This window comes from Halobellus salinus (genome assembly GCF_014646875.1).
Classification (GTDB): domain Archaea; phylum Halobacteriota; class Halobacteria; order Halobacteriales; family Haloferacaceae; genus Haloquadratum; species Haloquadratum salinum.
On record NZ_BMOC01000004.1, the window covers coordinates 115344 to 170000 of the forward strand.

Here is a 54657-nt window from a genome sequence, read left to right on the forward strand (position 1 = left end):
CTCGCCGCCGGCGAGGGCCGCGACGTCCGCGCCGGCCACTGGGCGCTCGCGGGTGCGTTCGTGGTCTACTTCGTCGTCCGCACCGGCGGGGTGCTCACGGGGCAACTGTAGCGTCGCCAGTCGTCGCCAGGTTCCTCCGTCTGTCGTGTGACCGATCACGCCGTGACCTGGCGGGTCCCGCGTCGTCCGCCGGGGCCCGCCGGCTGGCGTCTCACCCCCGGTAGATACGACCACGCTCGCACAAAGAACGCTCAGGAGCCGTTTCCGCTGCTACCCGGTACCTCCCCGGACCGGAAGTCATTCATAACCGACACACACACTCGGAGACGTGAGAGCTCCCGCTTTCTCCCGGGCGAACGCGGTCCGGTTGGTCATCCTCGTCGCCGTTGTCGGCCTCCTCGCACCCTCTGCGGTGTCGGCACTCACGTACGACCCAGCAGAGACGACCGACCTCGAACAGGGGACGGTCGCCGAGTCCGCAAACGACTCGACCGTGATCAGCGTCCAAGGGTACACCTTTCAGGGCAACACCAACCCGAAGAAGCCCGCCCGGCTTGTCTCGGTGGGCGAGCGCGGCGACCTGGGGTGGACCCACGACGACACCGTCGGCGGCAGTGCGTGGTTCTTCGATGTCGACCCGATGCCGAACGGGAACCTGTTGGTCTCCTCCCCACGGGCGGGCGACACCGTCGTCTTCGAGCTTGACCCCGACACCCGAAAGCGGGTCTGGCAGGAGCGGTTCGACATGACCGACACCCACGACGTCGCGTATCTCGGCGACGACCGCATCGCGGTCGCAAACATGCGCGAGTGGAACGAGTCGACGGGCGTCAGCGACGACCGGGTCGTGGTCTACAACCGCTCGTCGGGCGAGTTCACCTGGGAGTGGTATTTCCGGAACCACTACCCCGAGAGCACCGACGGCGGCTACAGCGAGGACTGGACCCACGTCAACGACGTCGACCCGGTCGGCGACGGTCGGCTCCTGCTGTCGCCCCGCAACTTCGACCAGGCCATCGTCGTCGATATGGAATCGAAAGAGGTCGTCGAGCGGCTGGGGAGCGACCAGAACTACGACGTGCTCCGGGAGCAGCACAATCCCGACTGGCTCGAAAGCGAGAACGGCACGCCCACGATGCTGGTCGCCGACAGCGAGAACAACCGCGTCGTCGAGTACGCGAAGGAAGACGGCGAGTGGGTCCGGACCTGGGAGGTCGGCGCCGAGTCGCTCAACTGGCCGCGTGACGCCGACCGCCTCCGCAACGGCAACACCCTGATCACGGACACGCTCAACCACCGCGTGATGGAGGTCACGCCGACCGGTGAGGTCGTGTGGGAGTACTACGCCACCTGGGGCCCGTACGACGCCGAGCGGATGGGTACGCCCCCCGAGTCCTCCGGGCCGACAATCCGAGACATGAACGCCAGCGGCTCGTACGCCATCACCGGGAGCGCGAACCTCACCGCCGGCGGCGGCGGCAGCGTCGGGTTCGACGGCCGGGTCCGTGCCACGTTCGCCGACACACTATTGGAAGAACCGATGAACGAGTTCGCCACACGGTGGGCGCACGTCACGCCGTGGCTCCGACCAGTGTGGATGACCGGATGGGACCTCGCGTGGACGATCGGCGCCGCCCTGATCGGGCTCGCGTGGGCGGGCGGGGAGGTGGTCGTCCACAGGCGGCGGCTCCTCGCCGGCGGTCGACGCCTCCCCGCAACCCTCCGGGAACGGTTCGGCGAATAGCCGCCACACCGCGTCTCCCGTGTGCCCGTCGTACACTCGACCCCGTGATTCTTTAGCGCCGACCCCCTACAACCGGTGATGGCAAACCTCACGCTGTACGAACTCGAAGGCTGCCCGTACTGTGCGAAAGTGATCTCCAAACTCGACGAACTCGAGCTGGAGTACGACTCGATCATGGTCCCCTCGGCGCACAGCGAGCGCACCGAGGTCGAGGCGGTCAGCGACCAGACCGGCGTTCCGGTCCTTGTCGACGAGGAACACGACGTCGAGGGGATGCCCGAGAGCGACGACATCGTCGCGTACCTCGAAACGACGTACGGCAACGCCGCGAACTGACCGGCGCTGGGCGACTCCGCCGTTTTCGACACGCTTGCGGACGACAGCCGCGGGCCCGCGCAGCGATTCCTCCTGCCGACTACGCTTCGCTGGGTTCCTGCGACCGATCCCGGATGAGGTCGCGGATCTCCTCGGGGTCGTCGATCGCAGCCAACTCCCCGCAGCCGACAAGGGCGGTCCCCTTGACCGAGTCGCGCTTCGAGTCGCCCTCGGTGAAGTAGACCGATCGGGTCCGCGTCACCTCGCCGAGTGAGGACATGATCCGGGCGCGTTTCTCCGCGCTCCGGGTGAACGCGGAGTGGCCGGTGAGCATCCGCGCGAAGCCGCGTCGCCCCCCGTCGTCCTCGCTGACGGCTTTAAACGGGGCGCGGGCGGTGGGGTGGACGGTGAAACCCGCACGCGTCAGGACCGTCACGACGTGTTCGTCGTCGGACTCGGGGTCGGGGTCGTCCGGCGTCGGCTCGGCGTCACGGACCTCGTCGGCGCCGTCAATCACGTCGACCGGGCTGGAAAACGGCTGGTCGAACATCTTCTCGAGTTGGATTGCGACCTCGATGCTCGCGTTCATGCCGTCCTCGTATTTCGAGACCGTTCGCCGGGAGACGCCGAGTTCCGACGCGAGTTGGCCCAGGCTCCACCCGCGTTCCTCACGTTCGTCAGCCAGGAGGTCGCCGTCGATGTTGACGTAGTGGCCGCCCGGAGCGGCGTAGATCAGCGGCGGGACCCCCTCGACGAACAGCTCGAGCGCGGTGTCCGGGTTGAGCACAGGAACTCCGTGGCGGAAGTACACCACGCCCGGCTTTAGGTCCTCGTCACGGGCGCGGAGTCCGACCACCATCGGTGTCGCGTTCAGATACGCCCCGAGGCGGCGCATCTCCCCGCCGGTGGTCCCGTCGAACGCGTCGATGTTCCCCAACACCTTCAGCAGCACTAGGTCCTCGCCACGCCGCGCGGCGACGTCGAAGCTCTTGGGACGGATGGCGCACCGGTCGCTGACGAGGAACCCGGCGTCCTCGAGCATCGCTGTGACGTTTCCGACCAGTGCAGACCGAGACATACCTGTATATAGTTTACGGAGCGCATATATACGTTGTGCCGCCGATTCCGGGCTTGTCGGCCGGTTTCCCGGGCTTTCGGACGCCCGTGGCGCGGCGAGCCGACCCCGCGCCGCCGCCTGCAACCTCTGCCCACACCGCCGGGACCCGAAACGGGTTAGCCCCCGCCCCGACTATTCCAGCGGGATGACGGTTATCGGGGTGGACGACACCGACTCACGGACACGAGGGATGTGTACGACCTACCTTGCGACGCGGCTGGCAGCGCGGCTCGGCGCCGACGGCGCGAGCGTTCGCCGGAAGCTCTTGATCCGGCTCAACCCCGCGGTTGAGCACAAGACCCGCGGTAACGCCGCGCTCGCGCTCCACACCGACGCCGACCCCGACCGTGCCCTCTCGCTCGCGGCCGCGGAGCTGGACCCGCTCGCAGAGACCGACGACCCCCGAACCAGCCCCGGCGTCGTTGTCGCCCCCGGCAGTCCCGACGAGGTTCCGAACGCGGTCCGGTCGTTCTCCCGCCGGGCGGTTCGTGACATCCTCGACCGCGAGTCGGCGGTCGACCTCGCGGATCGTGTGGGCTACCGCCACCGCGGGTGGTCCGGGGGTCGAGGGCAGATCGGCGCGCTCGCGGCGGTCGGCGCGTGGGGCGCAAACGGCACGTGGACCCACGAACGTATCGCCTACCGGGAGTTCGATCGGTGCGGAACGCCACGAGAGGTCGACGAGGCGTCGGTGTTCGACGCGGCCGAAGCGGCGTATCCGACGGTGTGGGACACAGTCGATCGGACGGCCGGCGAGGCGGTCTGCGTCCCGAACGCCCCCGGCCCAATCCTGTATGGCATCCGCGGCGACGACCCCGACGCGGTTGAAGCCGTCGCCGACCGGATCCGAAGTGAGCCGGTCGAGCGGGCGGCGACGTTTCTGACGAACCAGGGGACCGACGCCCACCTCCGGGACGGCACTGTTGGGGATCTCCGCGACGGCGGCGCCTACCGCGTCGACGGGACCGTCGCATCGGACCCGGAAACCCGACAGGGTGGTCACGTCTTCTTCGCGCTCCGGGACCGGTCCGACCCAGCCTCCCGGGTCGATTGCGTTGCGTTCGAGCCCACGAAGCGGTTCCGGGACCGGATCCGCGGGCTCCGACCGGGCGATGACCTCACCGTCTGCGGCGAGGTGAGCGGCGGGACGGTCAAACTCGAGAAGTTCGCCGTTCGGTCGCTGCGCCGCACCGAATCCACGACACCCACCTGCAGCGGTTGCGGCCGGACGATGGAGAGCGCCGGCCGCGACCAGGGGTACCGGTGCCGCGACTGCGGCACTACCGCCGCGGAGCGGGCGACGGTCACGCTCGACCGCGACCTCGAAGTCGGGTGGTACGAAGTCCCGCCCCGTGCGCGCCGCCACATCGCGAAGCCGCTGGTCCGCGGGGGGTTCGACGCGCCGGCCCACCCGGAGCGGTGAGTCACCCGCAGTGCCCCGTCACCCGGACACCACCAAGATATCGGTGTTGGCGCGTCTGTCGACGAACCGGCCGTCGGACGGCGGCTTCAGGTCTATGCTCAGGGTTCCGGTTTCCTGGTTCGCACGCGTTCGCGCATCGACGGTGACGGTCGCGACCCCGTCGCCGCCGGAGGTTGCCGTCGCCACGCCGTCAACCTCCGCACTTCCGTCTTTCACGATCACCGTCGCTCCCTCAACGGGATCGCCGTCGTCGTCAACCACGGTCAGTTCCAGTTCGTGGTCGCCAGGTTCGACGACGTCCGGCGAGGGTCGGACGTCGAGCTCCGAGACCACGAGCCCCTGGGCCCCGGACAGCATGTTCAACATCACACTCATAGTTGCCACGCCCACCACTAACGCGATCACTAGCCTGATCGGGAGCCCCTCGATCGCACGGTCGTCGGCCGCGAACCGCCTGAGTTCTTCGAGCACACCGGCGGTGGTCCCGGTCTCATATATAAACCTCCGGACGAGGGATTACAAGACAGAACGCGGCCAGTACCGCCGATGCGCACCGAGATCCTCGGGCGGGCGCCGACCGACGATATCGACAGCGAGTCCGACGCCGCCGCGTACACCGGGCGCTTGGGCCACCACCGCGCGCGGGACGGGAGCCGTGGCGGGCCGGTCGCGGTCGACTTCGACCGGCCACACGCCGGACTCGTGGTCGGCAAGCGAGGTTACGGCAAGTCATACACCCTCGGCGTCCTCGCGGAGGCGGCCGCCCGAACCCACGGGGTCGCGCCGGTCGTCATTGACCCGATGGGCGTGTTCTGCGGGTTGGCGGCCGAGTCGGCTGCCGACGCCGACCCAGTTCCGGCGAGGGTTGTCACGGACCCGACTGTCAGAGCCGACGCGGTCCCGCCGGAACGCTGGCCGGCGCTCGTCGGCGCCGACGCCGACGACCCGGTGGGGGCGCTCGTGTGGCACGCTGCGTCGACGGCTGTGACGCTCTCCGAGATGCGGTCCGTCGTCGCGGACGCTGACGCCGACCCGGCCACCGTCCGCGCCGCGGGGAACCGGCTCCGCCGCGCCGCGGCGTGGGCGGTGTTCGATCCTGACGGGCTCGACACCCGGGCGCTCGCCGGCGGCGAGGCGACCGTCCTGGACTGCTCCGGCCTCGACGACGCGCCCGCGAACGCGATCGTTGCGGGCGTGGCGGCCGCGCTCTATCGAAGCCGTGTCGGCGCGGCCGGGGGTTCAGGCGCGGCCGAATCGACCATCGACCGGCTCCCGTGGCTGGTGGTTGACGAGGCTCACGCCTTCCTTTCGGGCGTCGCGAGCGCGCCGCTCCACCGGATCCTCACGCGCGGCCGGGCGCCGGGTGTCTCGGTTGTCGCCGCCACCCAGCGCCCGAGCGCGCTCCCCGACGTCGCGGTGTCGCAGTCGGACCTTCGGATCGTCCACCGACTCACCGCCGGCCCCGATCTCGACGCACTCGCCGCCGCGGACCCGGCGTACCTCGACGAAGCCCTGTCCGAGTCGATGCCGACCGCGCCCGGCGAGGCGCTCGTTATCGACGACACCGCCGAAGCGGTCCGGACGGTCGCGATCCGCGAGCGCGACACGCCCCACGGCGGCGACAGCCCCCGTGCCTCGTCGTCCCCATTGGACCCGTCCGCTCTCGGGTCCGTCCGTTCGGCCGGCCGCACGGCGACGGACCGAAACTGACGAGTCGGATCCGGTCTACCACCACCTGATGGCCGATAGGCTCGCGCCGGTGGTGATCGCGCTCGGTGGCTCCCTCGGCGCCATCGCCCGGTACGTCGTCGGGACGCTCGTGGTCGACCCCGGCGGGACCCTGCTCGTCAACGTGGCCGGTAGTTTCGCGCTCGCGGCCACGGTCGCTGTGGTCCACTCCCGGCGACTCCGGTTGTTCCTCACGACGGGGCTGCTCTCGTCGTTCACCACCTACAGCACCGTCGCGGTCGAGTCGGCGTCGCTCGGCCTCCCCGCCGGCGCCGCAAACGTCGCTGCCACCTACGCCCTCGGCGTTGTGGCCGCCGGTCTCGGACTCGTAGTCGGGAGGCGAGTGGCGTGACCGCCGCACTCGACGCGATCCCATCGCCGATCCTGGTCGGGGTCGGCGGCGCCGCCGGCGCGCTCGCTCGGCACGCGGTCGACGGCCTGCTCAACGGCGGCCGGCGCAGTACGTTCGCGGTCAACGTCGTCGGGAGTACCCTCCTCGGGGCGCTCGTCGCGGCGTCGCCCCCGGCAGCGACGCTCGCGCTCATCGGAACGGGGTTCTGTGGCGCGTTCACGACGTTTTCGTCGTTCGCGGTCAACGTCTCCCGGGCGCTCGATACCGGTCGCGTCGACCTCGCGCTCGCGGACGCCGCCGGGACGCTGGTCGCGGCGCTGGCGGGGGTTGGACTGGGATCGGTGTTGGTCGGGGTGTGAGTGGGGTTTGGAGGCGTTCGGGGCGGAGCCGCGGCCGCTCGCTGCCTGACAAAAATCCACGGTATGTTCGCTCCGCTTCTCACTTCGTTCGTCGCGAGAACGCCCGAGGCGGGATTTGAACCTCGGTCGCTCACTTCGTTCGCTCCCTGATTCAAATCCACGGTATGTTCGCTCCGCTCCTCACTTCGTTCGTCGCGAGAACGCCCGAGGCGGGATTTGAACCCGCGTCACGACCGTGACAGGGTCGTATGATGGGCCACTACACCACCCGGGCAGGCCACGCTCGAAGCAAAACGCCCGAGGCGGGATTTGAACCCGCGTCACGACCGTGACAGGGTCGTATGATGGGCCACTACACCACCCGGGCTTGCTTCACTTTCCAGTTACCCGGTAGTCTAATTAAGACTTATCATGTGTTCGGGGCGCACCCGCCGGCCGGTCCGGCGACGGCCACATCGCTGGCGCCGGCGGTTCGATCCGACACGAAACCGAGCCCGGCTGCCACGCAAAAAAGAACCGCCCCCGACAGGAAAACCTGCCCGTCTCAGTCGTCCGCGGAGGCGGTCGCGGTCGCCTCCTCCGCTTCGGCCTCGGCCTCGGCTTCGGCCGCCTCTTTTTCCTTCTTGTTCTTGATCTTTTTCAGCCGGAAGATCTCCTCGCGCTCCTGTTCTTCGAGTTTCTGTTCGATGTATTCTTTGTTCTCGTTGAGGTCCGGCAGGAGCTTGAACTCCAAGGCGTTGACCCGGCGCTTCGTGGTCTCGATCTCCGTGAGCATCTTCTTCATGGCGGTTTCAACCTCCGCGGCGAGGATGATCGTCTCCAGAAGCTCCTCGTAGGCGTCGGCGGCCTCGTCGATCCGTGCGGAGGACCCGAGCAGCCCGTACCCGCGCTGATCCAGGCTCTTTTTCACCCGCGAGGACTCGATCTGCGGAACAACCACACCCATGATGTTTTTCGATTGGGTAGTGATCTCCGGGTGCTCTTTCAGCGCGGCCGCGGCGCCGCGGACCGCGACGTCACCTTCCATCGCCCGCGCCATATTAAGCGTCTCTTGGGCGGTCTCGTAGTTCGCATCCAGTTCCGACCGCACGTCCTGGGCCTGCTCCAGGATGTCCATAAACTCCATAATCAGCCCGTCACGCTTCTGTTCCAGCGTGTCGTGGCCGCGCTCGGAGAGTTCGATGCGATCCTCGATCGCCATCAGGTTCTTCCGGGTCGGTTTGACGTCCTTGGCCATTACCGGGGATTTACGCCCCGATCCTGTTAACTGTTTATTGTTCCGGGGCTCGGCGGCTCAGCCCCGCGCCCTCGGCTCGGTCCATCCGGGTCACGATCGCGACGTGCGGCAGCGTCAAGACTGCGATACACACGAGGTACAGCGCGGTCAACGTCCCCGGGTCAGTCCCGACGCCGACGACCGCGACGACACCGGCGATCATCGCGATCGACACCACCGTCAGGGGCAGGGCGTCCCGGCCCGTCCGAACCAGTGCGGCGATCGCCCCCCGGTCTGCGAACGCGGCCCCGGACGCGGGATCGACGCCCGCCAACCGAGCGATGTGCCGGAGTGAGTGCCACACGCAGAAGTACACCCCGACCGCGAACACCGGCGGGACCAGCAGGAAAAACGCCCACAACAGCCCCGTCTCGGCGGCGTCGCGGCGCCACTCCCGGCCACCGCCGCGTCGCCACCCTGCGAGCAGCGTCCCGAGGGTCAGGGCAGCGAACCCGACGCCCAACGCCAGCCGCGGGCCCGGCGCCGTCACCCACGCAGCGTCGACACCCCCACCGAATAGCGCCACCCACGCGTTGATCACGTCCCGGTACCGCTCCGGAAACCGGAGCAACGGCACCAACATCGGGAGTCCGCCCCGCACCAAGATCGTCGCGACCCGATGCGGGCGCCCCCCGAGGTGGGATCCGCCGAACGCTTCGAGCGCGTAGAGGTCACCCTGTCCCCAGTGGAACCACGTCAAGCCAACGAAGAAGACCGCCGACGCCGCGGGTGCGACCACCCACGCTGCGGTGTAGGCGCCGCCGAGGACGAGGTATGCGACCCCCACGGCCGACACCGACCGGACGGTGGGTCGCTCCCCCGTGGCACGCGCAGGGGCGAGGTGGTCGACGGCCCCGTGCGGGAGCCCGAAAACCAGCAGGCTCGCCGCCAGCGGCGCGTACCGCGCCCACACCGGCACCGACACCGAGACACCTGCCACCGTCGCCGCCGCGGCCACCATCGTCAGCCCGCCGACCGCGAGCCAGGCGGGCCGACCGCCGATCGCGAGCATCAGCGGGCGTCCGGTCACGGGGCCCGCCGACATGTCGGTGGCTCCGCCCCGCCGACCGGGGGCGTCGTCCGCGGTCGCTTCCGCCGGGGGAGTCGACCGGTCCATCGGGTTACGCCTCGGGGCGCTCGATACGTGCCCGACGGTCGTCGATCCACCCAGAGAGCGCCTCGATTCCCCACTTCGCCGTCACCAGCCGGTAGAGCACCAGCCCCTGAATCACGAAGAGGTTCGTCACAAAAAAGAAGGCCGCCTCCTCGATCGGGAGTCCGGCGACCGAGATTCCCGTTGTGTACTGCTCCGAGAGGATCCAGATCCCGTACTCGATCGCGATCCGGTCGGCGACACACAGGTACAACGTCGGAACGATGGTGCCGACCGCGACCGCCCGCCGGCGCGCCCACAGCTGCGGCGCACCCACCGCCCACTGGAGCCCCAACACCGGCGCGGCCCACGCCGAGATTGCCCCGATGTAGAACGTCGCGTCGGACCCGAGCCACTGCCACCCCGCGATCCCGACCGCGACCGCGACGCCGAGCATCACCACCCGACTCGCGCGCGGCCGAGTCGCGACCGGCCACTCGGTCGAGAACGACAGGTGCGACAGCCACAGCGCGGTCAACCACGGTTGCACCGCGATGAAGAGATACTCCTCGAGCGGCGCCTCCCAGATGGTCGCGATGGTCCGCCCCTCCCCGTACCACCACACGCCCCTGGCGATGAGGAGGTTGTCCCACGGCGTGGTGTACACGAGCGCCACGACGGTAATGATCACCACTCCCGCCCAGTACCGGCGCCACCCGTCGGTCCACCGGGCGGTGGTGTCGGTGATCCGGGTCCGGCTCACAAACCCGGTCACAAGAAGCAGCATCACCGCCGGCAGCAGAAACGCGAGGTGAAACTGGAGGTAGCTGAAACCGACGTTCATCAGTGTCGACATCGTACGCACCGACGGGTTAAAAACAGCAAGGAGGACACCCGCGCCGAACGGCGCGGGATGCACCCGACACGCCGACCTGCAACCCACCGCCGACACCCCAGCCGGAGTTCGACTGCGGGGGCGGACGGTCCACGCCGGGAGACGGCGCAGACTACACACCCTCCTGTTCCACCGTCCGGAGTCTCTCCGGCCGCAGCCGGAGGCGGGTATCAGACCATCTGTGCCGTGCGGCCCTCGACACGCGGTGTCGGATAACCTACCGGCCGCGTGGTGACAGATCGAAAAAAACCGCAACAGATTACCGCGGACGCGGGGCGGCCCCGCGCATCAATGCTCAGTCGGCGGCTTCCGCACTCGCGCTGGACTCGGCGGCGGCGTCGAGGACCTCGCGGCTCGACAGCAGGATGATCCCGAAGCCGACCTTCGCGACCAGGTCAAGCACCATGAAGCCGGCGGTCTCGATGTACAGCGAGATGAGCTGGAGTCCCTCGGTGCCGACGATCCACCACACGGGGTAGATCAGCCACACAACCACGATCAGCGTCCGGAGCGTACCGAACGTCGACGCGGCGTCACCCGAGAGCCGCTGGGCCTTCTCGTCGAGCGAGCCGTACAGGAAGTACAGCAGGACGAGCAGGAAGCCCGTTGAGACGCCCCACCAGATCAGGCGACGAGCGCCGTCCGAGAGCGCGCCCGGACCGGCCGTCAGCGTCGCCAGCACACCGGTGCCGATCATCAGCATGTCGAGGCCGACCAGCGCGGAGATCTCGTTCCGGTTCGCACCGGCGAGAAGCGCGAGGTCGAGCAGTAGCAGCGGCGTGGTGAAGAACCAGTCAGTATACCGGGCCCAGTAGATGTCCAGCGTCTGACCGCTGGCGAGGGTTACCTCCGTGAGCCCGAATCCCAACGCCATCGACAGGTAGTTTACGAACGCGATGGCGGTGATGAAGACCGTGACGATATAGAACTCCTGACGCCGTCTGTTCGACTCACCCCAGCCCCTGGCGACAAAGTACAGCATCCCCAGGAACATTCCGAGCGTGCCTATCCATAGCCAAATTCCTTCGCTTCCGGGTTGTGGCATAGTACAATTAGTAGTATATTAGGTCATCGTAATAAGCAGCATACACAACTAGTTAGGAAACCCTCTCGCCGTCCGGAGTTCTGTTGGGTGCACAGTAGACACTGGTTCACACACCGTCGACCGCCCTGTTCCGTTGGTTAACGGCTGCACAAGAGGCGGCTTCGGGGCGCTTCCCAGACCGGTCGCTCCCGGCACTTCCAGCCACCCCCGGGTGGTGGAGTGTGAGGCGTGCGCGTGCCCGGTCTCATACTGTCGGCTATAGTCGCGTGACGTATTTCGACACCCCGGGGTGTCGAAAACCTTCACGTAGTTATAGCCGACAGTATCAGGAGTCGATGATCGCGCCGGCGAGTTTCCGTTGTGCCGCCCGAAGGTGCTGGTGGAACGTCGACCGGCCGATCCCCATCGCCTCGGCGATCTCCTCGCCCGTTGTGTCGTGAGGCCACTCGAAGTACCCCGCGGTGTACGCCCTGGCCAGGGCGGCGTACTGCCGGTCGGTCAGTTCCGACCTGAGGTCCGCGACGAACCCCCGCTGGGTCTCGGCGCGGTGTTCCCGCCGGCGGTAACTCGCCAACTCCACCCGCTCGAACGCGGCGTCGACCGCGTCAACGAACGATTGTGCGAGGTTTTCCTGTCCCACCTCAACGGTCACGGTCGCCAGGTGTTCGTCGACGGACAGCGACAGGAGTTCGCCGCCGTGGTCCGTCAGGATGGACTGTAAGGTCGCGTCGATAACCGAGAGTTCCACCACCGACCCCTCTCCGTCGGCTTCCAACACGCTGTGGACGTCGACAGCGTCGCCGCCGGCCGTCCGAACCGCTGCCGGGTCGAGGCTGCTGGTCGTGGCCGCGGCCTCGAACAGCATCGACGGTTGCTGTCGATCGCCGACGTTCCCGGCGTACACGAACCGACACCCAGCCGCCGCGGCGACCCCGACCAGCGGATGGTCCCCGATCTCGAACCGGAGTTCGACCACGCCTTCGCCCTGCAGCGTGCGCTGGTTCTCAAGGGCGTTGATCCCCGTTGCCACCGTCCGCCCCAACGCGGTCAGGATGGCGCGCTCGTGGTTGTCGAACCCCTCGTCAGCCCGCGTGTACACTCCGATCGCGCCGTACGTGGCGTTGCCGTAGTGCAGCGGCACCGCCGCGGTCGCCGTCACGTCACTGGCGGTGATCGGGTTGATGTGGACGTACTGGTCGGTTACCGCACTCGAAACCGCGGCCGCGGTCGCATCGACCGGAGTGGCTGCCGCCCGCTCGCCCGCAGCCTCGCTTCCGTCCGCCTGCGGTTGGTGCACCCGAAACCGCCGGTCACCGACGCCGTAGCCGGCGGTAAGGGCGGTCTCCTGCGGAACGATCTCCGACTCCGAGGGATCGTAGGTGCCGATCCACGCCCCGGCGTACGTCGAGTCGATGCTCTCGACCACCGCACACTCGAGGTCGCTCCGCGATTCGGCGCGTGTCACCGCCTCGGTCACGTTGGCGACGACGCCGTCCAGCCGTTCGAGCAGCCGTTCTTGGGTGCTCCGCTCGCGCTCGATCCGGGCGGCGCGCTCGGTGGCTGCCCGCTCGGCCCGCTTCCGACGGGTGACATCCCGCTGGAATCCGACGTAGTGGGTGACCGTTCCCCGTTCGTCTCGGAGGGGAGCGATGGTCACCTCGTTCCAGAACAACTCGCCGTCCCGGCGGTAGTTCCGGAGTTCGACGGACGTGGCCTCCCCCGCCTCGATGGCCGCGCGCATCTCCGCGACCGGCTCCTCGCGAGTCGTCTCTCCCTGCAGGAACCGGCAGTTCCGTCCGACCGCGTACTCTGGGGGATACCCGGTGACCCGCTCGAACGCGGCGTTCACGTACACCAGCGGCATCTCGGGTTCGGTGGCGTCCGCGACCGTGATCCCGATGGGTGCCTCGTCCATTGTCCGGGTCTTCAGCGACTCGTCGATGGTGTCAGTGCTCGCTGAGTTCGCTGCCGGATCGCCATCGGCCCCGATGCCGGCTCCCGAGTCCCGTCCCTGTACCATACGCGATTGAGCGTCCGAACGACTAAAAATCAGGGTGATGCGCATCAGCCGTCCGGATCCGACTCGCTAGCAACCGGCACGGTGGCTCCGCGACCGCACGGGTGCCGTCAGGCGTCAGTCGGCGGTCGCTTCCGCTTCGGTCTCTTCGCTCCCGTCCTCGCGGTAATACTCCTCGATGAACTCCTCGTCGATACGGTTGAGTTCCTCTTTCGGAAGCATCGAGAGGAGGTCCCACCCGATCGAGAGGGTCTCCACCAGCGCCCGGTCGGTGTCGAAGCCCTGGTCGACGAACTCCTGTTCGAACCGGTCGGCGAAGTCAAGGTACTTGTTGTCACGCTCAGACAGCGCCTCCCGACCGACGATGTTCACGAGGTCGCGGAGGTCCTCGCCCTCCGCGTACGCCGCGTACATCTGGTCGGAGACGTCGGCGTGGTCTTCGCGTGTGAGGCCCTCACCGATACCGTCGTCCATAAGCCGCGAGAGGCTGGGGAGGACGTTCACCGGGGGTTCGAGCCCCTGGCTGTTGAGGTCGGGGTCGACGTAGATCTGTCCCTCGGTAATATACCCGGTTAGGTCCGGGATCGGGTGGGTGTCGTCGTCACCGGGCATCGTGAGGATCGGGATCTGCGTGACAGACCCCTCACGACCCTGTATCCGGCCGGCCCGCTCGTAGAGCTGCGCCAGGTCGGTGTACATGTACCCGGGGTAGCCACGCCGGCCGGGGACCTCCTCGCGCGCGGCCCCGATTTCCCGGAGCGCCTCACAGTAGTTGGTCATGTCCGTGAGGATCACGAGGACGTGGTAGTCCTTCTCGAAGGCGAGGTACTCCGCGGTGGTGAGCACCATCCGCGGGGTGACCATCCGCTCGACTGCGGGATCGTCCGCGAGGTTCATGAAGACCACCGAGCGCTCCAAGGCGCCGGTCCGCTCGAAGTCCTCCATGAACTCGTTTGCCTCCTCGGCGGTGATCCCCATGGCACCGAAGATGACGGCGAACTCCGAGCCCTCACCCTCGCCGTCTGCTTCTTCCTCCGGCACGCTGGCCTGCCGGGCGATCTGCATGGCGAGTTCGCTGTGGGGCTGGCCCGAACTCGAGAAGATCGGGAGCTTCTGCCCGCGCACAAGCGTGTTCATGCCGTCAATGACGGAGACACCCGTCTCGATGAACTCCTCGGGGTACTCCCGGGAGTAGGGGTTGATCGCCGCGCCGACGATATTTTCCTTCGTGTCGGGGACGATGTCCGGGCCGCCGTCGATCGGCCGGCCCGACCCGTCGAGGACCCGCCCGAGCAGGTCCTCCGTCAGGTCCATTTTCATCGTCTTTCCCTCGAACTCGATCGAAGCCTTCTGGTCGATCCCCGAGGTGCCCTCGAAGACCTGGATGGCGACGATGCCTTCCGAGGATTCGAGCACCTGGCCGCGGAGGGTCTCGCCCTGCTGGGTGTGGATCTTGACGATCTCGTCGTACCCGATGTCCTCGTCGACCTCGGCGAACACCAGCGGTCCGCTGATCTCCGTGATGGTCTGGTACTGTTTGCTCATTGTTAGTAGAGACTCCGGATCTGCGATTCGATGTCGCTTTGCAGTTCATCAACGTACGCCTCGTAGTCGTCCTGGACGCCGATCCGGTTGATCCGCGGCAGGGCCTCGGTGTCGATGATCTCGTCAACCGGCACGCCCGCCTCCAAGGCGTCGAACGCCTCGTCGTTGAACGTCTGGATCGTCGTCAGCATCAGGTAGGTCTTCTCCGGCGGACAGTAGGTGTCAACCGGGTGGAACGCGTTCTGCTGGAGGTACGCCTCACGCAGGTAGCGTGCGACCTCTAAGGTCAGCTGTTGGTCCTCGGGCAGCGCGTCTTTCCCGACCAACTGGACGATCTCTTGGAGTTCGGCCTCCTCGTCCAGCACGTCGACCGCCCACTGGCGCCGGTCGGGCCAGTCGTCGGCGACCGCGTCCTGGAACCAGGGGTCGAGTTGATCCTTATACAGCGAGTACGACTCGTTCCAGTTGATCGACGGGAAGTGCCGACGTTCCGCGAGGTCGGCGTCCAGCGCCCAGAACGTCTTCACGATTCGCAGGGTGTTCTGGGTCACCGGCTCCGAGAAGTCGCCGCCGGGCGGCGACACCGCGCCGATCGCCGACACCGACCCTTCGGTCCCGTTTACGTTCTCGAAGTAGCCCGCTCGCTCGTAGAACTGCGCCAGCCGCGCCGCGAGGTACGCGGGGTACCCCTCCTCGCCGGGCATCTCCTCGAGCCGCGAGGAGATCTCCCGCATCGCCTCCGCCCACCGCGAGGTGGAGTCGGCCATGAGCGCCACATCGTACCCCATGTCGCGGTAGAACTCCGCGATCGTAATCCCGGTGTAGACGCAGGACTCCCGCGCCGCCACCGGCATATTCGACGTGTTGGCGATGAGCGACGTTCGAGCCATGAGCGGGTTCCCGGTCGAGGGGTCCTCGAGCTCCGGGAAGTCGTCGATGACCTCTGTCATCTCGTTGCCGCGCTCGCCGCACCCGACGTAGATGATGATGTCGGCGTCGGCGTACTTCGCGAGCTGGTGCTGGGTGACGGTCTTCCCCGAGCCGAACGGCCCCGGGATCGCTGCGGTCCCGCCCTTCGCGATCGGGAACAGCCCGTCGAGGATGCGCTGGCCCGACACCAGCGGCGTTGTCGGCGTCTTCTTTTCGACCGTGGGGCGGGGCTCCCGCACTGGCCACTCCTGACGCATCTGGATCTCGACGCCGTTGTCGAGCTCTGCCACCGTCTCCTCGACGGTGAACTCGCCGGAGTCGACCGAAACGACCTCGGCGGTCTCGCCCTCGCCGAGGGCGTTCGGTGGCACCATCACCTTGTGGTCGATGGTGACCGTCTCTTCGACGATGCCGACCACGTCGCCGCGGCCGACTTCGTCGCCCGCTTCAACCTCGGGCTCGAACCCCCAGGTCTTGTCGAGTTCGATCCCCGGCGCGTCGACGCCGCGTCTGAGGTACGGGCTCTCCATCTTGTCTTCGAGGACGTCCAGCGGACGTTGGACGCCGTCGTAGATGGTGTCAAGCAGGCCGGGACCGAGGTCGACGCTCAGCGGCTCGCCGGTGTTCTCAACGGGGCCACCCGGGCTGACTCCGGAGGTCTCCTCGTATACTTGCAGCGTCGTGATGTCCTCTTCGATCTCGATGACCTCGCCCATCAGGCCGTTTTTGCCCACGTAGACGACGTCGTTCATCCTGGCGTCGAGGTCACGGGCGGTCACGACGGGACCACTCACGCTCGCGATCGTGCCGTCCTCCCGGACGGTCTGTGTCTGGCTCATGTGTTAGTCTTCCTCCATCAGGTCGATGCCGATGGCGCGTTTGATCTGGTCGCGGAGACCGCTTGCGCCCGCGCTGCCGCCGAGCGTGACCAGCGTGGGTTCGATGCTGGTTTCGGCGGTCTCGCGGACGTCACGGGAGAGGTGTTCCAAGTCGTCGTCGTGCATCACCACGATGCCGACGTCATTGTCCTCGAACACGCCCGAGACGGCCTCGTCTAGCTGTTCCGGCTTGTCGTCGTCGGCGACGGTCTCGAACTTCCGAACGCCCGCGAGGCGGAACCCCGTGGTGAAGTCCGGACTCCCGACGACGGCGATCTCCTGGCTCATAGGATCACCAGCTCCTGTTGGATCTGGTCCTCGGCGAGCCCGGCCTCGCGACCCCGCGCGATCGCCCGAATGTTGTCGACCTCGCGCTCCTTTGCGAGGATATACGACGCGATCGGGGTGATCGACAGCGGGAACACGTGGCCCAGGCCGTTTGTGTACTCGAGCAGCGCGACGTCGAGCGCGCGCTCGAACCGGATGAGGCTCTCGGCGTTCTCGAGCTCGTCGAGCGCCGCCGAGAGGTCGTCGCCGTACTGCGACTCGCGGATCGCCGCCACCAACTCGTCGCGGTTCTGCGACAGGCTCGCGAGCCCCGAGGCGGTAAACAGTGTTCCGCCGTCGATGTAGTACGCCGCGGGGTCGATGTCGGCGCCGCTTTGTGCCAACCGGAGCGCGTTCCGGGCGTTCCGGAAGTCGATCTCGGCCTCCAGAAACGCCCGATACTGCGCCGTTGCCTCATCGACCACCAGTTCGTCGAGGAGGTGGCCGTAGTACGTCCGGTCGACCGCGTTCTCGAGGGGTACGAGCACGTTCGTGTCCTCGTAGTCCTCGTAGGCGGCGTCGAGGTCCGCGCCGAAGATGGTTCCCGACAGCCGGTCGACGACCTCCTCAATGTTCGGCGCGCTGAGCAGCGAGTCGACCACTGCGTCGTCGAACTCGCCCGCGCGAATGAGGTCGTCTTCGACGTCCTCGCGGTCGGCGTCGGAGTAGAGCCCACGGATGACGGTTTTGACGTTCCAGGCGTCGAACTTCCGGAGATATCGTGCGATCAGGTCGTAGAGCCGACCGCCAGCCCACTCGAGGAGGTCGTCGAACTGCCTCGCGAGGTTCCGGTTCAGGGCGTACTCGATGAGGTCGACACCCGAGTGCCGAGCACCCAAGGCGTTGATCTCGACCTCGTAGTCGGACTCCTCCATGAACCGCGCGATCTCGGAGGGCCCCATCCGGACCAGCTTGCGGTACTCCTCGTCGCCGTACAGCGCGCTCTTCCGCGCTCTGACCCGGGCGGTTACGTACTCCGGATTGGAGCCGCCGGCGCTACTCATTGGTCGAACAGTATGCCGCTCACGTCCTTGAGGCTGTCCTCCCAGACGTCGTCGAGTATCGAGTCGAACGTGTTGTTCACCCGGACGCGGGAGTCGGTGCTGTCGACCACGACGCCGCCGAGGCAGTCGTGTTCGCCGCCGTACTCGACCCCGTCGTAGTCGGCAACGAGGGATTCGAGCAGTTCCGCGTCGTCGTCGCGGCCGTAGACCGCGACCGCCTCCTCGCCGTCGAACTCCTCTGCGGCCCCGTCGAGCAGCGCCCGCGTCAACGCCTCCCGCGTCTCGCCGGAGAGGTCGCGGAGCTCCGCTTCGGCCCGTTCGCGGACGTCTTCGAGGACGTCCCGCCGGGCCTCGAGACGCTCCTGTTTGGCCTGGAGTTTGGCGCCCGACACCGCCTGTTCACGCTCCTGTTCGATCTGCCGCTCGACCGCTTCCTCCCGCGCGTCAAGGAGCGCTTCGGCGTCGGTTTCTGCGGCCTCGACGATCTCCTCGGCGCGGCGTTCACCCTCCTGGCGTATCTCTTCCGCACGCGCGTTGGCCTCGTCCCGGATGTCCGAGACGACATTGTCCAAACTCATTGATGAAAAAGCGGCGTTAGATCAGGAAGAACCCGACGACTGCAAGAATAACCAGCGTCTCAGGAAGGACTGTCATGATCAGTCCGTTGACGAAGAGGCTGTCGTCTTCGGCGATCGCCCCCATCGCGGCGGCGCCGATTCCTCGCTCCGCATACCCCGCACCCAGAGCGGCGAGGCCCAGCGCGAGTGCTGCAGCGGCGTTCGGTTCGATAGCTGGCGCGGCTGTCCCGGTCTCCTGTAGGAATACTTCGAGCATTGTGTTGATAGTAGCCGGATATTCGTTTCCGAGCGTGTGTTGATGCGGCCACGTGATTCATAAAGCTTCCCAAACGGATCGACATATCTGCCGCAGAGTGATCCTACACGGCGGTATTCGACGGATACGACGATCCTCGTCTGTGGGAGTGACCCACGCTGAGCGGCGGGACATACGGGTCAGCGGCGGTCGGGAATCCGCCGCAGCGAACGGCGTCAGAAAGACAGCGTATTCGGCCTCGGACGGATTGTCGTACGCAACCATCCGGCACCGCTCACACGGGTCGGCGATGGTTGGACGGCCGTTGCCGTCCCCCGGCTTAGTCCTCCGTGGTGAAGCGGCGGTCGTACCCGAACGGGTCGTACTCCCGACCGCCCCCGTCGAAGAACTTGTTGAAGAACTCCACGTACTCCAGACGCACCGACTGAAGCCCCGCGCTCGTGACGCCGAGCGCAAGCACGAGCAGGTGGCCGACCACCAGCACGAGGAGTCCAACGAGCATCGCCGCCGCGCTGCCGTGGACGAGCCCGCCGAACATGATCTCGGTCACCTCGTGACCGTGGGCCATCGACCCAACCTCGGGCATGTGTCCCAGGCCGAAATGCCACTCCGCGTCGGGGCCGGTCTCGGTCACGTAGACGCCGAAGAACATCAGGTTCACCGTGAACGCCATCCCCGCCTTCGCGAGCAGGACCGCAGCGAGCCGGGTGTACGAGAGCACGTTCACCAAGACGTTCAGGAACTCGACCGCCTCAATCGGTTCACCGACGATGAGGAGCCCGAGCCCGATGAAGAACGCCAAGAGTGGGAGCGTGAACGGTCCGTTGATGACCGGGATGGTGAAAAGCTCCATCGCCGGGAAGCCGGCGAATCCCAGCGGCAGGACGCCCTCGCTCGAAAATGTCGTGTAGATGAACTCGGGGGCGGTCCCACGGAGGGCATCGCTGAACACCCACACCCACAGCCCGTTCATCATCAGGAGCCACGAGCCGTTCTCATAGACGGCGTGTTTGAGGTCGTGTAGCTGGTAGTCGTCGGCGAACCCGACGAGCCACGCGATGTTGAGGTGGAAGACGCCGGCGAGGACGCTGACCACGAGCCACCCGCGCGCCCAGTCGATTCCGGCGGGCGAGAGCCCCTTCTCGATCGGGGCGTGGGCCAGCCCCACGACGCCCTCCCAGAGGTACGTCGAGATGACGTGAAGCCCGAACAACTCGCCGTAGAGGACCCCGAAGACCGCGGTGAATATCCCCGCCGCGATCGTCACGCCACCCATACTCCGGAACGCCGGGCTGTCCTCGAAGTTGGTGTAGAGGAAGTAGCCGATCGCGGTGTAGATGATACCGTACCCCAGATCGCCGATCATGAATCCGAAAAAGGCCGGGAAAGTGAGGAATATCACGACGGTGGGGTCGAACTCCCGGTAGCTCGGCCGGCTGACCGCCTGCACTAGGACCTCGAACGGCTTGACCACGCCGGGGTTGTCCTGCACCGTCGGCGGCTCGTCGTCGTCCATGACGACAGGCGTCCCCCCGTCGGCACGGGCGTCGTCGGTACTCCCGCCGTCGGCGGCCGTGGGCGACCCGACCTCGCCGCCCGGTTTCCCGGGATCGGCCGGCACGTCCTCGCGGACGTGGTCGGTGCCATCGGCCGAGAACCGCGCGCGCTCGAGCTCTTCGACCTCGACGCGGTCGCCGACCGCGTCTTCGATGGCGGCCTCGAAGTCGAGGTACTCCTCGCTGGGGATCCACCCCTCGGCGACGAACGCGTTGTCGGTGGTCGCAAACGACAGCGGCGCCTCGGTCCGCTGGACGTCGATCGAGAGCTTCTCTTCGGCCGCCAGCAGAAAGCCCGCCGCGTCCGTCTTTTCGGATTCGAGCTCCGCGTCGACGGTGTCGAGGTCGGACTCGAGCCGGTCGCGCTCGTGTTCCAGTTCCGCGGCGTACTCCCCGGGACTGCCCTCGCCGTCGGGGACGTCGAGTGCGGTGAACTCCGCACCCACCAGGGCGTCGTTGAGAGCGTCGCCGGCGTCGGTCTCTGCGGCCGGCCGCGCGAAGACACAGAGCGTGTCGTCCCCGGCAAACACCTGGTAGGTCTCGATCGCCGCCGCGTCGCCGAGGGCGCGTTCGACCGTCTCGCGGTCGCCGGTCCCGACGGCGACCTCAAGGGTGTCGTACCCCGACAGCAGGTCGAGGTCGATGCCGAGGTCGACGAACGGCTCGATCGATTCGAGGTCGTCGTCGATCGACCGGATCTGCGATTCGAGGTCCTGGCGCCGGTCGTCGAGGTCGTTGACCCGTGTCCTGATCTCCGCGAGCTCCTCGTCGAGGGCGTCGTCGGTGACGATCCGGGTCGGTCCGGCGTCCTCGGCGTCGAGACCGAGAATGCTCTCGAGCGCGCGGACGGTCACCAGCCGCTCGGAGGACTCCTCGGCACCCGATGCGGGGTCGCCCGGCTCGAAGCCTTCCCAGGAGCCGTCGTACTCGGTAACGTGCAGTAGGTTCAGGCCGTGGACGGTGTCAATGACCGCCTCCATCACTGCACTCGATCCCGTCACCGAGACCTTGCTCATGCGCTCAGGTCTGAGCATCTACCGCCTCCTCGACCCGTTCGATCGTGTATTCGACCGCCTCCTCGGCGTGTTCCTCGGCGGACGCGATCAGTTCTTCCCGGTCTTCGGCCCCCTCCTCGACGAGCTGCTCCTTTTCGGCCTCGATCTCCTCGCGGGCCTCCGCGAGGCGTTCGGCCTCGTACTCGTCGGCCTCGGCCTCCGCGTCGGCGCGAATCTCGTCGGCCTCCCGCCGAGCCGCCTCGATCCGCTCGTCGCGGTCCGCCTCCGCCTCCGTAATGATCTCGTCGGCGTCGGACTCGGCCGCCTTGATCCGTTCGAGAACCTCTGGTCTCGGCATATTCGTATCACCGAACAGTTACGGAACGGCGTATAAGGTGTTTGCGGAACGCCCCGGCGAACCGCCGTTCACCGTTCGGTAGCGCGGAGGCCCCGTCCGCAGCGAGCGAAGCGAGCAGGGGGGAGAAAGCGCGTTCGCATCGGTGCAAGACTCGCCGAGATACACCCTGCCACACTCTCCGGGGAGCAAAATGGACCGCGTGGAGAGGCCGCCGTAGACCGGGCCTGAATCCGGGGATGACGAAGCCAGAGAGTGGCCGAGAACACCGGAAATTACAGTCGGGTGCGACGGCTTCGGACTTCGACCACGGGACGAAACACCGCGCAGGAACCCCCTTCGCGTGCTCGTCTTGCCGGCGTGAACCGCGCCACGTCCACGCACGGGGGCGGATGGAAACCGCACGGGGAACGCCCCGCCCTCAACAAGCGAACCGCACGGGGAACGCCCCGCCCTCAACAAGCGAGCCGACCCGCGAGCGAGTAGGGCGGGGTAGTCTACTCGTCCGGCTCCGTCGCCCGGATCCGCACCGTTATTGCGGTCGCGTCCGTTACAGCGACCAATGGGTATCCTCGAAGACAAGGCGAACGCGCGCCTGTTCTACAAATACCTCTCGAAGGTGTACGACCGCATCAACCCCGCTATCTGGAACGAGGAGATGCGCAACGACGCCCTGGAGTGGTTCGCGATTCGGGAGGACGACCGCGTTCTCGACGTGGGGTGTGGAACCGGGTTCGCGACCGAGGGGTTACTCCAGTACACCGACAACGTCTACGGCCTCGATCAGAGCCGCCACCAGATGGAGAAGGCGTTCGCGAAGTTCGGGGCCCGGAATCGGGTCCGGTTCCACCGCGGTGACGCCGAACGGCTGCCGTTCGCGGACGACTCCTTCGATAAGGTCTGGTCGTCGGGATCGATCGAGTACTGGCCGAACCCGGTCGACGCGCTCGCGGAGTTCCGCCGGGTGGTCAAACCCGGGGGTCGCGTTCTCGTGGTCGGCCCCGACTACCCCGAAAACCCCGTGTTCCAGCGGCTCGCCGACGCGATCATGCTGTTCTACGGCGAGACGGAGGCCCAGCGCATGTTCGAGGCGGCAGGGTTTGTCGACATCGAACACCACATCCAGCAGAACAAGCCGGGCACACCCAAAGCCATCACCACCATCGCGCGCGCACCGGCGGACAAGGCGGCCGGCAGGGCCGTCGAAACAGCCGATAACGCTGACGCCTCTCCCGACGCCGACGCTGACGCCTCTCCCGACGCCGACGCTGACGCCTCTCCCGACGCCGACGCTGACGCCTCTCCCGACGCCGACGCCGAGGCCGACGCCTAGTCCGCGGTTCCCCGCACCGTCGCCACCCGTTCGTCGCCGACGTAGATCCTCACCGACACGGTCCGGCCCGGGGCCGGTTCCGGGTCGTTTGTCCCTGCCACCCGGACCGACCCGGTCTCTTTCGGACTCCAGGTTCCGTCGCTCGCAACGTTGAACGGCCCGGTCGGGCCGCCCCGGAACCCCGTTGCGGCGAAGAACGGCACCGGCGGCTGGTGAGCGAGCGGCGTGCCGTCGATTGCGACGACCAGCCGAACCCGTTCGGTCCGGAGATCCGGCCCCGCCTCGTGGGTCACCGCGATCGCGTCGCCCTCAACGGTGAGCGACACCGCGATCGACCCCGGCGCACCGGGGTCGTCGCCTCCGAGGTCCTGGCCGGTCGCCGTCGCAACCGCCTCCGCGCCGGCGGCGACGACGCCCCCGAGCGCGAGGCCGACCGCGAGCAGGACAACGACGCCGACCACCGGAGCTGTGCCGCGTGCCATCACGGGGGGGCTGGCCGCGCTCTCGGGGATGAACCTTCGGTCTAGTCACCCGGCACCTCCGCCCGCAACACAGCACCGCTCACCCGGCCGGCGTCGCCGTCGGGGTCGTCGTCCCCGCGGTGTCGGTTCTGTCTCCGGTGCTGTTGTCCGTCGCGCCGTAGACCGACGGCGTCCGCGTCGGGTCGACCGAGAGCACGACCACCGAACTCCCGTCGATCGCGGTCACCTGGTAGGTCCCCGTGGGTGCGACGGTCCACAGCGACCCGTCGCCACCGGTCCGCCCGACGACCGCACTCCGACCGCCGGGCGGGCCGACGGTGATCTGGGCGTCTACCGGCTCGGCGTCGTCCGTGCTGTTGAGCCGGAGTCGGGTCGGGCCACCCGGATACGTCCGGTGGGCGGTCAGTTCCAGGCCGTCGCGCGTGGCCGACACGGAATTCGGTGTCATAACCTGGTCGAGCGGCCGGAACTGGAACTCCTTGAACACCCGCTGGCTCCCGCTGTCGACGAACGCCACCAGCCGGCCGCGGCGGTGTTCGATGGTGACGCGTGTGCTGTCGCTGCCGGGGTTCCCCAGCGTGTCGTCGCGGAGGCGTTCTGCCGCGATCGTGGGGTAGGCCCCTTCGGTGACGTTCACTGCGTCAGCCAGGGTGAACTCGCCGTTGTCGCCGCCGCGGAGCGGCTCGCGGTACACCTCACGCACGTACGTCCCGTCACGGAGGATCCCGAGCGCGACGCTCTCGGGACCGGTCTGGACGAAGAACCGGGCGGAGTCGGCTTCACCGGTGAGGACCGCCGCGGCGTGCCCGCGAACTGGGCCGGTGAGGGTGTTCAACTCGAGTTCGATGTTGCCGAACCGCGACGATGGGATGCTGAACCCCGGGGTTGACTCCACAACCGATTGGATTCGCTCCCGGCGGTCCTCGAGTTCTCGGGCCTCCGCGTCGATCTCGGCGAGTTCATAGAGGAGCCGCCGCGGCGGCAACTCCGCCCGGGCGTACGCGTCAACCACCTGCCGCTGGCGGGCGCGGAGGGAGATCACCCGCTGTTCGATCGCGCTGACCTCCTGGAGCAGCAGCTGCTGGCGGCGCTCGTCGGACTCTGCCGAATCGATGCGTTCGAGCGCCGTCCCGGTTGACACCCGCAACCCGGTGGTTGTGGACTCGAACGCCAGCCCGCTACCGAGTTCGACCGATTCGAGCTCCAGGCTGCTCCGGGTGCTTGCGCCCGACGGGATGGCGAGGACGTTCAACGGCAGTTCGGCGGCCCCGGTCTGCGGGTCGGCGTTGGCCTGCGCCGGGGCTCCGGGTGTCGTCACCGCCGGTTGGGTGGGTGTGGCGGCCGCGGCGGTGTCCGCGCCCCACGTGTTGTCGGGGGTGGCGGGCCCGGCTGCCAACGGCGCCGGATCCGCGACGGCGACCCCCGAGAGCACCACGAGGAGGGCGACTGCGGGAGCGAGGGCGCGCATACAGAGAACGTAGCGCCGGGGCTGTAATAAAAACGCCCCATCCCGGTTTCGGGTGACCGCACCGACCCGCCCGATGGAAAGCGTTTTGACCGTTCCACGAGCACTGCCAGCAAATGCGGACGTCCGCGCTGTGGATCGCCCTCCTTCTCGTGGTCGCTGCGGTCGCACCAGCGTCGGCGTTTGCTGCGGCCCCAGCCGCTGACGCGGACCGCTCAATCCCGTCGCGGGCGACACAGCCGGTCGACGCCGCACTCGGCGGCGAGGGCGTCCGGTTTCAGACCGACGACGCCGGCGCCGCACCCACCACCGTCGAGGTCTCGCTCCGCGAGGACCGCAGCGCGTTCTGGCGGATCGAGGCGGCGTACGCGCTTGAGACCGACAACGAGACCGCAGCCTTCCGGACGGTGGCCGACCGCTACGAGTCGGGTGAGGCGGACGTCGGCCCCAACGCCGTGCTCTTCGAGACCATCCAACGGCGGGCGAGCGAGGCCACCGGCCGGGAGATGGCGATCGCGAACGTGACGTATCACTCCTCGGTCGACGACTCAGCCGACCGCGGCACGCTCGCGCTCACCTTCCGGTGGAGCAACTTCCTGCGGGCGGGCGAGAACGGGACCTTGGTGCTCGACGACGCGTTCAGGCTCCCGACCGCCAAGGAGGACCGACAGCGCACGTGGCTGTCGGTCTTCGACAGGAGCCAACAGATTCGGATCCGGCCGCCCGACGAGTACACCGTGACGAGCACGTCGATTCCGGTGCAACAGCGCGAGAACGCGGTCGTGCTGGCGGAGCCCTCGGATTTCGAGGGCGAGTCCGCGCTCCGGATCACCTACACGCCCGTTGAGCAGACCGACCAGTTCCCGGTCGGGCTTCTCGCGGGGATCGGTGTCGTCGCGGTCGTCGCCGTCGCCGGCGGGGTGTGGGTGCTTCGGCAGCGCTCCGGCGGCGGCGCCGGTGGAGCGCCGCCGGCGACGCCCGGCGATACCCCGCCTTCGGCCGGCACCACCGACCCGACCGATCCGGCGGATACCGACGCCGACGGCACGCCCCCCACGGCAGCAGCCGACGACAGCGACAGTGCCGACGGCGAGGACGTCGACCTCTCGCTGCTCTCCGACGAGGAGCGTGTCGAGCGGCTGTTGGCGCAGAACGACGGCCGCATGAAGCAGGCCACGATCGTCGACGAGATGGGGTGGTCGGACGCGAAGGTCTCACAGTTGTTGTCGGCGATGGCCGACGAGGGGCGGATCAACAAGCTCCGGCTCGGCCGGGAGAACCTCATCTCTCTGCCCGACGACGACGCCGGCGACAACGAGGCAGCCTGACAGCCACCCGTGAGTGAACTCGTGGGGTGTCGGCGTGAAACGCTGTACCCCGGGTGACCGGCAGCACCGTTCCGGAACCTCTTTTGCCGCGCCATCCGGATCTGGGCGTAATGGAGTACCTGGAGCGTCGGGTCTCGATGGTCGAGGACCGCCTCGAGGCCGTGATCGAGGCGGTCGACCCCCCGGAACTGTCCGCGGAGGTCGCCCACGTCGCGCTCGCGGGCGGCAAGCGCGTCCGGCCGGCGGTCACCGTCCTCTCGTGTGAGGCCTGCGGCGGCGACCCCGAGGACGCGGTCGACTTCGCGGTCGCGATCGAGTTGGTCCACAACGCCTCGCTCGTGATCGACGACATCATCGACCGCTCCGACGTGCGGCGCGGCACCACCAGCGCGTGGACGGAGTACGGCTACGGCCCCGCGATCATCGCCTCGGACGGCCTGCTGGGCGAGGCGTTCGCGCTCCTCTCCCGGGACGACCACGCCATGGAGATCGTCGCCGAATCGATGGCGGAACTGGGCGAGGGCGAGGCCACGGAACTCGTGGCCCGCCCCACCAACGAGCGGGAGTATATGCTTCTCGCTCGTCGGAAGACCGGCGCGCTGTTCCGCGCGGCCGCCGAACTCGGCGCGGTCGCGGCCGACGCCGACCCGTTCACCATCGAGGCGTTCGGCGACTACGCCGAGCGGGTTGGGGTCGCGTTCCAGATCCGCGACGACGTCCTCGACGCCACCGCCGACGCCGACGCCCTCGGCAAGCCCACCGGCCAGGACGCGCAGATGGACCGCCCCTCCCTGGTGCAGGTCACCGAACTCACCGTCGAGGAAGCCGACGGACGGGCCCGCACCCAGTCGGAACAGGCGCTCGACGCCTTAGCGACCTCCAACGTCGACGAAAGCGACTCCCTGGAGTATCTCCGGCACCTCGCCGAGTTCGTCGTGGTTCGGGAGCGGTAGCAGCCCCGCTGGGCGGGTCGCGGCGTCGGCGATCACCCGTTGGCCGCCTCGGCCGCAGTCGGGAACCTCGATTCCGCGATCGCGAACGCGAGCGTGCTGAACACCCCGAGGAGCGTCCCCGCTGTCAGCCCGATCGCGACCCCCGTCAACGAGAACGACCGCACGCCCGCGACCGCCTCGGGCAGGAAGAACCCCGAGACGACGTAGAGCACGACCCCGATGGCGACGACGTAGAACGGCGCGTTGAGGTACCGCCACTCGAAGCGGTCGGCGAGGTACTCGTCGGTGACCTGCCCCAGACTCGAGGTGACGCCCGCAGCGGCGAACCACTGGACCGCACCGTGGATCAACGCCGCGAGAACGATCGGCGGCGTCGGGTCGATCACGTTCGCGCGCACCGTCCCGAGGAGCGCGTAGCCCCGGAATCCGCCGACGACGAGCAGCGCCGCCGCGGCGACGTAGGTGATGAGCGTGACCCGGCCCTCGTAGAGCACATCCCGGACGCGCTCTGCGCTCTCGTCGACAGCGCCTTCCAGCCCCAACCCGCGAAACAGGGTGTAGAGCCCGAGTAGCGCAGAAATGACCCCCAACACCACCGCGCCGGGGACGTCGAACAGGCTCGCAATCGTGACGAACGGGTAGATGAGAAGCAGGATCCCCAGCGGCACCAGGATTGTCCCGCGGGTTTCGGGGTCGGCGAGCACCTGCTTCATAGTGTAGTAGATCGATTCGAGGTCCTGGGCCTGTCGGACGACCACGCGGCGGACGCTGTCGATCGGCACCCGCGAGCGGACCACCGGCAGCACCGATTCGTCCTGGGCGCCGTCGGTGATCACGATCGCACCGACGTTCTCGCCGGTCGAAAGCCCCGCGAGCACCCGGTCGATCTCGTCGCCGATCGCCCGATTGGCCTGCACGTCACCGCCCTGGGTGCCGGTGACGGCCGCGACGGTCACCGCCTCGTCGACGTCGGGATCCGACCGGAGCGCGTCGTACTCGTGGATGCCTTGGAACAGCACGTTGACGTCGGAGTCCTCCGGGTCGACCGTCGCGAGGTCGACGGCCGCGGCCTCGACTGCGTCCCGGCCCACGATCGGGGTGTCGGCGCCGGTCTTCCGGCCGAGGTCGTCGTCGAGGTCGACACAGAGGACCAGCAGCATCCCTCGAACGTACGTCGCCGGAGTATATCTGTTTTCGGGAGCGAGGGCGGTCGCTCCCGGTGTTGCTACCGCGGCGCCGCGTCGCGGTCGACACCGGCACCCCGACGGCCGGCGGCGCGGGCGGAGATGGGTATATTCGACTCGAGTCCTCACTACGTATGTCGTGTCGAAACGCCCCGGCATCCGGGCGGTTGCGCTCCTCCTCGTCGTCCTCACGGCGGGGTGCGGGACGACCGCGTATCCGACGGACAACCCCGAACAGAACGCGACGCTGCCGGGGTACGACCCCGGCTCGGACGTGTCGCCGGTCGAGACGCGGGCGTTCTGGGACCGCTCGTCGAACTGGGAGGATCCCGACGTCCGGAACGCCACCGTCACCAGCCGAGCCTACGCGTACCCCACCCTGCGCGGCACCGACGCCGCCGTTGTCTACACGACTCCCAAGAAGCCCTACGTCGAGTCCGACCGCCCGCGGTCGATGTCGCCGGTCGAACTAGCGGCTCTCGCCACCCGGTCGGTCGACACTCCGTTGCCCGGCACCGACAGCCGGCGAGTGTTCTCCGGGACGCTGCTCGACAGGGAGGTCCCGGTCCAGGCGCTGACCGACGGCAACGGGACAACCACCGGGTACGTTGCCCATGTTGCGACCAGCGATGCGGTCGTGGTCGTGGTCGTGGTCGTTGCCGGCGGCGCCGACCGCCGGACCGTCACGCGCGTCCTCAGCAACGTGACGCTGAACAGCGGGGTCGCGGCCGCGGGCTGACCCCGTCGGGTCGCTCGTTCCGAACCCGCTCCGGTCACAATCGACGACCGCCGACACCCGCAGCCAACAGTATAAATACCGCGCGTCCGGCGGTCGAACCATGCTGGACGAACTCCTCGGCCGGGCCGAGCTGAAAGACCGGATCGAGGCACTCCAAGAGGAGAAGCGCCACCTCCAGCGCCGGGCAGAGGCCGAAGAGGAGCGGCGCTCGGAGGCCGCGCGGAAGCGCCAGGAGGCCGAAGCCGAGGTCAACCGGCTGGAGGACCGGATCGGGGGACTTGAAGAACGGATCGGGCGGCTTTCGGCGACCGACGACGTTGAGGTGTCGTTCCGCGGGACCGAGACCCTCCGCGGCGACCGTCGGGACGAGGTGCTCGCGCGGCTTGATTCGTTCGAGACCAGTGCGGAAGGAGCGCTGACCGCGATGGTCACCGAGGACGTTCCGGACGCCCTCCGCGACGTGCTCGGCGAGCGGACGGCGCTGATCAGGCGGGCGGCCCCGTGTCTGGTCTGCGTCGACGACGCCGGCTTGGTCGCGGCCGGACTCGCCCCGCCGACCCCGCCCGCGCCGTTCGTGGAGTGGGGCGACTCGTTCCGGATCGACCGGTCGTGGTTCGCCCCGGTCAAGCCGACGTGGGTCGCTCTCGTCCGGTCGGATCGGTTCGCGCTTGGGGTTTATGCTGGTGACGCGGTCACGCCGCTCGACGAGATCGAGTCCGACGTGCGGGGCACACACTCGAAAGGCGGGTTCTCGCAGGCGCGGTTCGAGCGCCGGCGGGACCAGCAGGTCGACGAACACCTCGGCCGCGCCCGCGAGGCGCTCGAAGCGCACCTCGGCGCCGACGCTGGCGAGGAGTCCCGAGCGGGATCCGGCGCCGACGGCCCGACACCCCCAGCCGACGCCGACGTGGTCGTGCTCGGTGAGCAGACGGTGCTGGGGCGGTTCACCGACCTCGCAGACCGGACGGCCACGGTTGACGCCACGGGAGACCCCGCCGACGCGCTCCGGAGCGCGGTCCGGGACTTCTGGGCCGTCCGGCTGTCGCTTCTGTGATCCGGGTCGTGCCACCCAGACCGCCCGCATCCCCAACCGACCGCGACGACTAAGATCGGGGACCGTCATCTCCCAGACTGTGCCAGACACGCCAGCCACACACAGCGACCGGGTCGTCGTTCTCGCACACGGGCAGTTTCCCGGCCGGGCGAAGACCGCGGTCGGCGTGCTCAAATACAGCGACAGCGATGTCGTGGCCGTTCTCGACCGCGAGCGCGCGGGCACCGCCGCCGCGGATCACCGGTCGGACCTCCCCGACGTTCCGATCGTGGCGTCGATGGACAACGCCCCGGCGGCCGACACGCTGCTCATTGGGATCGCGCCCATCGGCGGAGGGTTCGACGAGTCGTGGCGGCCGGACGTCCGAACCGCGATCGAACGTGGGTGCGACGTAGTCGCGGGGCTCCACTACTTCCTCGCCGCCGACGACGAGTTCGCCGCACTCGCCGCCGAACACGGTGTCTCCCTCCGTGACGTTCGGCGACCCGATCCGGACATCGGTGTCGCGGGCGGGCGGAGCGCCACCGTCGACGCCGACGTGGTGTTGACGGTCGGCACCGACTGCTCGGTGGGGAAAATGACCGTCGCGCTCGAACTGGTCGATGCGGCCCGCGAGCGCGGCGTCGACGCGGGGTTCGTTCCCACCGGGCAGACGGGGATCGTGATCGCCGGGTGGGGGACCCCGGTCGACCGGGTGGTCTCGGACTTCACCGCGGGCGCGGTTGAAGCCATGATCTCCGAGGCTAGCGACGACCACGACGTCCTGTTCGTGGAGGGACAAGGCAGCATCGTCCACCCGGCGTACTCGGCGGTCACCTGCGGGATCCTTCACGGCGCGATGCCCGACGCGATGGTCCTGTGTCACGAGGCGGGCCGGGAGGTGGTCCACGGCTACGAGTCGTTCGACCTCCCTCCGGTGCCGGAGTACGTCGACCGCTACGAGCAACTGGCCGCGCCGGTCCACGACAGCGAGGTCGTCGCGGGCGCGGTGAACACGAGCGGGATCGACGCGGACGGGGAAGCGCGAGCCGCGGCCGACGACTACGCCGACGCTATCGGTGCGCCCGCGACCGACCCGATCCGGTTCGGCGCTGACGCGATCCTCGATCCGATCCTCGGAGGCCGGTAGCGCATGCTCGATACCGAGTTCGAGCGGGTTTCGCTTCCGATTTCGGACGCGTTCACCATCTCGCGCGGGACACAGGAGACCGCCGAGAACCTGGTGGTTCGGATCTCCGACGGGTCGGGGGCCACCGGCGTCGGCGCCGCCGCCCCCTCGCCCCACTACGGTGAGTCCGCCGCAACGGTCGAAGCCGTCCTCCCGGCTCTGCTGTCGGTCGTCGAGTCAGTCGGCGACCCGCACGCACGCCAGCGGATCGAGCGGGACCGAAAGGACGTGATCGCCGACAACCCCGCCGCCCACGCCGCGGTCGACATCGCACTCTCCGATCTCGCCGCGAAACGCCTTGGCGTCCCGCTGTACCGCAAGTGGGGACTCGACCCCGACGCGACCCCGATGACGTCGTTCACGATCGGGCTCGATTCAACTGACCGGATGCGGGAGAAGGCAGCGGCGGCGGCCGACGCGGGCCACGAGGTCCTGAAGGTGAAGCTCGGAACCGACCGCGATAGCGAAATCATCGCAGCGGTCAGAGACGCCGCGCCCGACGCCCGACTGCGCGTCGACGCCAACGGGGCGTGGACCCCGAACGAAGCCATCCGGCAGATCGACGCGCTCGCGGACCACGACGTGGCGTTCGTCGAACAGCCGGTGCCCGCCGCCGACCCCGACGGGCTCCGATACGTGTACGAGCGCTCCCCGCTCCCGGTCGCGGCCGACGAGTCGTGTGTGACACTCCCGGACGTGCCCGCGGTCGCCGACCGGGCCGACATCGCGAACATCAAGCTCATGAAGTGCGGCGGACTCGGGCCGGCCCGCCGGATGATCCACGCTGCTCGCGCCCACGGATTGGAGGTGATGCTCGGGTGTATGATCGAGACGAACGCTGCGATCGCGGCGGCGTGTCACCTCGCGCCGCTACTGGACTACGCCGATCTCGACGGATCCCTTCTCCTCGAATCCGACCCCTACGCCGGCGTCCCGGTCGACGGCGACGGGATCCACCTGTCGGCGCTCGACGACCGCGGACTGGCCGGGACGGGCGCGCGACGGGACGAGTGAGACCAGCGAAACAACGTCCGGGAGACCGGATCGCGCCGCTCAACCGTCGTCCCGCTCACGCGATGCTGGCTACAGAACCCATCAGGGCGGGAATGGAAGGGGCTGCGCGCTTGACGAACCCGGACGATGCAAGCACCGAGGAGCGAACCGGGCGAGACCGGAGGTCTCGCTGGAAACCGGCGGCCCGCCGCCGGTGACGCAGTGAGCGACGAAGCGCGTCGTCCGAGAGGGCCGCCCTCTCAGGATCACGAAAGACGCTGCGCGTCTCTCGGACGACAGCGAGTCCCGGGAGTCGAGCGCGCAGAGGCCTTCGGGCTCGTAGTCGGTCCGTTCACATCAGCGCTGCCTACTCCCACATCGCACGGTTCCGCGAACGAAGCGCTTAGAAGTGGTTCGGGCGTAATACGGGTATGACCGACTCCGACCCACAGATCACGCTGTACCGACTCCAGGCGTGCCCGTTCTGCGAGCGCGTCGTGCGGGTGCTCGACGACCTCGACGTAGCGTACGACTCCCGGTTCGTCGAGCCGATGCACTCCGAGCGCAACGTCGTCAAACGTGTCTCGGGCAAGCGGAGCGTCCCAGCGATCGTCGACGGTAACACCGGGGTCACGATGTCGGAATCCGCAAACATCGTGGCGTACCTCGAACGCACCTACGGCGACGGGGGGGCCGCCTGATGGAGTTGGGGTTCGAGGTCATCGACCTCCCGACGAGCGACCATCCGGAACCCGGCGACACCGCCCCCGACTTCACCCGGCCGCTGGTCGGCCCGGAGTACTGGGCGGACGCGTCGCTGTCGGACGTCGTCGGGGGGCCGACGCTGCTCGCGTTCCACCCGATGGACGGCGCCTTCCCCGCGACGTATATGTGGAACGCGATCGACGACCACGGGTTCGCCGAGGACGTCCAACTGGTCGGCGTTTCCGCGTCGTCGCCGTACGAGCACAAGGACCTCCTCGAAGAGCGCGCCGAGGGCGCCCGGCTCTTTTCCGACCCTGACGCGGGCGTTGCGGAGGCGTACGACGTCGAGAACCACCTCGACGGAATGGAAGGCGTGACCGAACACCGACCGGCGGTGTTCCTGCTTGACGCCGACCGGACGGTCCAGTACGCGTGGGTCGCCGACGAGTGGCCGGCGTTCCCCGACTACGAGGAGGTCGCCGCGGCGATCGACGAGCACGCATAGGTAGCAATAGCTCTCCGAAGGCACTGGTTCGTTAGGGCTGAAATCGGAGAGAACAGCGCGGAGACGACCGTGGAAGCCCCCGCGCAACCGATCCGAGCCTTCTGCCCGAGGTGATCCTCAGACTTCCCGCGTGAGTCCGTCCCGAAAGTCCCGGCCGAAATAGTGACCCACGATCGAGACGAGGAAGCCAGTTCCGACCCCGACGCCGACGATCGCGACGCCGTAGTCCGCGAGGAACTGCACCGCGACCGGCGCGAAGATGCTTGTGAGCGTCCCGAGCAGGAACGCCGTGCCCGCCGCGACCGCACCGGCGAGGCCGACCTCCAGGTATCGGCTGCGGGAGCCGATCAGCCCCGCCGCGAACGCGACCGCGAGCAGCCCGAGGAACCGTCCGACCGACCCCACGATCGGGATCGCTCCGCCCGCGACCACGCCCGCGACGGAGGCGACGAGGATCACGAGGAACGACCGGAGCGAGAAGGAGGGACCGACCCCAGACGGCAGCAGGCCGCGGAGCCGACTTCCGGAGCTGGCATCGCTCGTACTGTCGGCGCGACCGGCCGCGTCGATGCCGGTGTCGTCGTTGAGGTCGTCGAGCAGCGCGGCGGGGTCGTCGTAGTCGGCGTCGCGTTCGTCGGAGCGTTGCATACGGGGTTGTAGGCGTCGCGCGTGGTTACTCTTGTGCCTGCTTCGGCCCGACCGAGTTCGGATGCACGACAGCCGACCGAGAATTCGCAGTCGGGCGGGAATGAAATCGGCTTTCGAGATGTTCGTGATCGATCCGACGACGGGCAATGGAGTGGATTCAAGTCCGCGCCGGGGATACCTGGGAGTATGAACCCCGGAGACCGCGTCCGTGTCGACCGCGCGGGCGTCACGAATGAGGGTGTGTTGATGCCCTCCTCGACCCCGGACCACCTCGTGGTCAAACTCGACGGCGGGTACAACGTCGGGATCGAACGCGCCGAGGCCGACGTCAAAGTCGTCGAATCCGACGTCTACGACGTCGACTCCGCACACTCGGAGTCCGAGACCTCCGAGATCGAGTTCGACGAGGCCCTCCCGACGATCTCGCTCATCTCAACCGGCGGCACGATCGCCTCCACCGTCGACTACCGAACCGGCGCCGTCACCGCGCAGTTCGACGCCGAGGACGTGCTCCGCGCGGTCCCCGACCTCGCCGGGCGCGCCAACTACCGCGGCCGGGTCGTCGCCAACATCCTGTCGGAGAACATGACCGCCGGCGTGTGGCAGGACCTCGCCGAGGTCGTCGCCGAGGAGATCCGCGCGGGCGCCGACGGCGTGGTGGTGATGCACGGCACCGACACGATGCAGTTCACCGCGTCGGCGCTGTCGTACATGCTCGACACGCCCGTGCCGATCGTGTTCACCGGCAGCCAGCGCTCTGCGGACCGCCCGTCGTCGGACAACGTTATGAACGCGGTCTCGGCGGTCGAGGCCGCCAAATCCGACGCCGCGGAGGTGCTCGTGTGTATGCACGCCTCGACCGACGACAACGCGTGCGCGCTCCACCGCGGCACGAGAGTTCGAAAGAACCACACCTCCCGCCGGGACGCCTTCGAGACCGTCGGCGCCGAACCGGTAGGCAACGTCGACTACGACTCCGGAACCGTCGAGTTCCGTCGTGAGTACGCCGAGCGCGACGCCGTCGACCTCAACGTCCGAACCGGGCTGAACGGGAACGTCGACCTCCTCAAATCCACGCCCGGGCTGGACGTCGATCGGTACGCCGACATGCTCCGCGACGCCGATATCGACGGGCTCGTGATCGAGGGGACCGGGCTCGGCCACGTCCACACCGACCTCATCCCGGTCGTCGAGGAACTGACCGACGACGGCGTCGTGGTCGCGATGACCAGCCAGTGTCTGGCGGGTCGCGTCTGCGACCGGGTGTATGACACCGGCCGCGACCTGCTTGACGCCGGCGTCGTCGAAGCCGGCGACACGCTCCCCGGGACGGCGAAGGTGAAGCTGATGTGGGCGCTGGAGAACCTCGCGCACCCCGCCGACGCGATGCGGCGGTCGCTCGCGGGCGAACTCCAGGAGCGGTCGGTTCCGTGGACCTAACGGCGGCGGCCAGCCGAACTCGGCTCCGACGAACCACCGGACGACGAGACCCCCCGTAGCAGATGACCGACGACAACGCCACCACTTCACCGCGAGACCCGGACGAGAGCCCCACTGCGGACGCAGCCTACGTCTGCAGCGACTGCAGCCGCGCGTTCCACACCGCGGACCTCCGGGTCCTCCACCGCGGCGTCAGGCACCCGAACGCGCTCGACGCCGCGGAGCAGGAGGCGTACCGAGAGGTCTATCTGGAAGAAGAGCGGGCGATCCGGTCGTTTCGCATCCGTGCGCTCGGGATTCTGGTCGTCCTGTACTTCGGGCTACTGTTCCTCTATGTGGTCTATGCGTCGTGAAGCGCCGCGGTGGCTCCCCCGGATTGCGGGCGTCGCGGTTGCGACTGCCGTGTCTGTGGTCGGCATCGCCATTCTCGCCCGCGGTGTCGCCGCGAGCAACGCCGCGGTCGGGCTCTCGGACGCCGCCGGCGACGCCCTGGCGGTCCCGCGGTGGCTCTACGTCGCGACCGGCGGCGCCGCCATCGGCGCCTCTGCGCTGCTCGCGGGCTTTGTCACCGACCGCGGATTCGTGGCGGCGATCCACAGGTGGCGGCGCGACCTCGGCGGCGGTCGCGTCCGTCGCGTCGCCGGTACCGCAGCGGGTGTCGTCGGCGCCGGCCTCGTCACGCTCGTGGTCTACCGCGGGTTCGCCGGCCCCCAGATCTCGACGGTCAACTTCGCGGTGGTCGTGACCTTCGCGGGCGGACGCGCGGGGTTGACGATGGCGGCCTACCTGGTCGGCAACGTCTGGCCCGCACTGAACCCCCTCCGAGCCCTCAGCCGGCTCCCGACCGGGATCGTGGCGTACCCCGATCGGCTTGGGCGGTGGCCCGCACTCGCCGGGATCTTACTCCTCGTGTGGGTGGAGACGACGACCGGCGTGACCAGCCGCCCCGACGTGCTCGCGACCGCCGTCCTCGGGTACGCAGTCGTCGCCGTCGCGGGCGTGCTCCTGGTCGGCGGCGACGCGTGGGCCCGGAACGCCGACCCGATAGCGACCGCGTTCCGGTTCTACGGCCGGGTTGCGCCGCTGTCGTGGGAGGCCGGGCGGCTCACTGCGTCGATCCCCGGGATGCGGTTGGTGCCGGACGTAGACCCGGACGGCAACGTCGTCGGGCGGGACGAGGGAGCGAACACCGCCGACCGCCTCGTCTCAGGACTCGACGACGTCGCGATTGCGGTGGCGCTGGTGTGGGAACTGACGTTCAGCGGGTTCGTCACGACCGAGCAGGGCGCCGCCGCGGTCCGTGCGGTCGCAGCAGTCGGGGCCCCGCCGGTGGCGATCTACGCGACACTGTTTTTCGGCGGCTTCGCCGCGTTCTACCTCGCGTTTCTCGGCGCAGCACGGGTCGCGACCCGACTGCTTCGCACCACGCGCTCGCCCCGGACGCTCGCGGTCGCGTTCGCCCCCTCGCTGCTGATCGTCGCCGCGGGCTACCACCTCGCGCACTACTTTGGCTTCTTTCTCTCGCTATCGCCCTCGCTTGCGGCGGCGCTCGTCTCGCCGCTGTCGGCACCCGCAAACCCGACCGTGTTCACGCTCCCGGCGTGGGTGTCGGCGCTCAACATCGCGTTCGTGCTCGGCGGCCACCTGGTGGCGATCTGGGTGGCTCACTCGACGGCCTACCGGCTGTTCCCCAGTCGGTTGCAGGCCATCCGGAGCCAGTACCCGTTCGTGCTCGTCATGATCGGGTACACCGCGGTGAGTCTGTGGTTGATCTCGCTGCCGACCGCGTCGCCAGCGTTCTTGGGGTGAGCGCGGCGTGGGTGTAATCGGGATTTCAGTCTCCGTCACACATACCCTGGCGTCCCCACACCGTTTGATTGGTACTCTATGTCCGCGTTCCAGAGCCCACTCGTGCGCTACGGGATCGCCCTGCCCAGTGCCGTTATTGCCGTTGCGGTCGGTTTTCTGGTGTTCGACGGCACGGCCCGACTGGTCGCGTTCGGGATCGCTGCCCTCGACCTCCTGGTCCTGCCGCAGATTATGAAAAAGGCCGCGTGAGCCGCCGTGCTCGACAGCCCGTCCGCGTCCGGTGGTGTCTCCGACCGGGGCCGGGACCGGGCTGTTCGGAGTGGCGGACGCCCGCCTTCGGCCTGCTCGCGGCTTCCGGCGGTTCGGAGGTTGAGCCTCCCCCGATCCCGCTGGCTGGGACGGCGACTCAACACTGCGCGCTTTTGTCCTCGCAAGATCGCTCGCTATCGCTCGGTGACCTGTGTCGGGAGAAGTGCTCGGTCAGGGATTTGAACCCTGGTCCTCGGCTCGAAAGGCCAAGATGATTGGCCGGACTACACCAACCGAGCCCGCATCCTAACCTGGCGGTCAGACGGGGTTAAATATTCCGTTACGGTGGGCGTTCGACACGCGTTCGCGTGCTCCCACGGCAGCGTGTCGGGTCCGTTCGCTCGAACGGAATCACGATACCGTTGTAGCCCCGCTGTTCGAGTGTGAGCCAAGAAGCCATCGCGTTCCTCCGGGACGACCCCGACATCGGGCACCTCATCGCGGACCACGGCGACGAGACACTGGCGTCCGAGGAGGACCTCTTCGAGCGACTGATCGTCTCGATCCTTCGCCAACAGGTCTCGGCGGCGTCGGCGAACGCCACCAGGGAGCGCCTGGAGGACGCCGTCGAACTCACCCCGGTGGCTCTGCTTCGGACCGACTGTTCGACCCTTCGGGACCTCGGGCTGTCGCGCCAGAAGGCGTCGTACGCCCACAACGTCGCCGCGGCCTTCGTCGAACACGACTACTCCCGGGAGTACTTCGCGGAGACGAGCAACGACGCGGTGATCGCCGAACTGACCGATATCACCGGTGTCGGGACCTGGACCGCAAAGATGCAACTGATGTTCACTCTCGGCCGTCCGGACGTGTTCCCCGTTGAGGACCTTGGTATCCGGAACGGTATGTGCACACTCTATGGCGACGGCCTCGAACGCTCACGGATGGAAGAGATCGCCGAGCGGTGGCGCCCGTACCGCTCGTACGCGTCGCTGTACCTCTGGCGCGCGGTCGACTGATTCGGCCGAGCGGGGCGACCCCACCCGTCTTCGACTCGCTTCCACGGGAGTATATCCGTGCGTCGGCCGAACCGCGGGCATGGCCGATCCGATGGACCGGGACGGCGGCACCCCCGACGAGACCCCCGTCGAGATCGAGCGTCCCGACCCGGGCGACGTCGACGCGGTCGTCGACCTGTGGGTCGCGCTCGCGTCGGACCAGCGGCGCTACGACTCCCACATCCGCCCGGAGCCGAACCGCGGGGTGATCCGAGACACGCTCGCTCGGCACGCCGTGACGGGCGAACTCCGTACGGCGCGGCACGACGGCGACGTCGTCGGGTTCGTCAGTTTCGAGCTCGAACGAGGAGCATACGAGAGCGACGAGACGCGCGGGATCGTGCGCAACATCTACGTCGACCCCGGGTACCGGGACCGAGGAATCGGCGGGGCCCTGCTGGGTGCGGCCGAAACCGCGCTGGCCGACGCCGGCGCGACGGTCGTCGCGCTCGAAGCGATGGCGGGTAACGACAGCGCACAGGGGTTCTACCGACGCCGCGGGTACGCGCCCCACCGGGTGCAGTTCGAGAAGCCGCTGGACGGCGAGGCGGCCACGGGGCCTCCGGACGCCGAGGAAAACGACACACACTCAAAGGAGGACTGAGTAGACCGACCCGCGCCAGGGGAGCATGGGCGGTGCATGCACTCGACTTGTAATCGAGACTTCGTGGGTTCGAATCCCACCCCTGGCTTCCCCCGATGACGCCCCGGTTGGTCGTCGTGGCCGGGCTGCCCGGCGTCGGCAAGACAACCGTAGCGCGCGAATTCGCCGACCGGCTGGACGGCCGGCTGATCCGGACCGACACGGTTCGCACCGACTGTTTCCCCGACCCCGATTACACCTCCGCCGAGCGGCGCCGCGTCTACGACGAGATGTTTGCCCGGGCGCGCGACGCGCTTGACCGCGGCCCGTGTGTCGTTCTCGACGGCACGTTCCGAGCGCGCGCGGATCGCGAACGCGCCGTCGAACTCGCCGCTTCGACCGGCGCGGCCCTCGGCGTTGTCGCCGTCGAGTGCGAGGCGTCGGTGGTCGAATCACGGATCGCCGCCCGTGAGGACGACGCCAGCGACGCCGACGTCGAGGTGTACCGTCAGTTCCGGCAGCGGTACGACTCGGTCCGACTCCCGCACGCAACGGTCGACAACTCCGGAGCGATGGTCGCGACGAGGTCGCAGGTGGCTGCGCTGCTTGACGACGCGTGACCGACGACGCCCGGTCACACCGCCTACGACAGCAGTTGCTTCAGCGCCTGCCCGTACGCTCCCGGGAGGTTCGACCGGGCGTTGTCGAGTGCGTCCCGGAGCGCGGCGGCTGCGTCGGTGTCTACGCCCGCACCGTGGCCCACCAGCACGCGCCCGGGGTCGAACCGCGACAGTTCACGCCGTGGCGGGACCGGTCGCAGCATCGGGTGGACCCCCAGCGGTTCGCCCGGCGCGCAGAAGTACTCCGCAGTTCCGACCGCCTCCGGAACGAGCAGCGTGCCGTCCTCGGGGTGGTAGAGCCCGACTTCCTGCCACGGAGGGATGCCGGAGTCGCGGATCCGGACCGCCTCGAACCCCGAGTCGGCGAGTTCCCCGCCGAACCGCTCGACCGGCGCGTCAAGGGCGTCGGCGACGCCGGACATCCACTGGGGGACGTAGACCGGCGCGTCGTGTCTGGTGGCAACCGCCGCCGCGTCGCGCTTGTGACGGTCGAGACCGACCACCACGCCCGCGACGTCGCCGAACTCCGAGAGCAGGTCGTCGAGGCCGGGCGCGTCGACCGGGTCGACGACCCAGACGCCGCCGTCGTCGCCGACGACCGCGTGGCTGGCGCGCTGCATGGTCTCCTCGGGGTAGGCGATCCACCCCACGCCCCGGCCCCATCGGTCGATCTCGCGGTACCCGTCGGTGTTGCCGCCCTTCATCGGCATACGATCTCTCCGGGTGCGACGGGCATAAACCTCCTCGCTCCGGCCGGCCCCGGAGCGGCCCGGAGGTGGCCGGAACGGGTCGCGCTGCCGACCGGAAGCGATAGGTGGCGTCGCGGCCGCCTGTCGGTATGGGATTCCGGCTCCGCGATCACACCGCGGATGTGGCCGTCGAGGCGACCGCGCCCGACCTTGACGGGGTCTTTGCGGCCGTCGCTGACGGCCTCGCTGCAGCCGGCTGTGACGACGTGCCGGAGCCGGGGGCGGACGCCGCGACGTTCGAGGTGTCGGTGGCCGCCGAGGGCCGGGAGGCACTGCTGTTCGACTACCTGGATCAGCTCATCTACGAACGGGATGTACGCGGTGTTCTCCCCGTCCGGAACCGCGTGGCGGTCACGCCCCCGACCGGCGGTCGCGACGACGAACTCGGGGGGAGTGCAGCCGACCCCGGCGCCGCCGCGTGGCGGCTGGACGCGACGGCTCGGGGGGTCCCGCTTGAGTCGGTCGACGCCCGGGAGATCAAGGCCGTGACGTACTCGGAGATGCGGGTCGAATCGACCGAGAAGGGGTGGACGGCGTACGTCGTTTTCGACGTGTAGCGCGGGTCCATCCCGGATCGCACCGAATCCCGGAAGTTGTTTGTGTGGCCCGCATCACCACTGCTGCAAGATGTCCGATCGTGTCGCACGCCCGGCCGTCGTCGCCCTTATCACCGTCGTGCTACTCGCCGGAGTGGGCGCGACCGGCGCGCCCGTGTCGGCACAGCCCGCCGACAGGATTGCGGGCACCCAGGTCGATCCCGACGACGTCTCTCTGGGAGTCGACCTCCGGACGGACGGGTCGGCGGCGTGGACGGTCGAGTACCGCGTCCGGCTCGACGACGACAACACAACGCGAGCCTTCGAGTCGCTGCGCGACGACATCGAGGCCAACGACACCCGGTACGTCTCGGAGTTCCGCGGCCGGATGGTGGCGACCGCAGACACCGCCGAAAACGCCACCGGCCGGGAGATGGAGATCCGGAACGTCTCCGTGACGGCGAGCAGACAGGAACTCCCGCAGGAGTACGGCGTCCTCAGCTACACGTTCGCGTGGACGAACTTCTCGGTTATCGACGAGCGGTCGATCACCGCGGGTGACGCCCTGACGGGCTTTTTCCTCGACAGCGAGACCTCAATGCAGTTCTCCTGGCCGCCGGGGTACGCCGTGGAGACGGCCCAACCCGACCCTGACGAGATCCGGTCGGCGTCGCGGATCGCCGTCTGGAACGGCCAGGTCGATTTCGGCCCCAACGAACCCACGCTCATCGTCACGGAGCGAGCCGCCGGGGGGACAACGACCACGGCTCCTGGTGACGGCGTGGCCGACGGAAGCGGCGGCGGTGGCAGTGCCGGCGACGGAAGCGGCGGCGCAGACGGAAACAGCGACGGCGGCCTCCTCCTCGGCGCGATCGCCGTCATCGGGGTCGCTCTCGCTGCGGCCGGGATCGTCTACTGGAGACGCCGGCACGACAGCGCCGTCGACGCGTCCGGTTCCCCGGCGGGGGTCGAGACTGGCCTGAGCCAGAGCGCAGGGGACGGAGCGGCCGCCGGCGCGCCAGGATCGAGCGACCTCGAAACCGACGGGCGCGACGGGTCCGAAGCCGCGTCCACCGGTGGCGACGGAGCGGCAGCGGACGCCACAGACAACGGTGCCGGCGGGGGCACCGCGGGCGCCGGAGCAGGCAGGGGCACCGCGGCCGGCCCCCCTGCGGACGGGTCGAACGACGACCCGCCGTGGGCGGACGAACTCCTGAGTAACCGAGAGCAGGTGCTCGCCTTGGTGGAACACGGAGGCGGCCGGATGAAACAGCAGGAGGTGGCTCAAACACTCGATTGGACCGACGCGAAGACCAGCCAGGTCGTCCGGAAGATGCGCGAGGAGGGCGACCTTGACGCGTTCCGGCTGGGGCGGGAGAACGTGTTGGTGCTCCCGGATGAGGAGTTCCGGCCGAGCGACGGGGACGCGTGACCGTCCGCCGTGCTGGAGGCATCGATACCACCCCGGACCGCCGGACCCAATCCGCGTGAATCCGGCTACATCAGGGTAGACGATGATCCGTTTATATGAGGCCGGGCCATCAACAGCGGGTGTGATGAACCCCCTGTTCGCGCTCCTCGCTGCCGTTGTCGTCGTGATCGGGACCGCCCCGGTCGGCGCTGCCGCGGTTGCGTCACCGGATGCGTCGCCGACCGACCTCGCGGTCGGTCCGGGGCCGGCGCAGACCGAGGCTACCGGGACAGCGACGAGTACACCCACATCGAATACCACGGAAGCAGGAACTGCCGGGTCGAATACCACTGCGGCTCCTGATGGGGCCGAGACCGCGACCGAACCCGACGTGAACGGGTCGGACGGGACCGACCCTGGTGCACAGTTGGCTGGCGCGCTCGCGGTCCAGGCCACCGAAGTCGAGAGCGAGGTCGGCTCCCGGGCGTTCGGTCAGCGCGTCGCCGCCGCCGCGAGCAACGACTCAAAAGCGGCGGTGGTCTCCGACGAACTGAACAACAGCCGCGAGCGTCTCACAACGCTGCGCGAGCGCCTCAACGAACTGGCGGCGGCCCGCGAGGCGGGCAACATCTCCCAGGGCCGCTACCGGGCCACCACCGCACAGGTGGCCGCCGAGATCAACGCTGTCGAGCGGCGGTTCGAGCAGAGCAACGACACCGCGGCGTCACTGCCCGCAGACGTCCGCGAGGCAAACGGTATCAATACCTCGACCATCGAACGCCTCCGAACCGAGGCCCGAAACCTCTCAGGGCCGGAGGTCGCGACGATCGCCCGCTCGATCGGCGGCGACCGGTCCGGCCGAGGGCTGGGTGACAACGTGGGTCCGCCCGGCCGGAGCGGTGCGGCGTCGGGGCCCGGTGGTCCACCGGACGGCGCCAACGGTGACGCCGGCCCGCCGGCGAACCGCACCCGAAACGGCTCCGGGAGTGACGGGGCGTCCGACCGCGGGCCGGGGGACGGCGCCAACGGTGACCGCGGGGATGGCCCCGGCAGCGGCGAACAGTCGCGGGAATCCGAGGCGAACCGGAACGACCCCGAGAACGGGGGTCAGGGATCCGAATCGGGTGACAGTAACGGGCGCGGCTCAGGTGGTGACAACGGATCGGACGGCGGCAGTGGATCGGACTCTAACCCCGGAAACGGAAACGGAAACGGAAGCTCCAGCTCTGACGGCGGCTCGTCGAACGGTGGCTCGTCGAACGGTGGCTCGTCGAACGGCGGCTCGTCGAACGGTGGCTCGTCGAATGGTGGCTCGTCGAACGGCGGCTCGTCGAATGGTGGCTCGTCGAACGGTGGCTCGTCGAATGGTGGCTCGTCGAATGGTGGCTCGTCGAACGGCGGCTCGTCGAACGGCGGCAGCAACTGAACCGGACGGGTACTCCTGCCCGATTCGGCGCTGGCCCCCGGTTCACCCGTGACGTTGCCCCCGTTGTCCGGATGCACTCCCGGTATCGAAACTGAGATTTGTGGGCAACAATTATCAGAACAGCGGAACACGAACGTTGTGATGGAGTACGTCTACCCGGTCGCTGGGTTCGTCGGGGGGATGGCGCTACTCGCAGCCAGCGTCTTTTCGGCGTTCGTCTACACGCCGACCACACCCTCTGTGGTCGACTCTGTGGTTACGGCGTTCACGGGGGTCACGCTCCAACTCGGGGATTTCCTCGCCGTGTCGTCGGTGACGGCCGTCCTCTTCGACGTCCTGGCCGCGTTCGGCGTCCGGTTTTCGCTTCCGGTACCGTTCGCGGTCGGCTACCTCCTCACACACGTGATCGTCTACTACTCCTCGTTGCGGATCACCGACGTGCAGAGCCAGCCGCTGGATCCGGAGTTCGACATCCGCGAGAACCCCCTGCGATTGGCGACACTCTCGATCCCCGGTGCGTTGCTTCTCCTCCCCACGAGCCGACGCCAGTAGCCGGTGGGTGAAACGACTGTTTGAGGCTCAGTCGGATTTACATCGGATCCATCCCAATACGGAAGTGCCCCGGTTGGGCCGCCCGCGACTCGGTCCCCACCGACGCGCTCGATCCGACGCTCCCCTCTCTCCCCACCTGCCCCCTCCGGATCGGCGGTGTCCGACCGGGCACCCTGCTGACGCACTCCCTCCATCACGCGATGACGCCCGTCACCGCCGGTCTCTGCGCTCGGACCCGGGTCGTCCGACGGTATTTTGAGTCATGCCGCCTTCCCTGGGCGTGTGGTACACATCACCCGCGGCCTCCTCGAGGCGCTCTTAGAAATGGCGGCCGAGGCTGACCCCGACGGGACCAGCGTCGTGCTCGCGTCGACGCCCGCGGGGGAGTTCGATTCCGACGCCGGCCTCGACAGCGAGACCCCAGTGCTGACACACTTTTATTTTCCGGAGGCGAGCGGGTCGGTGAACGCTGTCTTCGGCGTCGACCTCGGAACACCCGCGGGTCAGGGACGCGGCCGGTTCGTCTCACACCCCGATGGTCGGCTGCAAGCCACTCGTGAGGACACATTCGCGGCCGCCCTGGTGGTCGCGGTCCCGCCGTGGGAGCCGGGGTCAGTCGCCGCTTTCGACCGGAACGACCGGCGGCTCGACCTGGACGTAATCGACGCTGAACCGCCGCCAGAGCGTCTGGCGGGGGAGTGAGGCGGGTTGCCGGCATCGACGCGGTCGCGGGTACGGCGTGTCGGCCGCGCGCTACCGATCGAGATACCCTAGATCGGTGAGCTGTTCGGCAATATCCTCGAACTCCGCCTCGGTGAGTTCGCCCTCGCGTTGATACTGGATAACGATACTCCGGAGGAGGAACCGCACCAGATCGCTCGTGCTCGAGAAGCTCGTCCCCTCGATGGTCTCGTCGACGCGGTCGGCCAACTCCTTCGGGATTGACACCGTGGTGTAGTCAGTCACAGGTCCGAGGAGGATACCCGCGGTCAAAACAGTGCGGACTCGTCGCAGCCGGAGCCGGGGGTTTTTCACTTCCCGCACCCCTACCGACGTTCGATGGCTGTCAGACCACCGCAGCAGGACGGCGACGAGCCCGACTCCCTCGAGTTCGGCATCGCGGCGCTTTCGCCGTACCTCTCGGAGTCCGATCTCACGTTCCCGGCGACCGCGGACGAAATCGTTCGCGCGCTCGGCGACCCCGCGATCCCGTACGACTCGAACGGAAACACGGTGGCGCTCTCGGATGCCCTCGGGGCTGTTCGCGCGACCGAATTCGATACCAAGCGGGAGCTTCTCGACGCGCTGCATCCGGTCTTAGAGGAGTATCGGGAAGCCGGCGGTGGAATCCTCTCGCAGTTGCGGGCACTGCTCCCATTTTAACCGCGTCATTTCACGTCACGCTCACGAGAATATCGAGAGCGTCGGGCAAAAGAGAGACAGACGCTTCGAGACACGCCTACACACGGTAGCGAACGATGCCGTTGCGGAGGCTATCGAGAACGACTGTTCGCACATCGCGTTCGAGGAGTTGACCCACATCCGGGAGACTATTCCCGGGGCGACGTGGCGCCGCGTCTGGGCGTTCCGACGCCTCTACAACCGGATCCCGCCGTCGACAGTGAGCGTCTGCCCGGTAGTCGACGACGTGGTCGCGAACGCCCGGACCGCCTCGGCGACCTCCTCGGGCCGGACCAGGCGGTCGATCGGTGACGCCGCCCGCGTCGCCGGTCGGCGCTCTGTCGCGAACAGATCGGTCGTCACTGGGCCGGGTGCAACGGCGTTCGTGAAGACCCCGTCGTCGGTGTACTGTTTCGCCAGCGACTTCGTCAACCCGAGCAGACCGGCCTTCGACGCGCCGTACGCGGCATCGGTAGGGCTCCCGCCCGTGCCGGCGGTTGAGGAGACGTTTATGATCCACCCCTCGCCGCGCTCGCGCATCCCGGGGAGCACCGCCCGAGCGCAGAACACCGCACCTTCGAGGTTCACCCGGAGCGTCTCGCGGATCTCGTCGTCGGAGGCGGTCTCGAGCCCCGCCGCGTGGAGCACCCCGGCGTTGTTGACCAACACGTCCACGCCGCCGAGTTCGTCGCGGGCGCGGTCGACCATCTCCCCGATGGCGTCGGGGTCGCGGAGGTCACACTGGTGGACGATCGCCTCGTGTCCCTCGTCGCTGACGTCGTCGGCGACTGCCGCGGCGTGCTCGCGGTCGGTGTTGTAGTGGGCCACGACGTCGTGATCCGTACCAAGGTCGCGCGCCGTCGCACTGCCGATTCCACCGCTCGCACCGGTGACGAGTGCGGTTCGTGCCATCGGCTCCCGGGTCAGGCGCACGGAACATAAACCGGTAGGGTCCCGAGTCGCCTCCCCAGGTTCAGACACTAGCCGACCGCCGTTGATACTGTCGGCTATAGTCGCGTGACGTATTTCGACACCCCGGGGTGTCGAAAATCTTCACGTAGTTATAGCCGACAGTATGACGACGAAGCGGTGATGATTGACCCCGAACACGCCGCGGGCGTCGACCCCGAATCCGACCGGCGACTTCACGCCGAGGCGCCGAGTACGCCGGCTGTCGCCGGCGCGCACTGAGCATCGGCTGACGCGCGGCGCTCGCGGCCGACGCCGTTTTGAGTCGGGCACACGGAACGCTGGCTATGCCACCCGCTCGCGACGCCGACACGGGGTCCGGTCCCGACGGCGACGCCCCGGCGCCGTGTCACGACGCTGCGACCCTCGGCGACGGCGTCGCCCGCGAGCGCCGCGCGCCGGGACCCGCGCTCCGGGCCCGCGCGTCCGGCCGGACGTACAGCTACCACGACTTCATCACGACCTCGTACAAGGCCGGGAACGTGCTCCGGCACCTCGGCGTTCGCCCCGGTGACGACATTTACGTCGCGTCCGAGCACGCTCCCGAACCCGTGCTCTCGTTCTACGGGGCAGCACAACTGGGGGCAGTCACCCGTTTCGACGCGGAGGCCGGAGAATCGCCACCACGGGTTGCTGTCACACCCGCGGCGCGTGAGGACGATTTCGACCTTCCGCCGGGCCACAACCTCGCGGTCTACGGCGACCCGCCGACCGACCCGTCGGTGACCCACTGGGAGACGGAGGTGTGGAGCGAGAACCCCGCAGTCCACCCCGTCGCTGTCGACGCGGACGATCCCCTGTTCGCGGCCGGCGACGTGATCTACACCCACGGCGAGGTCCTCGAAGCGGCCACGGCGGTTGTCAACGGTGTCGGGATCGGCCCCGGAACGGAGGTACTCCTCCGTGGCCCGCTGACCGATCCGGCAGTCGTGGTTGCGGGGCTCGTGGCGCCGATCATCGCGGGTGCGACGGTCGTGCTGCCCGACACCACCGAATGGGCCGCGTCCGGCGGTCACCCGATCGAAGTCGACGGGGAAGCCTGCGGCGCGTCGGTGCTGGATTTCGACACGGATTGACGGGGCCACCGTCCCGAACCCGCATCGAGCTCACCCGACCGACGCGTCGAAACCGAGGCCTCCTTGTGGGGGGCCGCACCTACTCCCGGTATGAGCCTGGACGTCGCGGTCGCCGTCCCGTTCAAACAGCGTGGGACGACCCGACTGGGGGAAGGAGAGTTCGTGGTTGCGCTCTCCTTGGACCGAAACTGGTTCTCGCCGGATCAGGCCAAACGGCTCATCGACGTGGCAGCGGGGCGCGGCCTCCTCGCACGCGACAACGGCGAGGTGGTCGCGCGGTTCGATCCGCCGGGCGTGACCGTCCCAGACGAGTACGAACCCGACGAGTCGCTCCTCAGAGAGCAGTCGACATTCGAGCGGATCCTCGACGCGCTGGTTGCGGCGGGCAACGACAAGCAGGAGGCGGTCGCCGCGATCAACGAGCGCCAGCGACGACTCGGGGTCTCGGTCGAGGCGGCGGCAGCACTGTACGCGCGGCGACAGGGCGTCGATGTCGGCGACGCGGCGCGCGCGGCCGCAGAGCGCCTCGGCGAGTAGCGCCCGACCGAGAGCCTTTTTTGCGTCGTACGAAACACGTCGTATGGTCGAGCAACGACTGACCGACGGCCGCCGGATCGCACAGTTTCTGGCCTCTGAGGTCACAGGCCACGGCGACGCTCTCGCCGCGCTGTCGGTCACTGACGCCGATCCTGACACCGATCCCACGCCCGATGGGGCGTTCGCCTACGGCATCGACCGCGACGACGACCGCGTGGCGTCGGTGTTCGTCCAGCCCGACCGGGCGCGCGTGGAGTTCGAGCACGCGGTTGACGTCGCTGTCGACGCCGCCCGGGAAGAAGGACTCCGCGTCCGGCCGAAGGCGGTCGAGCCGCCGCAAACTCTGGTGTTCGTCGAGGACGGCGCGCAGGTGAAGCGGGTACTATCGGTGCTCCGCTCGGTCGTGGCAGCGTAACCGAGGGTCCGCCGCTAGACGCCCTCCAGCAGGTCGGGCAACTCCGCCACGAGCCGGGTCCGTTGGACGTGGGCAGCCGCCCGCGGCGACGCGGGGGGCCCATCCTCGAACGTCACCTGGACCGGGACCAGCCCGGCGTCGGCCGCGCCGGCGATGTCGGTGTCGACGTCGTCGCCGACGTAGACGGTCTGGCCAGGGTCGCTGCCGAGCGCGTCGAGCAGCGCCTCGAAGGCGGCTGAGTCGGGTTTCCCCGCGTTGAGGTCGCCCGTAACCAAGGTGGCGTCGAACAGGTTGGTCCACCCGAGGGTGGTCAGTTTGTCGCGCTGGGCGACACTCGGACCGTTGGTGAGGAGGCCGACCCGGTAGGTGTCCCGAAGCCGGCGCAGGAACGCCTCCACACCGGAGAGTGGGGCGAGTGCGTCCGCGATCTTCCGGCGGTATATCCCGGCGAGCCGCGCCGGCTCCACGTCGGTGTCGCGGCCGTCCAGCAGCGCCGCGAAGATCGGTTCCCGCGTGGCGCTGGTGAGGTTCCGGCTGTGGGCGTCGAGGTAGCCTTCCCGTGTCAACGGCGGCCCGTCGACGGTTGCGACGGCGTCTTCGAGTATCGTCTCCCGGTCGCGCGCCGGCACGGCGAGCGTCTCGTCGAGGTCGAACCCCACCGCGGTGATCGTCACGACCTCCAGTAGACAACGTGGACGTATGACTTTTCTCGTCGGGGTGTCACAGAACCGATGTGAGTCTGGATCCCGTTCACGTCGACAGCATCGCGGACCTCGCGGCGTATCTCGCGCGCAACGTGGACGACACCGACCACGTTGACGTGGCTGCACGGGTCTGGGCGGATTTCCTCGACCCGTTGTACGACCCCGACGGTCGGGCAGTGCTCGAACCCGTCGGCGAAAAGCGGCTGCGCGCGGTCGACACCGAGGACGTTGCACTCGCCGACGCGCCGTTCGCGACCACCCACGGGCTGGATTCGGGCACCATCAACCCCACAACGTTCAAGAACGGGCTGGTTGTCGATCTTGCGCAGGCCGCGATGGCGGCTGCGCCGTCGGATCTGGACCTCCACCGTCACCGGAGTATCGTCGCCGCAACCCACGTCAACGACAGCACGGTCACCTTAGAAGAGCCCTGGCGGACCGTCGACGAGGGGCACTGCCGGTGGCGGGTGCTGCAGGTGCCGCGGATCAACCGTTACGCCGAGGGGATCGTCCACGCCCTGGCGCTGTACCTCGCCGAGAGCTCTCACGCCCTGGAGCACGCCGACGCGGTGTCGGACCTGCTCGTTCTCGACGGCCCGCTGTATCCGGTCGAACTCCTCAACTGGCGGGACCGCGACGCCGAGTTACAGGCGCTCGCCGAGGAACTCCAGCCGCGGTCAATCGTCGAGAACTACATCCGCCTAGTGGAGTCGTTCGTCGAACGCGACGTCCCGCTGTGCGGCTTCGTAAAGAACCCCGCCTCCAAGCGAATCGTCGGGACGCTCCGTGGGAGTGACCGTGGCATCGACGTGCCGTGGACAGACGACACCGCGCTGTTCACGCAGTTACTGGAGCGACGGGCGGACGACGCCGACGACGGCCGACGACGCGGCCCCGAGAACAGGCGGACCGACGAGCTCACCTTCACCAGCTGGTTCGTCTCCCGCGGCGGTGTCGACGCGACAGTCGCAGCCGATGGCGACGCCTACGGCGTGGAGCGCCGGCTTGATCCCGAACTCTACGAGACGTGTTTCTTCGCGGTGTACGAGCCACAGACGGACGTGCTCTACCGCGTTGAGACGCCGTACGCGTTCGCCCGCACCGCGGACACCCGCGAGGCGATCGCCCAACAGATCCTCGGCGAGGTCGCGGCCCGTCGCGGCCCGCCCGAGGCAGTCGCAAAGGCCGACGGACTGGCACGAATAAGCGCCGCGGAGAAGTCCTCGCTCCGCCAGCGCTTCGCCGAGACGCTCGATACCGACGAGGTCAGGCGGTACGACGACGTCCGGTGGGGCGAGGCGGAGTAGATCCGGGGGCGGCTACGACTGTTCGGACTCCGGTTCGGTCCTGACTACCTCAACCCGCACCTCGGACTCCGCGACGCCGACACGCGCGAACTGCGTCCGGACGTGCTCTTTCGCGGCCTCGACCGCCCGCTCCCGCGTCTCGAACCCTCGGGGCATCGGCGACTCGAAAGCGACGTGTTTGGTCTGGCCGTCGATCTCGGTTTCGGGGCCGCCGCTCTCGACCTCGTAGAACGCGTCGCAGACCCAGACGTACGGGGCCCCGTCGTCGGGTGCACCCTTGTAAGACGGCGCCGACTCCCCGCGCTCGAACACCGTCCCGGTCAGCGCAGTTCCCCCGGCGTGGCCGCGCACGAGCAACATACTCGGCGTTGCGGCCGTGGCGACAAAAGCTGCCCGGCGGAGCCTCGGTTCGGACCCGAATCAGTGGCGTATAGCCGGCACACCGAACCCCCACGCCGATGTGCCGGGCAATCGCAACCCGACGTGGGGCAGTTCTCACCGCACACCGGCGGTGGTCCCGTGATCCGTTATAAACGTGCGGTTTGAGCGACCGCTCGAGAAGCAATCCCACCGCGGTCGCTAGCGCTCCGTCTCTGGACACCCGCCCACCGATCACGCCCAGTCACCGACAGGGGGGTCGGACGGTCCTCAGCCATCGCGTCCGGCGCGTCAGCGGTGGATGGTGTCCTCCGCCGACGGCAGCATCCACTGGGTCCTCTCGCCCGGGCGTTTGTACACGACCGTGACAGGCTCGTCGACGAGTCGGATCACCTTGTCCGCGGTGCTCCCCAGCAGCGCCTCCTCGATCATACCGAGGCCACGGGAGCCGATCACCACGAGGTCGACGCCGTGGTCCTCGACGTACTGCTGGATCTTCTTGTGAGCGATCCCGATTTCGACCGTCGCCGCGGCGTCGAGTCCGGCCTCCGTGGCCAAGTCTGCGACCTCGTCGGTGATACGCTCGCCGTACGCCACGTACTCGTCGCGTTTCGCCTCCTCTTCGCCCGTGATCGGGACGACTTTCGCCTCGAACTCATCAACGACATGGAGTGCGTGGACGGTCGCATCGAGCTCCGTCGCCAGGTTAATGCCCTCTTCGACAGCGTTCCCCGCCTGTCCGCTTCCGTCGGTCGGAATGAGGATCTTGTCGTAGCTCATGGCTGAACGTTCCAGCGGAACCCACGTAAAAATATGCATTGGTTGTCAGGTTGTGGGGGCCACCTCGCGGCCGTGGGCGTGTGCGGTCGAGCCGACGAGGGTGGGGTGTTTTATCCGTCGCCGGCGCAACCGTCCGGTAATGGACCTCGGCGACTTCGAGCCCGGGTCGGACGACCGCCCGTCCGACCGGGACGACGACCGGGAGGCGACGGGACACAGCGGCGGGTCCGCAGACAGTGGGTCGGTCGGGGCCTCCGCCAGCGACGACCCGTCGACGACCCCGACAGACGACTCCGACGGCGTCGGTGTGGAGTTCGAGCGCTACAACGCCGATCCGGCGGGTCGCGACCGCGGCCTCGGCGCGATTGCGGTCTCACAGGGGCTCCGCGTGGCCGAGGACGGCGACGACACCTCACTTCGAGCGTACGTGACCGCCGACAACCGCGAGACCGTCAGACTGGGCAAATATCTCCTGGTCCCGTACCCCGACGACGAACTCCTCTTTTCGAAGATCACCGCCTTGGAGTACGCCCAGGAGTTCCGGACCGACGACGCCACCGAGATCCACGCCCGGCGGGCGATGCGCCGGGACGGCTTCGAGGAACGCGACTACAAGTTCGTCGCGTCGTTGGAGCCGCTGGCGGTGTTGTTTGAGGACGGCGGCGGTGATATGGGTACCGACACGGCCGCTGCAGCGAGCGACGGCGCGCCGGAACTCAACCGCCGGATGGTTGACCGCGTCCCCAAACCGGGCGCGGTCGTCGCGGAGGCCACCGATCCCGATCAGATCAAGACCGGGCTCGACATCCCCGGCGAGGGGATCTTCATCGGACACCTCTCGGTCGGCGGCGAGACCGTCCGGACCGCAGCGAGTCCGCCGACCATCGACTATCGACTCCGCGATGGCGACGACGGCGGCGAGCCGCTGGTCTTCCGGCACACCCTCGTGGCCGGCGGCACCGGCTCCGGGAAAACCCACGCCACGAAGAACCTCCTCCGCCAGTTGCTCGCCGAGGACCGAACCTACGGGATGGACGACGGTCGCGACGCCCGACTGGCGGTCGTCCAGTTCGACCCGCAGAACGAGTACGCCCAGATGCACGACGACAACCCCGCGATGGACGACGCCACCGCCCGCCGGTACGAACGAGAGGGGGTTGCCCACGGCGGCCACAACGACACCGTCGCCCTTGTCCCGAAGGAGGACGGTGTGCCCTACGGCGGCGACGGCCACCACGCGGAGCAGTTGGAGTTCACGATCCCCTTCTCCATGGCTCGCGACCGGCCGTGGCTGGTCGCGGGCAGCAGCCTCAACGAAAACCAGTATCCTGCTCTCGTTCACCTCCTGAACCGGTTCTTCCGGGAGTACGGCGACGGCGGAACGTACGACGAGTTCCGGACGTTCCTCGAGAACCCCGCTCTCAAGGAGGAACTCGACGAGTCGGGGAGAGTCCACGAAGCAACCTTCGACGCGGTGAAGCGTCGGGTCCACGGCGTCCCCGACGGCGTCTTCGACCAGTCGGCGCGGCCGATCACGGACCTGGCTCACCAGCTGGTTCGCCCCGGCGGACTGACGGTGATCCCGACGTACCACCTCTCGACGTCGCGGGCGAAGGAGGTGTTCGTGCTCGCGGTGTCGAGTCTCCTGATCGACGACAAGCTCTCGAACGCACCGGACTCCGATCGAATCAAACAGACGCCCGTCCTGCTGGGAATGGACGAGGCGCATAACTTCCTCGCGGACGCTGACACCGTCCAGGCGCGAAAGGTGATCTCGAAGTTCACCGAGGCCGCAAAGCAGGGACGGAAGGAGCGCCTCGGACTGTGTCTCGTCACCCAGGACCCCCAGGACATCGCCGACCCGGTGTTCAAACAGGTCAACACACGGCTCGTGTTGAACCTCGGCGACGAGGACGCCATCAAGAGCGTGAACATCCCACCGGAGCTAGAAGACAAAGTGCCGTATATGGAGACCGGCCAGTTCGTGGTCTACTCCCCGGATAACTCCGAGCCTGTAGAACTCACGGGGCTTTCGACCTGCCTCACACGCCACGGAGAGTAGCTGCCACGGGTAGCGTTTTTATCATCGCCCGTTGTACGCCCCGGTATGCCGACTCACGTGCTCGTCGCCGTCGACGGCTCCCCCCAGTCCGAGCGCGCGGTCACGTTTGTCGCCGACGAGTGGGGCGACGCGTCGACGACGCTGCTCCACGTCATCGACCCGATTCAGGCCGGCTCCGACGCGGGCGTCCTCCCGAGCGGGTCGGAAGCGTGGTATCAGAGCGCAAAAGAGCGTGCAGACAACCTCCTGA

At 68.3% G+C, this 54657-nt stretch carries 60 protein-coding genes, 4 tRNA genes and 1 pseudogene (2 of these 65 running past the window's edge); 37 read left to right on the forward strand and 28 right to left on the reverse strand.

All coding sequences use genetic code 11. The annotated features are described in order from the left end of the window. From IEX72_RS05100 to IEX72_RS05110, 3 genes are all read left to right on the forward strand, one after another. Positions 1–111, forward strand: partial view of an NCS2 family permease gene (locus tag IEX72_RS05100; RefSeq protein WP_188786305.1) — the 3' end only. It extends 1278 nt beyond the left edge of the window; the window shows 111 of its 1389 coding nt (coding positions 1279–1389); its start codon lies off the left edge, out of view; the stop codon is at positions 109–111. Positions 112–328: 217 nt separating this feature from the next. Beyond that, positions 329–1744 (forward strand): aryl-sulfate sulfotransferase, encoded by a 1416-nt coding sequence (locus IEX72_RS05105; protein WP_188786306.1) that lies wholly within the window; start codon positions 329–331, stop codon positions 1742–1744. 78 nt (positions 1745–1822) lie between these two features. Continuing rightward, the gene (locus IEX72_RS05110) at positions 1823–2080 is read left to right on the forward strand and encodes a glutaredoxin family protein (RefSeq protein ID WP_188786307.1); all 258 of its coding nucleotides are present in this window, start codon (positions 1823–1825) and stop codon (positions 2078–2080) included. Positions 2081–2159: 79 nt separating this feature from the next. Here IEX72_RS05110 and IEX72_RS05115 read toward each other — a convergent pair whose 3' ends face one another. Beyond that, the gene (locus tag IEX72_RS05115; RefSeq protein WP_188786308.1) at positions 2160–3137 is read right to left on the reverse strand and encodes a transcriptional regulator; all 978 of its coding nucleotides are present in this window, start codon (positions 3135–3137) and stop codon (positions 2160–2162) included. A 184-nt stretch (positions 3138–3321) separates the two neighbouring features. Here IEX72_RS05115 and IEX72_RS05120 point away from each other — a divergent pair, with 184 nt between their 5' ends. Continuing rightward, positions 3322–4599, forward strand: a complete 1278-nt coding sequence (locus tag IEX72_RS05120) for a tRNA(Ile)(2)-agmatinylcytidine synthase (RefSeq protein ID WP_188786309.1) — start codon at positions 3322–3324, stop codon at positions 4597–4599. 18 nt (positions 4600–4617) lie between these two features. On the opposite strand, the gene IEX72_RS05125 is transcribed toward IEX72_RS05120, so the two are convergent. Further along, entirely contained in the window at positions 4618–5070 is a 453-nt protein-coding gene (locus tag IEX72_RS05125) for a DUF7382 domain-containing protein (RefSeq protein ID WP_188786310.1), read from the reverse strand. Positions 5071–5145: 75 nt separating this feature from the next. Here IEX72_RS05125 and IEX72_RS05130 point away from each other — a divergent pair, with 75 nt between their 5' ends. The 3 genes from IEX72_RS05130 to IEX72_RS05140 are packed head-to-tail and all read left to right on the forward strand — an operon-like array spanning position 5146 to position 7038. After that, the gene (locus tag IEX72_RS05130) at positions 5146–6309 is read left to right on the forward strand and encodes an ATP-binding protein (RefSeq protein ID WP_188786311.1); all 1164 of its coding nucleotides are present in this window, start codon (positions 5146–5148) and stop codon (positions 6307–6309) included. A 28-nt stretch (positions 6310–6337) separates the two neighbouring features. Then, positions 6338–6679 carry a fluoride efflux transporter FluC gene (locus IEX72_RS05135; protein WP_188786312.1) on the forward strand — a complete coding sequence of 114 codons (342 nt, stop codon included), beginning with the start codon at positions 6338–6340 and terminating at the stop codon, positions 6677–6679. Then, the gene (locus IEX72_RS05140) at positions 6676–7038 is read left to right on the forward strand and encodes a fluoride efflux transporter FluC (RefSeq protein WP_229663747.1); all 363 of its coding nucleotides are present in this window, start codon (positions 6676–6678) and stop codon (positions 7036–7038) included. The genes IEX72_RS05135 and IEX72_RS05140 overlap by 4 nt, the downstream gene beginning before the upstream one ends. Positions 7039–7239: 201 nt before the next feature. On the opposite strand, the gene IEX72_RS05145 is transcribed toward IEX72_RS05140, so the two are convergent. From IEX72_RS05145 to ahaH, 15 genes are all read right to left on the reverse strand, one after another. Further along, positions 7240–7312, reverse strand: a tRNA-Asp gene (locus tag IEX72_RS05145). A gap of 20 nt (positions 7313–7332) precedes the next feature. Further along, a tRNA-Asp gene (locus IEX72_RS05150) sits at positions 7333–7405 on the reverse strand. A 177-nt stretch (positions 7406–7582) separates the two neighbouring features. After that, positions 7583–8275: a V-type ATP synthase subunit D gene (locus tag IEX72_RS05155; RefSeq protein WP_188786313.1), complete on the reverse strand. Its 693-nt coding sequence runs from the start codon at positions 8273–8275 to the stop codon at positions 7583–7585. 34 nt (positions 8276–8309) lie between these two features. Beyond that, positions 8310–9431 carry a Brp/Blh family beta-carotene 15,15'-dioxygenase gene (locus IEX72_RS05160; RefSeq protein WP_229663748.1) on the reverse strand — a complete coding sequence of 374 codons (1122 nt, stop codon included), beginning with the start codon at positions 9429–9431 and terminating at the stop codon, positions 8310–8312. Positions 9432–9435: 4 nt separating this feature from the next. Further along, positions 9436–10251: a lycopene cyclase domain-containing protein gene (locus IEX72_RS05165; RefSeq protein WP_188786314.1), complete on the reverse strand. Its 816-nt coding sequence runs from the start codon at positions 10249–10251 to the stop codon at positions 9436–9438. A 346-nt stretch (positions 10252–10597) separates the two neighbouring features. Further along, complete coding sequence (locus IEX72_RS05170) at positions 10598–11347, reverse strand: bacteriorhodopsin (RefSeq protein ID WP_188786315.1); 750 nt, start codon at positions 11345–11347, stop codon at positions 10598–10600. A gap of 325 nt (positions 11348–11672) precedes the next feature. Then, the gene (locus IEX72_RS05175; RefSeq protein WP_188786316.1) at positions 11673–13367 is read right to left on the reverse strand and encodes a PAS domain-containing protein; all 1695 of its coding nucleotides are present in this window, start codon (positions 13365–13367) and stop codon (positions 11673–11675) included. Between the two features lie 114 nt (positions 13368–13481). Further along, a complete protein-coding gene (locus tag IEX72_RS05180; protein ID WP_188786317.1) occupies positions 13482–14909 on the reverse strand; it encodes a V-type ATP synthase subunit B in 1428 nt (475 codons plus the stop codon). Positions 14910–14911: 2 nt separating this feature from the next. Further along, the gene (locus IEX72_RS05185; RefSeq protein ID WP_188786318.1) at positions 14912–16678 is read right to left on the reverse strand and encodes an ATP synthase subunit A; all 1767 of its coding nucleotides are present in this window, start codon (positions 16676–16678) and stop codon (positions 14912–14914) included. Between the two features lie 3 nt (positions 16679–16681). Further along, the gene (locus IEX72_RS05190) at positions 16682–17005 is read right to left on the reverse strand and encodes a V-type ATP synthase subunit F (protein ID WP_188786319.1); all 324 of its coding nucleotides are present in this window, start codon (positions 17003–17005) and stop codon (positions 16682–16684) included. Beyond that, positions 17002–18048 carry a V-type ATP synthase subunit C gene (locus IEX72_RS05195; protein WP_188786320.1) on the reverse strand — a complete coding sequence of 349 codons (1047 nt, stop codon included), beginning with the start codon at positions 18046–18048 and terminating at the stop codon, positions 17002–17004. Before IEX72_RS05195 ends, IEX72_RS05190 begins: the two co-directional genes overlap by 4 nt. Then, on the reverse strand, positions 18045–18626 hold the full coding sequence (locus tag IEX72_RS05200) for a V-type ATP synthase subunit E (protein WP_188786321.1): 582 nt from the start codon (positions 18624–18626) through the stop codon (positions 18045–18047). The genes IEX72_RS05195 and IEX72_RS05200 overlap by 4 nt, the downstream gene beginning before the upstream one ends. 16 nt (positions 18627–18642) lie before the next feature. Continuing rightward, positions 18643–18882 carry a hypothetical protein gene (locus IEX72_RS05205; protein ID WP_188786322.1) on the reverse strand — a complete coding sequence of 80 codons (240 nt, stop codon included), beginning with the start codon at positions 18880–18882 and terminating at the stop codon, positions 18643–18645. Between the two features lie 319 nt (positions 18883–19201). Further along, positions 19202–21472: a V-type ATP synthase subunit I gene (locus IEX72_RS05210; RefSeq protein ID WP_188786323.1), complete on the reverse strand. Its 2271-nt coding sequence runs from the start codon at positions 21470–21472 to the stop codon at positions 19202–19204. Beyond that, on the reverse strand, positions 21459–21791 hold the full coding sequence (gene ahaH / locus IEX72_RS05215) for an ATP synthase archaeal subunit H (RefSeq protein ID WP_188786324.1): 333 nt from the start codon (positions 21789–21791) through the stop codon (positions 21459–21461). The genes IEX72_RS05210 and ahaH overlap by 14 nt, the downstream gene beginning before the upstream one ends. 559 nt (positions 21792–22350) lie before the next feature. On the opposite strand from ahaH, the gene IEX72_RS05220 reads away from it, so the two are divergent. Beyond that, on the forward strand, positions 22351–23121 hold the full coding sequence (locus IEX72_RS05220; protein ID WP_188786325.1) for a methyltransferase domain-containing protein: 771 nt from the start codon (positions 22351–22353) through the stop codon (positions 23119–23121). On the opposite strand, the gene IEX72_RS05225 is transcribed toward IEX72_RS05220, so the two are convergent. Further along, positions 23118–23603 (reverse strand): type IV pilin, encoded by a 486-nt coding sequence (locus IEX72_RS05225; protein ID WP_188786326.1) that lies wholly within the window; start codon positions 23601–23603, stop codon positions 23118–23120. The genes IEX72_RS05220 and IEX72_RS05225 overlap by 4 nt on opposite strands. Before the next feature lie 79 nt (positions 23604–23682). After that, positions 23683–25071, reverse strand: coding sequence for a DUF7096 domain-containing protein (locus tag IEX72_RS05230; protein ID WP_188786327.1), 1389 nt, complete (start codon positions 25069–25071; stop codon positions 23683–23685). Positions 25072–25184: 113 nt separating this feature from the next. Between IEX72_RS05230 and IEX72_RS05235 the strand changes: the two genes are divergently transcribed. Beyond that, positions 25185–26396 carry a helix-turn-helix transcriptional regulator gene (locus tag IEX72_RS05235; RefSeq protein WP_188786328.1) on the forward strand — a complete coding sequence of 404 codons (1212 nt, stop codon included), beginning with the start codon at positions 25185–25187 and terminating at the stop codon, positions 26394–26396. 110 nt (positions 26397–26506) lie between these two features. Continuing rightward, positions 26507–27349 carry a polyprenyl synthetase family protein gene (locus IEX72_RS05240; RefSeq protein WP_188786329.1) on the forward strand — a complete coding sequence of 281 codons (843 nt, stop codon included), beginning with the start codon at positions 26507–26509 and terminating at the stop codon, positions 27347–27349. Between the two features lie 32 nt (positions 27350–27381). Here IEX72_RS05240 and IEX72_RS05245 read toward each other — a convergent pair whose 3' ends face one another. Next, the gene (locus tag IEX72_RS05245) at positions 27382–28509 is read right to left on the reverse strand and encodes a DUF373 family protein (RefSeq protein WP_188786330.1); all 1128 of its coding nucleotides are present in this window, start codon (positions 28507–28509) and stop codon (positions 27382–27384) included. Positions 28510–28672: 163 nt separating this feature from the next. Between IEX72_RS05245 and IEX72_RS05250 the strand changes: the two genes are divergently transcribed. From IEX72_RS05250 to IEX72_RS05275, 6 genes are all read left to right on the forward strand, one after another. Beyond that, positions 28673–29272 carry a hypothetical protein gene (locus tag IEX72_RS05250; RefSeq protein WP_188786331.1) on the forward strand — a complete coding sequence of 200 codons (600 nt, stop codon included), beginning with the start codon at positions 28673–28675 and terminating at the stop codon, positions 29270–29272. 100 nt (positions 29273–29372) lie between these two features. Then, positions 29373–30326: a Vms1/Ankzf1 family peptidyl-tRNA hydrolase gene (locus IEX72_RS05255; protein WP_188786332.1), complete on the forward strand. Its 954-nt coding sequence runs from the start codon at positions 29373–29375 to the stop codon at positions 30324–30326. Positions 30327–30405: 79 nt separating this feature from the next. After that, a complete protein-coding gene (locus tag IEX72_RS05260; RefSeq protein WP_188786333.1) occupies positions 30406–31455 on the forward strand; it encodes a DUF1611 domain-containing protein in 1050 nt (349 codons plus the stop codon). A 3-nt stretch (positions 31456–31458) separates the two neighbouring features. After that, complete coding sequence (locus IEX72_RS05265) at positions 31459–32508, forward strand: dipeptide epimerase (RefSeq protein WP_188786334.1); 1050 nt, start codon at positions 31459–31461, stop codon at positions 32506–32508. A 410-nt stretch (positions 32509–32918) separates the two neighbouring features. Further along, entirely contained in the window at positions 32919–33188 is a 270-nt protein-coding gene (locus IEX72_RS05270) for a glutaredoxin family protein (protein ID WP_188786335.1), read from the forward strand. Then, the gene (locus IEX72_RS05275) at positions 33188–33697 is read left to right on the forward strand and encodes a peroxiredoxin family protein (RefSeq protein ID WP_188786336.1); all 510 of its coding nucleotides are present in this window, start codon (positions 33188–33190) and stop codon (positions 33695–33697) included. The genes IEX72_RS05270 and IEX72_RS05275 overlap by 1 nt, the downstream gene beginning before the upstream one ends. Before the next feature lie 117 nt (positions 33698–33814). Here the strand turns inward: IEX72_RS05275 and IEX72_RS05280 are convergent, their stop codons facing one another. Next, entirely contained in the window at positions 33815–34345 is a 531-nt protein-coding gene (locus IEX72_RS05280) for a hypothetical protein (protein WP_188786337.1), read from the reverse strand. Between the two features lie 186 nt (positions 34346–34531). On the opposite strand from IEX72_RS05280, the gene gatD reads away from it, so the two are divergent. The 4 genes from gatD to IEX72_RS05300 all read left to right on the forward strand — a co-directional run bounded on the left by gatD (position 34532) and on the right by IEX72_RS05300 (position 37843). Beyond that, the gene (gatD, locus tag IEX72_RS05285) at positions 34532–35785 is read left to right on the forward strand and encodes a Glu-tRNA(Gln) amidotransferase subunit GatD (RefSeq protein ID WP_188786338.1); all 1254 of its coding nucleotides are present in this window, start codon (positions 34532–34534) and stop codon (positions 35783–35785) included. 62 nt (positions 35786–35847) lie between these two features. Next, positions 35848–36138 carry a DNA-binding protein gene (locus tag IEX72_RS05290; RefSeq protein WP_188786339.1) on the forward strand — a complete coding sequence of 97 codons (291 nt, stop codon included), beginning with the start codon at positions 35848–35850 and terminating at the stop codon, positions 36136–36138. Continuing rightward, positions 36128–37594 (forward strand): hypothetical protein, encoded by a 1467-nt coding sequence (locus IEX72_RS05295; protein ID WP_188786340.1) that lies wholly within the window; start codon positions 36128–36130, stop codon positions 37592–37594. The genes IEX72_RS05290 and IEX72_RS05295 overlap by 11 nt, the downstream gene beginning before the upstream one ends. Before the next feature lie 78 nt (positions 37595–37672). Further along, positions 37673–37843 carry a hypothetical protein gene (locus IEX72_RS05300; protein WP_188786341.1) on the forward strand — a complete coding sequence of 57 codons (171 nt, stop codon included), beginning with the start codon at positions 37673–37675 and terminating at the stop codon, positions 37841–37843. A gap of 224 nt (positions 37844–38067) precedes the next feature. Here the strand turns inward: IEX72_RS05300 and IEX72_RS05305 are convergent. Beyond that, positions 38068–38142: transfer RNA gene (locus IEX72_RS05305), tRNA-Glu, on the reverse strand. Positions 38143–38286: 144 nt separating this feature from the next. Between IEX72_RS05305 and IEX72_RS05310 the strand changes: the two genes are divergently transcribed. The 4 genes from IEX72_RS05310 (at position 38287) to IEX72_RS05325 (ending at position 40104) form a co-directional block, all read left to right on the forward strand. Further along, positions 38287–38862: a DNA-3-methyladenine glycosylase family protein gene (locus tag IEX72_RS05310; protein ID WP_188786342.1), complete on the forward strand. Its 576-nt coding sequence runs from the start codon at positions 38287–38289 to the stop codon at positions 38860–38862. A 79-nt stretch (positions 38863–38941) separates the two neighbouring features. After that, positions 38942–39505, forward strand: coding sequence for a GNAT family N-acetyltransferase (locus tag IEX72_RS05315; RefSeq protein ID WP_229663749.1), 564 nt, complete (start codon positions 38942–38944; stop codon positions 39503–39505). Between the two features lie 14 nt (positions 39506–39519). Beyond that, positions 39520–39593 (forward strand) — tRNA-Thr (locus IEX72_RS05320). Positions 39594–39600: 7 nt separating this feature from the next. Further along, a complete protein-coding gene (locus IEX72_RS05325) occupies positions 39601–40104 on the forward strand; it encodes an AAA family ATPase (protein ID WP_188786343.1) in 504 nt (167 codons plus the stop codon). A gap of 23 nt (positions 40105–40127) precedes the next feature. Here the strand turns inward: IEX72_RS05325 and IEX72_RS05330 are convergent, their stop codons facing one another. After that, positions 40128–40814 (reverse strand): DUF4336 domain-containing protein, encoded by a 687-nt coding sequence (locus IEX72_RS05330; protein ID WP_188786344.1) that lies wholly within the window; start codon positions 40812–40814, stop codon positions 40128–40130. Positions 40815–40942: 128 nt separating this feature from the next. On the opposite strand from IEX72_RS05330, the gene IEX72_RS05335 reads away from it, so the two are divergent. The 5 genes from IEX72_RS05335 to IEX72_RS05355 all read left to right on the forward strand — a co-directional run bounded on the left by IEX72_RS05335 (position 40943) and on the right by IEX72_RS05355 (position 45480). Then, positions 40943–41410 carry an archease gene (locus IEX72_RS05335; RefSeq protein ID WP_188786345.1) on the forward strand — a complete coding sequence of 156 codons (468 nt, stop codon included), beginning with the start codon at positions 40943–40945 and terminating at the stop codon, positions 41408–41410. Positions 41411–41480: 70 nt separating this feature from the next. Beyond that, entirely contained in the window at positions 41481–42821 is a 1341-nt protein-coding gene (locus tag IEX72_RS05340; RefSeq protein WP_188786346.1) for a helix-turn-helix transcriptional regulator, read from the forward strand. 124 nt (positions 42822–42945) lie between these two features. Beyond that, positions 42946–44226, forward strand: a complete 1281-nt coding sequence (locus tag IEX72_RS05345) for a DUF7096 domain-containing protein (protein ID WP_188786347.1) — start codon at positions 42946–42948, stop codon at positions 44224–44226. A 141-nt stretch (positions 44227–44367) separates the two neighbouring features. After that, positions 44368–44778, forward strand: coding sequence for a hypothetical protein (locus IEX72_RS05350; protein WP_188786348.1), 411 nt, complete (start codon positions 44368–44370; stop codon positions 44776–44778). A gap of 282 nt (positions 44779–45060) precedes the next feature. Next, on the forward strand, positions 45061–45480 hold the full coding sequence (locus IEX72_RS05355; protein ID WP_188786349.1) for a hypothetical protein: 420 nt from the start codon (positions 45061–45063) through the stop codon (positions 45478–45480). A gap of 51 nt (positions 45481–45531) precedes the next feature. Here the strand turns inward: IEX72_RS05355 and IEX72_RS05360 are convergent, their stop codons facing one another. Further along, entirely contained in the window at positions 45532–45744 is a 213-nt protein-coding gene (locus IEX72_RS05360) for a CopG family ribbon-helix-helix protein (protein ID WP_188786350.1), read from the reverse strand. 93 nt (positions 45745–45837) lie between these two features. On the opposite strand from IEX72_RS05360, the gene IEX72_RS05365 reads away from it, so the two are divergent. Continuing rightward, positions 45838–46161 (forward strand): DUF5789 family protein, encoded by a 324-nt coding sequence (locus tag IEX72_RS05365; RefSeq protein ID WP_188786351.1) that lies wholly within the window; start codon positions 45838–45840, stop codon positions 46159–46161. A gap of 10 nt (positions 46162–46171) precedes the next feature. Beyond that, a pseudogene (locus IEX72_RS15520) lies at positions 46172–46382 on the forward strand (RNA-guided endonuclease TnpB family protein); the annotation flags it as partial. On the opposite strand, the gene IEX72_RS05370 reads toward IEX72_RS15520, so the two are convergent. Beyond that, a complete protein-coding gene (locus IEX72_RS05370) occupies positions 46375–47091 on the reverse strand; it encodes an SDR family NAD(P)-dependent oxidoreductase (RefSeq protein ID WP_188786352.1) in 717 nt (238 codons plus the stop codon). The pseudogene IEX72_RS15520 and the gene IEX72_RS05370 overlap by 8 nt on opposite strands. Positions 47092–47435: 344 nt before the next feature. Between IEX72_RS05370 and IEX72_RS05375 the strand changes: the two genes are divergently transcribed. The 3 genes from IEX72_RS05375 (at position 47436) to IEX72_RS05385 (ending at position 49176) form a co-directional block, all read left to right on the forward strand. Then, positions 47436–48224 carry an AMP-binding protein gene (locus IEX72_RS05375; protein ID WP_188786353.1) on the forward strand — a complete coding sequence of 263 codons (789 nt, stop codon included), beginning with the start codon at positions 47436–47438 and terminating at the stop codon, positions 48222–48224. 90 nt (positions 48225–48314) lie between these two features. Next, positions 48315–48761 carry a DUF2240 family protein gene (locus tag IEX72_RS05380; RefSeq protein ID WP_188786354.1) on the forward strand — a complete coding sequence of 149 codons (447 nt, stop codon included), beginning with the start codon at positions 48315–48317 and terminating at the stop codon, positions 48759–48761. Between the two features lie 43 nt (positions 48762–48804). Further along, a complete protein-coding gene (locus IEX72_RS05385) occupies positions 48805–49176 on the forward strand; it encodes a hypothetical protein (RefSeq protein ID WP_188786355.1) in 372 nt (123 codons plus the stop codon). A 14-nt stretch (positions 49177–49190) separates the two neighbouring features. On the opposite strand, the gene IEX72_RS05390 is transcribed toward IEX72_RS05385, so the two are convergent. Then, the gene (locus IEX72_RS05390) at positions 49191–49850 is read right to left on the reverse strand and encodes an HAD family hydrolase (protein ID WP_188786356.1); all 660 of its coding nucleotides are present in this window, start codon (positions 49848–49850) and stop codon (positions 49191–49193) included. A gap of 59 nt (positions 49851–49909) precedes the next feature. Here IEX72_RS05390 and IEX72_RS05395 point away from each other — a divergent pair, with 59 nt between their 5' ends. Continuing rightward, entirely contained in the window at positions 49910–51187 is a 1278-nt protein-coding gene (locus IEX72_RS05395; RefSeq protein ID WP_188786357.1) for a DNA double-strand break repair nuclease NurA, read from the forward strand. A 12-nt stretch (positions 51188–51199) separates the two neighbouring features. On the opposite strand, the gene IEX72_RS05400 is transcribed toward IEX72_RS05395, so the two are convergent. Further along, positions 51200–51547, reverse strand: a complete 348-nt coding sequence (locus IEX72_RS05400) for a DUF7113 family protein (protein ID WP_188786358.1) — start codon at positions 51545–51547, stop codon at positions 51200–51202. A 309-nt stretch (positions 51548–51856) separates the two neighbouring features. Next, a complete protein-coding gene (locus tag IEX72_RS05405; RefSeq protein WP_188786359.1) occupies positions 51857–52345 on the reverse strand; it encodes a universal stress protein in 489 nt (162 codons plus the stop codon). A gap of 139 nt (positions 52346–52484) precedes the next feature. On the opposite strand from IEX72_RS05405, the gene IEX72_RS05410 reads away from it, so the two are divergent. Both IEX72_RS05410 and IEX72_RS05415 read left to right on the forward strand, forming a co-directional pair. Beyond that, positions 52485–54407 (forward strand): ATP-binding protein, encoded by a 1923-nt coding sequence (locus IEX72_RS05410; RefSeq protein WP_188786360.1) that lies wholly within the window; start codon positions 52485–52487, stop codon positions 54405–54407. A 45-nt stretch (positions 54408–54452) separates the two neighbouring features. Continuing rightward, positions 54453–54657: the 5' portion of a universal stress protein gene (locus IEX72_RS05415; protein WP_188786361.1), read on the forward strand. 245 nt of this gene lie beyond the right edge of the window; only the first 205 of its 450 coding nucleotides appear in the window; its start codon is at positions 54453–54455; its stop codon lies off the right edge, out of view.

Excerpts from the sequence above, each read along its gene's own strand:
- ahaH (WP_188786324.1), bottom strand. The coding sequence starts at position 21,791 with ATGCCGAGACCAGAGGTTCTCGAACGGATCAAGGCGGCCGAGTCCGAC.
- IEX72_RS05350 (WP_188786348.1), top strand. The coding sequence starts at position 44,368 with ATGGAGTACGTCTACCCGGTCGCTGGGTTCGTCGGGGGGATGGCGCTA.
- IEX72_RS05120 (WP_188786309.1), top strand. The coding sequence starts at position 3,322 with ATGACGGTTATCGGGGTGGACGACACCGACTCACGGACACGAGGGATG.
- IEX72_RS05290 (WP_188786339.1), top strand. The coding sequence starts at position 35,848 with ATGACCGACGACAACGCCACCACTTCACCGCGAGACCCGGACGAGAGC.
- IEX72_RS05365 (WP_188786351.1), top strand. The coding sequence starts at position 45,838 with ATGGCTGTCAGACCACCGCAGCAGGACGGCGACGAGCCCGACTCCCTC.
- IEX72_RS05295 (WP_188786340.1), top strand. The coding sequence starts at position 36,128 with ATGCGTCGTGAAGCGCCGCGGTGGCTCCCCCGGATTGCGGGCGTCGCG.
- IEX72_RS05340 (WP_188786346.1), top strand. The coding sequence starts at position 41,481 with ATGTCCGATCGTGTCGCACGCCCGGCCGTCGTCGCCCTTATCACCGTC.
- IEX72_RS05245 (WP_188786330.1), bottom strand. The coding sequence starts at position 28,509 with ATGCTGCTGGTCCTCTGTGTCGACCTCGACGACGACCTCGGCCGGAAG.
- IEX72_RS05210 (WP_188786323.1), bottom strand. The coding sequence starts at position 21,472 with ATGCTCAGACCTGAGCGCATGAGCAAGGTCTCGGTGACGGGATCGAGT.
- IEX72_RS05300 (WP_188786341.1), top strand. The coding sequence starts at position 37,673 with ATGTCCGCGTTCCAGAGCCCACTCGTGCGCTACGGGATCGCCCTGCCC.
- IEX72_RS05265 (WP_188786334.1), top strand. The coding sequence starts at position 31,459 with ATGCTCGATACCGAGTTCGAGCGGGTTTCGCTTCCGATTTCGGACGCG.
- IEX72_RS05220 (WP_188786325.1), top strand. The coding sequence starts at position 22,351 with ATGGGTATCCTCGAAGACAAGGCGAACGCGCGCCTGTTCTACAAATAC.
- IEX72_RS05400 (WP_188786358.1), bottom strand. The coding sequence starts at position 51,547 with ATGTTGCTCGTGCGCGGCCACGCCGGGGGAACTGCGCTGACCGGGACG.
- IEX72_RS05195 (WP_188786320.1), bottom strand. The coding sequence starts at position 18,048 with ATGAGTAGCGCCGGCGGCTCCAATCCGGAGTACGTAACCGCCCGGGTC.
- IEX72_RS05170 (WP_188786315.1), bottom strand. The coding sequence starts at position 11,347 with ATGCCACAACCCGGAAGCGAAGGAATTTGGCTATGGATAGGCACGCTC.
- IEX72_RS05225 (WP_188786326.1), bottom strand. The coding sequence starts at position 23,603 with ATGGCACGCGGCACAGCTCCGGTGGTCGGCGTCGTTGTCCTGCTCGCG.
- IEX72_RS05175 (WP_188786316.1), bottom strand. The coding sequence starts at position 13,367 with ATGGTACAGGGACGGGACTCGGGAGCCGGCATCGGGGCCGATGGCGAT.
- IEX72_RS05330 (WP_188786344.1), bottom strand. The coding sequence starts at position 40,814 with ATGCCGATGAAGGGCGGCAACACCGACGGGTACCGCGAGATCGACCGA.
- IEX72_RS05130 (WP_188786311.1), top strand. The coding sequence starts at position 5,146 with ATGCGCACCGAGATCCTCGGGCGGGCGCCGACCGACGATATCGACAGC.
- IEX72_RS05280 (WP_188786337.1), bottom strand. The coding sequence starts at position 34,345 with ATGCAACGCTCCGACGAACGCGACGCCGACTACGACGACCCCGCCGCG.
- IEX72_RS05115 (WP_188786308.1), bottom strand. The coding sequence starts at position 3,137 with ATGTCTCGGTCTGCACTGGTCGGAAACGTCACAGCGATGCTCGAGGAC.
- IEX72_RS05240 (WP_188786329.1), top strand. The coding sequence starts at position 26,507 with ATGGAGTACCTGGAGCGTCGGGTCTCGATGGTCGAGGACCGCCTCGAG.
- IEX72_RS05185 (WP_188786318.1), bottom strand. The coding sequence starts at position 16,678 with ATGAGCCAGACACAGACCGTCCGGGAGGACGGCACGATCGCGAGCGTG.
- IEX72_RS05375 (WP_188786353.1), top strand. The coding sequence starts at position 47,436 with ATGCCACCCGCTCGCGACGCCGACACGGGGTCCGGTCCCGACGGCGAC.
- IEX72_RS05255 (WP_188786332.1), top strand. The coding sequence starts at position 29,373 with ATGCTGGACGAACTCCTCGGCCGGGCCGAGCTGAAAGACCGGATCGAG.
- IEX72_RS05165 (WP_188786314.1), bottom strand. The coding sequence starts at position 10,251 with ATGAACGTCGGTTTCAGCTACCTCCAGTTTCACCTCGCGTTTCTGCTG.
- IEX72_RS05200 (WP_188786321.1), bottom strand. The coding sequence starts at position 18,626 with ATGAGTTTGGACAATGTCGTCTCGGACATCCGGGACGAGGCCAACGCG.
- IEX72_RS05335 (WP_188786345.1), top strand. The coding sequence starts at position 40,943 with ATGGGATTCCGGCTCCGCGATCACACCGCGGATGTGGCCGTCGAGGCG.
- IEX72_RS05405 (WP_188786359.1), bottom strand. The coding sequence starts at position 52,345 with ATGAGCTACGACAAGATCCTCATTCCGACCGACGGAAGCGGACAGGCG.
- IEX72_RS05235 (WP_188786328.1), top strand. The coding sequence starts at position 25,185 with ATGCGGACGTCCGCGCTGTGGATCGCCCTCCTTCTCGTGGTCGCTGCG.
- IEX72_RS05380 (WP_188786354.1), top strand. The coding sequence starts at position 48,315 with ATGAGCCTGGACGTCGCGGTCGCCGTCCCGTTCAAACAGCGTGGGACG.
- IEX72_RS05275 (WP_188786336.1), top strand. The coding sequence starts at position 33,188 with ATGGAGTTGGGGTTCGAGGTCATCGACCTCCCGACGAGCGACCATCCG.
- IEX72_RS05370 (WP_188786352.1), bottom strand. The coding sequence starts at position 47,091 with ATGGCACGAACCGCACTCGTCACCGGTGCGAGCGGTGGAATCGGCAGT.
- IEX72_RS05190 (WP_188786319.1), bottom strand. The coding sequence starts at position 17,005 with ATGAGCCAGGAGATCGCCGTCGTCGGGAGTCCGGACTTCACCACGGGG.
- IEX72_RS05345 (WP_188786347.1), top strand. The coding sequence starts at position 42,946 with ATGAACCCCCTGTTCGCGCTCCTCGCTGCCGTTGTCGTCGTGATCGGG.
- IEX72_RS05110 (WP_188786307.1), top strand. The coding sequence starts at position 1,823 with ATGGCAAACCTCACGCTGTACGAACTCGAAGGCTGCCCGTACTGTGCG.
- IEX72_RS05135 (WP_188786312.1), top strand. The coding sequence starts at position 6,338 with ATGGCCGATAGGCTCGCGCCGGTGGTGATCGCGCTCGGTGGCTCCCTC.
- IEX72_RS05270 (WP_188786335.1), top strand. The coding sequence starts at position 32,919 with ATGACCGACTCCGACCCACAGATCACGCTGTACCGACTCCAGGCGTGC.
- IEX72_RS05155 (WP_188786313.1), bottom strand. The coding sequence starts at position 8,275 with ATGGCCAAGGACGTCAAACCGACCCGGAAGAACCTGATGGCGATCGAG.
- IEX72_RS05315 (WP_229663749.1), top strand. The coding sequence starts at position 38,942 with ATGGCCGATCCGATGGACCGGGACGGCGGCACCCCCGACGAGACCCCC.
- gatD (WP_188786338.1), top strand. The coding sequence starts at position 34,532 with ATGAACCCCGGAGACCGCGTCCGTGTCGACCGCGCGGGCGTCACGAAT.
- IEX72_RS05385 (WP_188786355.1), top strand. The coding sequence starts at position 48,805 with ATGGTCGAGCAACGACTGACCGACGGCCGCCGGATCGCACAGTTTCTG.
- IEX72_RS05410 (WP_188786360.1), top strand. The coding sequence starts at position 52,485 with ATGGACCTCGGCGACTTCGAGCCCGGGTCGGACGACCGCCCGTCCGAC.
- IEX72_RS05205 (WP_188786322.1), bottom strand. The coding sequence starts at position 18,882 with ATGCTCGAAGTATTCCTACAGGAGACCGGGACAGCCGCGCCAGCTATC.
- IEX72_RS05180 (WP_188786317.1), bottom strand. The coding sequence starts at position 14,909 with ATGAGCAAACAGTACCAGACCATCACGGAGATCAGCGGACCGCTGGTG.
- IEX72_RS05160 (WP_229663748.1), bottom strand. The coding sequence starts at position 9,431 with ATGGACCGGTCGACTCCCCCGGCGGAAGCGACCGCGGACGACGCCCCC.
- IEX72_RS05230 (WP_188786327.1), bottom strand. The coding sequence starts at position 25,071 with ATGCGCGCCCTCGCTCCCGCAGTCGCCCTCCTCGTGGTGCTCTCGGGG.
- IEX72_RS05325 (WP_188786343.1), top strand. The coding sequence starts at position 39,601 with ATGACGCCCCGGTTGGTCGTCGTGGCCGGGCTGCCCGGCGTCGGCAAG.